At 69.9% G+C, this 57,671-nt stretch carries 50 protein-coding genes, 1 pseudogene and 1 riboswitch (2 of these 52 cut by a window edge); of the genes and pseudogenes, 37 read left to right on the forward strand and 14 right to left on the reverse strand.

What is annotated here, in order from left to right:
* Positions 1-229: the 5' portion of an alpha/beta hydrolase gene (locus INP57_RS15350; protein WP_200070905.1), read on the reverse strand. The gene continues 614 nt to the left of window position 1, outside the view; the window shows 229 of its 843 coding nt (coding positions 1-229); its start codon is at positions 227-229; its stop codon lies off the left edge, out of view.
* A 126-nt stretch (positions 230-355) separates the two neighbouring features.
* Positions 356-1,201: a formate dehydrogenase accessory sulfurtransferase FdhD gene (gene fdhD / locus INP57_RS15355; protein WP_200070906.1), complete on the reverse strand. Its 846-nt coding sequence runs from the start codon at positions 1,199-1,201 to the stop codon at positions 356-358.
* 212 nt (positions 1,202-1,413) lie between these two features.
* Here fdhD and INP57_RS15360 point away from each other — a divergent pair, with 212 nt between their 5' ends.
* Complete coding sequence (locus INP57_RS15360) at positions 1,414-2,016, forward strand: YwqG family protein (protein ID WP_200070907.1); 603 nt, start codon at positions 1,414-1,416, stop codon at positions 2,014-2,016.
* Between the two features lie 66 nt (positions 2,017-2,082).
* Here the strand turns inward: INP57_RS15360 and INP57_RS15365 are convergent, their stop codons facing one another.
* Positions 2,083-3,702 carry an ABC-F family ATP-binding cassette domain-containing protein gene (locus INP57_RS15365; RefSeq protein WP_200070908.1) on the reverse strand — a complete coding sequence of 540 codons (1,620 nt, stop codon included), beginning with the start codon at positions 3,700-3,702 and terminating at the stop codon, positions 2,083-2,085.
* A 320-nt stretch (positions 3,703-4,022) separates the two neighbouring features.
* On the opposite strand from INP57_RS15365, the gene INP57_RS15370 reads away from it, so the two are divergent.
* Both INP57_RS15370 and ligD read left to right on the forward strand, forming a co-directional pair.
* On the forward strand, positions 4,023-4,589 hold the full coding sequence (locus tag INP57_RS15370) for a DNA polymerase ligase N-terminal domain-containing protein (RefSeq protein WP_200070909.1): 567 nt from the start codon (positions 4,023-4,025) through the stop codon (positions 4,587-4,589).
* On the forward strand, positions 4,589-5,488 hold the full coding sequence (gene ligD / locus INP57_RS15375; RefSeq protein WP_200070910.1) for a non-homologous end-joining DNA ligase: 900 nt from the start codon (positions 4,589-4,591) through the stop codon (positions 5,486-5,488). The genes INP57_RS15370 and ligD overlap by 1 nt, the downstream gene beginning before the upstream one ends.
* Before the next feature lie 70 nt (positions 5,489-5,558).
* Here the strand turns inward: ligD and INP57_RS15380 are convergent, their stop codons facing one another.
* Both INP57_RS15380 and INP57_RS15385 read right to left on the reverse strand, forming a co-directional pair.
* Positions 5,559-7,880 (reverse strand): FdhF/YdeP family oxidoreductase, encoded by a 2,322-nt coding sequence (locus INP57_RS15380; RefSeq protein WP_200070911.1) that lies wholly within the window; start codon positions 7,878-7,880, stop codon positions 5,559-5,561.
* A gap of 377 nt (positions 7,881-8,257) precedes the next feature.
* Positions 8,258-8,398, reverse strand: a pseudogene (locus tag INP57_RS15385) (zinc finger protein); the annotation flags it as partial.
* 136 nt (positions 8,399-8,534) lie between these two features.
* On the opposite strand from INP57_RS15385, the gene INP57_RS15390 reads away from it, so the two are divergent.
* The 8 genes from INP57_RS15390 (at position 8,535) to INP57_RS15425 (ending at position 15,478) form a co-directional block, all read left to right on the forward strand.
* Complete coding sequence (locus tag INP57_RS15390; RefSeq protein WP_200070913.1) at positions 8,535-9,383, forward strand: helix-turn-helix domain-containing protein; 849 nt, start codon at positions 8,535-8,537, stop codon at positions 9,381-9,383.
* Positions 9,380-9,577 carry a DUF397 domain-containing protein gene (locus INP57_RS15395; RefSeq protein ID WP_200070914.1) on the forward strand — a complete coding sequence of 66 codons (198 nt, stop codon included), beginning with the start codon at positions 9,380-9,382 and terminating at the stop codon, positions 9,575-9,577. Before INP57_RS15390 ends, INP57_RS15395 begins: the two co-directional genes overlap by 4 nt.
* Positions 9,578-9,732: 155 nt before the next feature.
* Entirely contained in the window at positions 9,733-12,369 is a 2,637-nt protein-coding gene (locus tag INP57_RS15400; protein WP_200070915.1) for a valine--tRNA ligase, read from the forward strand.
* 362 nt (positions 12,370-12,731) lie between these two features.
* Entirely contained in the window at positions 12,732-14,099 is a 1,368-nt protein-coding gene (folC, locus tag INP57_RS15405) for a bifunctional tetrahydrofolate synthase/dihydrofolate synthase (protein ID WP_200070916.1), read from the forward strand.
* Entirely contained in the window at positions 14,096-14,533 is a 438-nt protein-coding gene (locus INP57_RS15410) for a DUF4233 domain-containing protein (RefSeq protein WP_307850097.1), read from the forward strand. The genes folC and INP57_RS15410 overlap by 4 nt, the downstream gene beginning before the upstream one ends.
* A 56-nt stretch (positions 14,534-14,589) precedes the next feature.
* The gene (locus tag INP57_RS15415; RefSeq protein WP_200070917.1) at positions 14,590-14,835 is read left to right on the forward strand and encodes a ribbon-helix-helix domain-containing protein; all 246 of its coding nucleotides are present in this window, start codon (positions 14,590-14,592) and stop codon (positions 14,833-14,835) included.
* Positions 14,832-15,260 (forward strand): type II toxin-antitoxin system VapC family toxin, encoded by a 429-nt coding sequence (locus INP57_RS15420; protein WP_200070918.1) that lies wholly within the window; start codon positions 14,832-14,834, stop codon positions 15,258-15,260. The genes INP57_RS15415 and INP57_RS15420 overlap by 4 nt, the downstream gene beginning before the upstream one ends.
* A 65-nt stretch (positions 15,261-15,325) precedes the next feature.
* Positions 15,326-15,478 carry a hypothetical protein gene (locus INP57_RS15425; RefSeq protein ID WP_200070919.1) on the forward strand — a complete coding sequence of 51 codons (153 nt, stop codon included), beginning with the start codon at positions 15,326-15,328 and terminating at the stop codon, positions 15,476-15,478.
* Here the strand turns inward: INP57_RS15425 and INP57_RS15430 are convergent.
* A complete protein-coding gene (locus INP57_RS15430; protein WP_200070920.1) occupies positions 15,475-16,575 on the reverse strand; it encodes a zinc-binding dehydrogenase in 1,101 nt (366 codons plus the stop codon). The two genes, INP57_RS15425 and INP57_RS15430, sit on opposite strands and share 4 nt — an antisense overlap.
* Before the next feature lie 274 nt (positions 16,576-16,849).
* On the opposite strand from INP57_RS15430, the gene ndk reads away from it, so the two are divergent.
* From ndk to INP57_RS15445, 3 genes are all read left to right on the forward strand, one after another.
* On the forward strand, positions 16,850-17,260 hold the full coding sequence (gene ndk, locus INP57_RS15435; RefSeq protein ID WP_200070921.1) for a nucleoside-diphosphate kinase: 411 nt from the start codon (positions 16,850-16,852) through the stop codon (positions 17,258-17,260).
* 1 nt (position 17,261) lies between these two features.
* Entirely contained in the window at positions 17,262-17,795 is a 534-nt protein-coding gene (locus INP57_RS15440; protein WP_200070922.1) for a GNAT family N-acetyltransferase, read from the forward strand.
* Between the two features lie 70 nt (positions 17,796-17,865).
* Positions 17,866-19,830, forward strand: a complete 1,965-nt coding sequence (locus tag INP57_RS15445) for a TIGR03960 family B12-binding radical SAM protein (protein WP_200070923.1) — start codon at positions 17,866-17,868, stop codon at positions 19,828-19,830.
* A 19-nt stretch (positions 19,831-19,849) separates the two neighbouring features.
* Here INP57_RS15445 and INP57_RS15450 read toward each other — a convergent pair whose 3' ends face one another.
* Positions 19,850-21,202: a S8 family peptidase gene (locus INP57_RS15450; protein WP_307850098.1), complete on the reverse strand. Its 1,353-nt coding sequence runs from the start codon at positions 21,200-21,202 to the stop codon at positions 19,850-19,852.
* 230 nt (positions 21,203-21,432) lie between these two features.
* On the opposite strand from INP57_RS15450, the gene INP57_RS15455 reads away from it, so the two are divergent.
* The 3 genes from INP57_RS15455 to INP57_RS15465 all read left to right on the forward strand — a co-directional run bounded on the left by INP57_RS15455 (position 21,433) and on the right by INP57_RS15465 (position 26,795).
* Positions 21,433-22,224, forward strand: a complete 792-nt coding sequence (locus INP57_RS15455; protein WP_200071145.1) for a TIGR03936 family radical SAM-associated protein — start codon at positions 21,433-21,435, stop codon at positions 22,222-22,224.
* Between the two features lie 172 nt (positions 22,225-22,396).
* Complete coding sequence (locus INP57_RS15460) at positions 22,397-25,756, forward strand: translation initiation factor IF-2 N-terminal domain-containing protein (RefSeq protein WP_200070924.1); 3,360 nt, start codon at positions 22,397-22,399, stop codon at positions 25,754-25,756.
* Between the two features lie 118 nt (positions 25,757-25,874).
* A complete protein-coding gene (locus INP57_RS15465; protein WP_200070925.1) occupies positions 25,875-26,795 on the forward strand; it encodes a hypothetical protein in 921 nt (306 codons plus the stop codon).
* On the opposite strand, the gene INP57_RS15470 is transcribed toward INP57_RS15465, so the two are convergent.
* The 3 genes from INP57_RS15470 to INP57_RS15480 are packed head-to-tail and all read right to left on the reverse strand — an operon-like array spanning position 26,701 to position 30,190.
* Positions 26,701-27,513, reverse strand: coding sequence for a DUF6597 domain-containing transcriptional factor (locus tag INP57_RS15470; protein ID WP_307850100.1), 813 nt, complete (start codon positions 27,511-27,513; stop codon positions 26,701-26,703). The genes INP57_RS15465 and INP57_RS15470 overlap by 95 nt on opposite strands.
* A complete protein-coding gene (locus tag INP57_RS15475; protein WP_200070926.1) occupies positions 27,510-28,478 on the reverse strand; it encodes a glycosyltransferase family 2 protein in 969 nt (322 codons plus the stop codon). The genes INP57_RS15470 and INP57_RS15475 overlap by 4 nt, the downstream gene beginning before the upstream one ends.
* Positions 28,475-30,190 carry a hypothetical protein gene (locus INP57_RS15480; RefSeq protein ID WP_307850101.1) on the reverse strand — a complete coding sequence of 572 codons (1,716 nt, stop codon included), beginning with the start codon at positions 30,188-30,190 and terminating at the stop codon, positions 28,475-28,477. The genes INP57_RS15475 and INP57_RS15480 overlap by 4 nt, the downstream gene beginning before the upstream one ends.
* Positions 30,191-30,521: 331 nt before the next feature.
* Between INP57_RS15480 and rplU the strand changes: the two genes are divergently transcribed.
* The 4 genes from rplU (at position 30,522) to proB (ending at position 33,822) form a co-directional block, all read left to right on the forward strand.
* Positions 30,522-30,830 (forward strand): 50S ribosomal protein L21, encoded by a 309-nt coding sequence (rplU, locus tag INP57_RS15485; RefSeq protein WP_200070927.1) that lies wholly within the window; start codon positions 30,522-30,524, stop codon positions 30,828-30,830.
* A 10-nt stretch (positions 30,831-30,840) separates the two neighbouring features.
* A complete protein-coding gene (gene rpmA, locus INP57_RS15490) occupies positions 30,841-31,098 on the forward strand; it encodes a 50S ribosomal protein L27 (protein ID WP_200070928.1) in 258 nt (85 codons plus the stop codon).
* 112 nt (positions 31,099-31,210) lie between these two features.
* Positions 31,211-32,701 (forward strand): GTPase ObgE, encoded by a 1,491-nt coding sequence (gene obgE, locus INP57_RS15495; protein WP_200071147.1) that lies wholly within the window; start codon positions 31,211-31,213, stop codon positions 32,699-32,701.
* A gap of 14 nt (positions 32,702-32,715) precedes the next feature.
* Positions 32,716-33,822, forward strand: coding sequence for a glutamate 5-kinase (proB, locus tag INP57_RS15500; protein ID WP_200071148.1), 1,107 nt, complete (start codon positions 32,716-32,718; stop codon positions 33,820-33,822).
* Positions 33,823-33,846: 24 nt separating this feature from the next.
* Here the strand turns inward: proB and INP57_RS15505 are convergent, their stop codons facing one another.
* Positions 33,847-35,967 carry a RecQ family ATP-dependent DNA helicase gene (locus INP57_RS15505; protein WP_200070929.1) on the reverse strand — a complete coding sequence of 707 codons (2,121 nt, stop codon included), beginning with the start codon at positions 35,965-35,967 and terminating at the stop codon, positions 33,847-33,849.
* Positions 35,968-36,049: 82 nt separating this feature from the next.
* On the opposite strand from INP57_RS15505, the gene INP57_RS15510 reads away from it, so the two are divergent.
* The 7 genes from INP57_RS15510 to INP57_RS15540 all read left to right on the forward strand — a co-directional run bounded on the left by INP57_RS15510 (position 36,050) and on the right by INP57_RS15540 (position 43,585).
* The gene (locus tag INP57_RS15510) at positions 36,050-37,357 is read left to right on the forward strand and encodes a glutamate-5-semialdehyde dehydrogenase (RefSeq protein ID WP_200070930.1); all 1,308 of its coding nucleotides are present in this window, start codon (positions 36,050-36,052) and stop codon (positions 37,355-37,357) included.
* Between the two features lie 81 nt (positions 37,358-37,438).
* Complete coding sequence (nadD, locus tag INP57_RS15515) at positions 37,439-38,059, forward strand: nicotinate-nucleotide adenylyltransferase (protein ID WP_200070931.1); 621 nt, start codon at positions 37,439-37,441, stop codon at positions 38,057-38,059.
* 175 nt (positions 38,060-38,234) lie between these two features.
* A complete protein-coding gene (gene rsfS, locus INP57_RS15520; protein WP_200070932.1) occupies positions 38,235-38,627 on the forward strand; it encodes a ribosome silencing factor in 393 nt (130 codons plus the stop codon).
* The gene (locus tag INP57_RS15525; protein WP_200070933.1) at positions 38,624-39,235 is read left to right on the forward strand and encodes a histidine phosphatase family protein; all 612 of its coding nucleotides are present in this window, start codon (positions 38,624-38,626) and stop codon (positions 39,233-39,235) included. Before rsfS ends, INP57_RS15525 begins: the two co-directional genes overlap by 4 nt.
* 43 nt (positions 39,236-39,278) lie before the next feature.
* The gene (locus tag INP57_RS15530; protein WP_200070934.1) at positions 39,279-40,133 is read left to right on the forward strand and encodes a DegV family protein; all 855 of its coding nucleotides are present in this window, start codon (positions 39,279-39,281) and stop codon (positions 40,131-40,133) included.
* A gap of 183 nt (positions 40,134-40,316) precedes the next feature.
* Positions 40,317-41,219 (forward strand): ComEA family DNA-binding protein, encoded by a 903-nt coding sequence (locus INP57_RS15535; RefSeq protein ID WP_233627633.1) that lies wholly within the window; start codon positions 40,317-40,319, stop codon positions 41,217-41,219.
* Positions 41,216-43,585, forward strand: coding sequence for a DNA internalization-related competence protein ComEC/Rec2 (locus tag INP57_RS15540; RefSeq protein ID WP_307850103.1), 2,370 nt, complete (start codon positions 41,216-41,218; stop codon positions 43,583-43,585). Before INP57_RS15535 ends, INP57_RS15540 begins: the two co-directional genes overlap by 4 nt.
* A gap of 68 nt (positions 43,586-43,653) precedes the next feature.
* Here the strand turns inward: INP57_RS15540 and thrC are convergent, their stop codons facing one another.
* The gene (gene thrC / locus INP57_RS15545; RefSeq protein ID WP_200070936.1) at positions 43,654-44,925 is read right to left on the reverse strand and encodes a threonine synthase; all 1,272 of its coding nucleotides are present in this window, start codon (positions 44,923-44,925) and stop codon (positions 43,654-43,656) included.
* A 12-nt stretch (positions 44,926-44,937) separates the two neighbouring features.
* Positions 44,938-45,065, reverse strand: a riboswitch (SAM riboswitch).
* Between the two features lie 106 nt (positions 45,066-45,171).
* On the opposite strand from thrC, the gene holA reads away from it, so the two are divergent.
* The gene (holA, locus tag INP57_RS15550; RefSeq protein ID WP_200070937.1) at positions 45,172-46,155 is read left to right on the forward strand and encodes a DNA polymerase III subunit delta; all 984 of its coding nucleotides are present in this window, start codon (positions 45,172-45,174) and stop codon (positions 46,153-46,155) included.
* 70 nt (positions 46,156-46,225) lie between these two features.
* Here the strand turns inward: holA and rpsT are convergent, their stop codons facing one another.
* A complete protein-coding gene (rpsT, locus tag INP57_RS15555; protein ID WP_200070938.1) occupies positions 46,226-46,486 on the reverse strand; it encodes a 30S ribosomal protein S20 in 261 nt (86 codons plus the stop codon).
* A gap of 443 nt (positions 46,487-46,929) precedes the next feature.
* Between rpsT and INP57_RS15560 the strand changes: the two genes are divergently transcribed.
* From INP57_RS15560 to INP57_RS15585, 6 genes are all read left to right on the forward strand, one after another.
* On the forward strand, positions 46,930-47,133 hold the full coding sequence (locus INP57_RS15560; RefSeq protein WP_200070939.1) for a cold-shock protein: 204 nt from the start codon (positions 46,930-46,932) through the stop codon (positions 47,131-47,133).
* Positions 47,134-47,227: 94 nt separating this feature from the next.
* Entirely contained in the window at positions 47,228-47,608 is a 381-nt protein-coding gene (locus INP57_RS15565; RefSeq protein WP_200070940.1) for a VOC family protein, read from the forward strand.
* 101 nt (positions 47,609-47,709) lie between these two features.
* Entirely contained in the window at positions 47,710-49,566 is a 1,857-nt protein-coding gene (lepA, locus tag INP57_RS15570; protein WP_307850104.1) for a translation elongation factor 4, read from the forward strand.
* A 248-nt stretch (positions 49,567-49,814) separates the two neighbouring features.
* The gene (locus INP57_RS15575) at positions 49,815-52,175 is read left to right on the forward strand and encodes an arylsulfatase (RefSeq protein WP_200070942.1); all 2,361 of its coding nucleotides are present in this window, start codon (positions 49,815-49,817) and stop codon (positions 52,173-52,175) included.
* Between the two features lie 60 nt (positions 52,176-52,235).
* Positions 52,236-53,123: a LysR family transcriptional regulator gene (locus tag INP57_RS15580; protein WP_200070943.1), complete on the forward strand. Its 888-nt coding sequence runs from the start codon at positions 52,236-52,238 to the stop codon at positions 53,121-53,123.
* 64 nt (positions 53,124-53,187) lie between these two features.
* Complete coding sequence (locus INP57_RS15585) at positions 53,188-53,778, forward strand: Uma2 family endonuclease (protein ID WP_200070944.1); 591 nt, start codon at positions 53,188-53,190, stop codon at positions 53,776-53,778.
* Positions 53,779-54,023: 245 nt separating this feature from the next.
* On the opposite strand, the gene INP57_RS15590 is transcribed toward INP57_RS15585, so the two are convergent.
* Complete coding sequence (locus INP57_RS15590) at positions 54,024-55,484, reverse strand: helix-turn-helix domain-containing protein (protein ID WP_200070945.1); 1,461 nt, start codon at positions 55,482-55,484, stop codon at positions 54,024-54,026.
* Positions 55,485-55,602: 118 nt separating this feature from the next.
* Between INP57_RS15590 and aceA the strand changes: the two genes are divergently transcribed.
* Positions 55,603-56,925 carry an isocitrate lyase gene (gene aceA, locus INP57_RS15595; protein ID WP_200070946.1) on the forward strand — a complete coding sequence of 441 codons (1,323 nt, stop codon included), beginning with the start codon at positions 55,603-55,605 and terminating at the stop codon, positions 56,923-56,925.
* A 295-nt stretch (positions 56,926-57,220) separates the two neighbouring features.
* A protein-coding gene (locus INP57_RS15600; protein ID WP_200070947.1) for a Uma2 family endonuclease crosses the window boundary here: on the forward strand, positions 57,221-57,671 show its 5' portion. Its footprint extends 113 nt past the window's final position; the window shows 451 of its 564 coding nt (coding positions 1-451); its start codon is at positions 57,221-57,223; its stop codon lies beyond the right edge, outside the window.

Here is a 57,671-nt window from a genome sequence, read left to right on the forward strand (position 1 = left end):
ACCGCCCGTGCAGCAGCAGGCACACCGGCAGCCCCTCGCGGTGCACGCCGTCCGGGAACATCGTCACCAGGTCGACCTCGCGGTTGCGCGCCTGCGAGTGCACGGTCTCGACCAGCACGTTGTCCTGCTTGGCCAGCGGGACCGCCGCCGGTTGCACCTCGGTTCCGCCGGAGTCGGCGCTGAGTCCCAGTCCGGCCGCGCCGATCCCGAGCAGGCCGGATGTGAGCATGGTGCGACGGCTCGGCATCCTGACCGACCGCGGATTCCCGCGCATGACACCTCCGGCTTCGCCTCGCTCTGAGTGTCCATCGTGCCAATGGCGCGGATCGCTACCGATGCGGCCCCGGCGGTGTCCTCAGCGGACCGCGGCCGGTTCCGGTGCGGTGACCCGCTCGGCTCCGGTGTAGACGTTCATGGAGCTGCCACGCAGGAAGCCGACCAGCGTCATGCCCTGCTCGGCGGCCAGCTCGACGGCGAGCGAGGACGGCGCGGAGACCGCGGTGAGCATCGGCACACCCGCCATCGCGGCTTTCTGGACCAGCTCGAACGACGCCCGCCCGGAAACCATGAGCACGCTGGCGCCCAACGGCACGCGCCGTTGCAGCAGCGCCCAGCCGAGCACTTTGTCGACGGCGTTGTGCCTGCCCACGTCCTCCCGGCACACCAGGAGTTCGCCGTGCGCGTCGAAAAGGGCGGCGCCGTGCAATCCGCCGGTGCTGTCGAAGACCTGCTGCGCCGCGCGCAGCCGCTCCGGCAGTTCCGCGAGGGTTTCCGGACTGATCCGCAGCGGATCCTCGGCGGGTGAGTACCGGGTGCTCAGCCGGACCGAGTCGAGCGCGGCCTTGCCGCACACGCCGCAGGACGAGGTGGTGTAGAAGTTCCGCTCCACCGAGGTGTCCGGCGGGCTCACGCCGGGCGAGAGGCGGACGTCGAGCACGTTGTAGGTGTTGCGCCCGTCCGGACCGGGACTGTCGCAGTAGCGGGCGCTGTGCACGTCGTCCATGCCGCCGATGACGCTTTCGGTGAGCAGGAAGCCGTGCGCCAGCTCGACGTCGTTGCCGGGGGTGCGCATGGTGACCGTGAGCGCTCGGCCGTCGATCCGGATCTCCAGGGGTTCTTCGGCTGCGAGGGTGTCGGGCCGGGTGCGGGCGCCCTGCTCGGTGATCCGCAGCACGGGCCGCCGTACCGTGACACGTCCCATTGACGACCTCCTGCTCGTGCGACGCCGTTCCCGGCGATTCGACCGTCTCCTATGGTCGCAGGCCCGCGGGTGTGATCGCGCTGCTCGGGTCGCGGTCTCGCGCGCTGGTCCGTTCGGGCGTGCGGGCGGAGAAATGTGGTCGAAGCCGTGCTGTTCCGTCGTGGTTGATCGCTAGTGTTCGCTCGTAAGGCCCCAGCGAGCAAGGACCCGACATGCCCGAGAGCACCGCAACCGCCCGGCAGAACCTCCGATTCGTCGAGTCGGAGGCGCCGATCCGCGAGCCCGTCACCAAGTTCGGCGGCCAGCCCGTGTGGCTGGACGCGCCTGCCTGGCCGCTTTCGGCCAGCCAGGGGCGCCCGATGCGCTTCCTCGGGCAGATCCGGTTGCCGGGCGAGCAGGTGCGGCTGGCCTACCTGTTCCTGACCGAGGACTTCAGCGACGATCCGGACGACTTCGTCGACAACACCTTCGAGCCGGAGGGCGGGGAGAACGCGTTGTTCGCCCAGCCCGGCGAACCCGCGGACTTCTACCAGGTGGCGGGCATCGCGAAGGGGCCGACGTTCGGGCCGGACCACGCGGTGGAACTGACTCCGTTCGACGGCGAGACCTCGGTGGACGACTTCGCGAGCCGGCTGTTCGGCGAGCCGCGGTGGTTGCAGGACGAGGAAGCGCCCGACGGGCCGTTCCGCTTCCTGCTGCAGCTCGACAGCGCCGACGACCTGCCGTTCGAGGTGAACTTCGGCGATGCGGGCGTGGGGTACGGGTTCCTCGACGAGGGCAGTGGGCAGGGGCGGTTCCTCTGGCAGTGCGGCTGAGGAGGGGCGGGCTGAGGAGGGGCGGCTGAGGAGGTCCGGCAGTGCTCGACGCAGGCCGCATGAAGGTCACTGCTCGAGCAGCCGCCCTTCGGCCAGCCGCAGCCACCGATCGGCGCCGATCTCGGCGAGGAACCGTTCGTCGTGGCTGACCACCACGAACGCCCCTCGGTAGGCGTTCAGCGCGCTTTCCATCCGGCGCACACCGGCCAGGTCGAGGTTGTTGGTCGGCTCGTCCAGCAAGAGCAGCTGCGGCGCCGGTTCGGCGCTGAGCACGCACGCCAATGTCGCGCGCAGCCGCTCACCACCGGACAGAGCCCGCACCGGCAGGTGAATCCGGGAGCCCTGGAACAGGAACCGGGCCAGCAGGTGGATGCGCTGCTGCTCGAGCATCGCTGGCGCGAAGGCGGCCAGGTTCTGCGCCACGGTGCGGTCGACGTCCAGCAGCTCCAGCTTCTGCGACAGGTGAGCGATGCGTCCGTCCACCCGTTTGGTGGCGCCGGCGTCCGGTTCCACCTCGCCGCTGATCACGTGCAGCAACGTGGACTTGCCCGCACCGTTCGGGCCGGTGAGGGCGATCCGTTCGGGTCCGCGGATCGCCAGGTCCAGGCCCTCGCCCGTGAACAGCTCGCGCCCGTCCCGCCGAACCCGCAGGCGTTCTCCGAGGAACACGGTGCGACCGGCGGGGACGTTTGTGTCCGGCAGGTCGACCGCGATCTGCTGCTCTTCGCGCAAGCCGCGCTCGGCCTCGTCGAGCTTGGCCCGCGCAGCGTCGAGGCGGGCGGCGTGCACGTCGTCGGCTTTGCCCGCCGACTCCTGGGCGCGCCGCTTCATGGCGCCCGCGACGATCTTGGGCAGGCCCGCGTCGGCGACGTTGCGGGCAGCGCTCCCGGCGCGTCGCGCGGCGCGTTCGCGGGCCTGCTGCATCTCCCGCTTCTCCCGTTTGACCTGCTGCTCGGCGCTGCGGACGTGCTTTTCGGCGGCCTGCTGCTCTACGTGCAGCGCCTGCTCGTAGTCGGTGAAGTTGCCGCCGTGGGTGCGCATCTCGCCGCTTTCGAGCTCGGCGGTGCGGTCCATCCGGTCCAGCAACGCCCGGTCGTGGCTGACCACCAGCAAGCAGCCGGTGAAGTCGTCGAGCACGGCGTGCAGCCGGTGCCGCGCGTCGATGTCGAGGTTGTTGGTCGGTTCGTCGAGCAGCAGCACCTCGGGTCGTCGCAGCAGCTCGGCAGCCAGTCCGAGGGAGATGATCTGACCGCCGCTGAGGGTGTGCAGGCGCCGGTCGAACGCGATGTCCCCGAGGCCGAGGCGATCGAGCTGGGCGCGAGTGCGTTCCTCGATGTCCCAGTCGGTGCCGATGGTGGCGAAGTGCTCCTCGTCGGCGTCCCCGGACTCGACGGCGGCGAGCGCGCGGAGCACCTCGGCTATACCCAGCACTTCCGCCACGGTGCGAGCCCCGGGGAACGACAGGTGTTGCGGCAGGTGGCCGAGCGCTCCGCGGACCGACACTGCGCCGCCGCTGGGGCGCAGCTCTCCCGCGATCAGCTTGAGCAGGGTGCTCTTGCCTGCTCCGTTCGCCGCGACGAGGCCGGTGCGGCCGCCGCCGATGGTGCAGGAGAGGTCTCGGAAAACGGGGGTGTCGTCCGGCCAGGAGAACGACAGGCCGGAGCAGGTGATGAACGCATCGGACATGCGGAAGCCCTCACGTGTGCAGCGGGCGCGCACCGAGGCGGCCCGGGAACGAGTTCGGAGACGGCGGCGCGACGGCGCGGAGGGCAGGCGGCGGTTCGTCCGGGCAGCGCTCATCGCGCCAATCCGGACTTCACACAGCGGCGCAGGAAGAATCAGGCCGCACACCTGCGCTGGATCGGGCTTTCGCCCTCACTCCGCGATGTCGTCGTTCCCGAGCATGTCCGCATCTCCCTTGTCCGGGGCATTCCCTTCGCACAGTAGCAACGCGCGCAACGGCATTTTTCGGTGTCGGCGGCGCGCTCGCCGGGTATCGCTGCGGCATGGCGGAGCAAGAGCTCAGCACCTACCGGCAGAAGCGGGATCTGGAACGCTCCGGTGAGCCCGCTGGTGGTCGTCCGGGCGACCAGCCGCGCTTCGTGGTGCAGCGGCACGACGCCTCCAGCCTGCACTTCGACTTCCGGCTGGAGGTCTGCGGCGTGCTGAAGTCGTGGGCGGTGCCGAAGGGGCCGTCCACCGACCCGCGGCAGAAGCGGCTGGCAACGCCGACCGAGGACCACCCGCTGGATTACGCGGATTTCGAAGGCGACATCCCGGAGGGCTACGGCGCGGGCACCGTCGTCGTCTGGGACACCGGGCCGTACCGCAACCTCACCGAGCGCAAGGGTGAGTCCGTCGGAATGCCCGAGGGGCTGGAGAACGGGCATGTGAAGGTCTGGCTGCAGGGCGCGAAGCTCAGCGGTGCGTTCGCGCTCACGCGTATGGGCGGCAGGCAGCAATGGCTACTGGTCAAAGTGGACGATGAAGGTGCCGACCGGCGCCGCAACCCGGCCAAGACGCAGCCCGAATCGGTGCTTTCCGGCCGCACGAACGAAGATCTGGAGCGCTGATGGCCCGGACCGAGGACGCCGAACGGCTCGAGGTCGATGGCCGCCGGTTCGAGCTCACCCACCCGGACAAGGTGCTGTATCCGGCGGACGGCTGCACCAAGCGGGACGTGGCCGACTACCTCTGCTCGGTCGCCGCGGCGATGGTCCCGCACATGCGCGGGAAACCGTTGACGCTGCGGCGTTTTCCGGACGGCGTGCAGGCCGGCGGCTTCTTCCAGAAGGAGGCGTCCGGGCACTTCCCGGATTGGGTGCGGGTGGCGTCGGTGCCGCAGCGCGGCGAACCCGGCTCGGTGCACCACGTGGTTTGCGATGACGCGGCGACGTTGGTCTACCTGGCGACTCAGGCCACTCTGGAATTCCACATCGGACTATCCAAAGTGGAGGATTTGGACAAGCCGGTGCTGGTGGTGCTGGATCTGGACCCGCCACCGGACTGCGAACTCGGCGAACTGCGCAAGGCGGTGCGCGAGATCTGCCGCCGGTTCGACGCAACGGGGCTGAGCCCGTACGTGCAAGCCACCGGCGGCAAAGGCTTCCACGTCGTGGCCCCGCTGACCGGCGAGCAGGGTTTCGACGAGGTCCGCGCCGCCTCCCGCGAACTCGCCGACAACGCGGTGCGCGACCATCCCGACAGGTTCACCACCGAACACCGCAAGGACCGCCGCGGCGACCGGATTTTCTTGGACACCAACCGAAACGCCTACGGCCAGACGATGATCTGCCCGTACTCGCCGCGCGCCCGCGACGGAGCCCCGGCCGCTACACCGCTGGACTCGGGCGAACTTTCCAAAGCCACGCCGCAAGGCCACGGGCTGGCGAACATGACCCGCCGCTTGGCCCGCAAAACCGACCCGTGGGCCACCATGCACCGCTCCGCCGCCCACCGCGTCACCGAGTGAACGGCCTGTTCGTCCAATCTATTCGGACGAACGGTCCGTTCACTCCTGGTGAAACGGGGCATGCGGGACGTCACTGCTCGGAAAGCCGCTCCAGGCGGACCACGATGGCCTTGGAAACCGGGGTGTTCGACTTCTCCGCGACCGAACCGAGCGGCACCAGCGGATTCGCCTCCGGGTAGTAGGCGGCCGCGCAGCCCTGCGCGGTCGGGTAAGCGACGATGCGGAACCGCTCCGCGCGGCGCTCCTCCACGTTGCCATCGGCGTCCGGCCATTCGGAGACCAGATCCACCGCCTCGCCGTCGGAGAACCCGAGCGCGGCGATGTCCTTCTCGTTGAGCATCACCACGCGCCGGGCGTCCTCGATCCCGCGGTAGCGGTCGGAAAGGCCGTAGATCGTGGTGTTGTACTGGTCGTGGCTGCGCAGGGTCTGCAGCAGCAGCCGACCCTCCGGCACCCGCAGCGGTTCCGGCGTGTTGATGGTGAAGTTCGCCTTCCCCGTCGCGGTGGGGAACGAACGGCTGTCCCGCGGCGGGTGCGGCAGCACGAACCCGTCGGGCTCACGAACACGCGCGTTGTAGTCGTCGCATCCCGGTACCACGTTCGCGATGTGCCTGCGGATGCTGTCGTAGTCGCGCTCGAACTCCTCCCACTGCGCCGGGTGCTCGTCCCCGAGCAGCTTCCGCGCCAGCCGGCACAGGATCGCGACTTCGGACAGCAGGTTCTGCGAAGTCGGCGCGAGCCGCCCGCGCGAGGCGTGCACGACCGACATCGAGTCCTCGACGGTCACGAACTGCGCGCCGGATTCCTGCTCGTCGCGTTCGGTGCGGCCGAGCGTCGGCAGGATCAGCGCGGTGCGGCCGGGAACCACGTGCGAGCGGTTCAGCTTCGTCGAGACCTGCACCGTCAGGTCGCACCCGCGCAACGCCCGTTCGGTGCCCGCGGTGTCCGGCGTGGCCGCGACGAAGTTGCCGCCCACCGCGAGGAAAGCCTGCACCTTCCCACTCTTCATGGCCTGCAAGGTGTCCACGGTGTCGTAGCCGTGGCGGCGCGGCATCGGGATGCCGAACTCGGATTCCATGGCGGCGAGGAACTTCTCCGGCATCTTCTCCCAGATGCCCATCGTCCGGTCGCCTTGCACGTTGGAGTGCCCGCGCACCGGGCACACGCCCGCGCCCGGCTTGCCGATCATGCCGCGCATCAGCAGCAGGTTGGTGACCTCGCGGATCGTGGGCACGGCCTGCTTGTGCTGGGTCAGGCCCATCGCCCAGCAAGCGATGGTGCGCTCCGAGGAGATCAGCAGCTGCGCGATCTTCTCGATTTGCTCGCGGGACATCGCGGTCGCCTCGAGCGTGGCGTCCCAGTCGATTTCCCTTGCCTGCGCGGCGAATTCCTCGAAACCGTGCCCGTGCTGCTCGATGAACTCGCGATCCAGCACGGTTCCGGGCGCGGCCTCTTCGGCCTGCAGCAGCAGACCGGTGAGCGCCTTGAACAGCGCCAGGTCGCCGCCGAGGCGGATCTGGGCGAACTCGTCGGTCAGCGCGGTGCCACCACCGGCGACGCCGCGGGCGTTCTGCGGGTTCTTGAACCGCATCAGCCCGGCCTCGGGCAGCGGGTTGACCGCGACGATCTTGCCGCCGTTGCGCTTGACCTTCTCCAGCGAGGACAGCATCCGCGGGTGGTTGGTGCCCGGGTTCTGGCCCACCACCAGGATCAGGTCGGCGTTTTCCACGTCTTCCAGCGAAACCGAGCCCTTGCCGATGCCGATGGTCTCGCTCAGCGCCGACCCGGAGGACTCGTGGCACATGTTCGAGCAGTCCGGCAGGTTGTTCGTGCCGAAGCTGCGCACCATCAGCTGGTAGAGGAACGCGGCCTCGTTGCTGGTGCGGCCCGAGGTGTAGAACGCGGCCTGGTCCGCGCTGGGCAGCTCGCGCAGGCCGTCGGCGACCACGTCCAGCGCCGCGTCCCAGTCGATCGGCCGGTAGTGCGTGTCGCCGTCGCGCAGGATCATCGGCTGCGTCAGCCGCCCCTGCTGGCCGAGCCAGTAGTCGGTCTTGTCCGCGAGCTCGGCCACCGAGTGCGCGGCGAAGAACTCGGCGTCGACCTTGCGCGTCGTGGCCTCCTCGGCGACCGCCTTCGCGCCGTTCTCGCAGAACTCGGCGGGGCTGCGGTGCTTGTCCTCACCACGCGGGTCCGGCCACGCGCAGCCGGGGCAGTCGAAGCCGGAACGCTGGTTGAGCAGCGGCAACGTCTTGATGGTGCGCCCTGCGCCCATCTGCTCCCAGCTGCGCCGCAGCGACACCATGACCGCCTTGACACCGGCGGCGGCGTCCTTCGGCTCGTGGGTCGACAGCGCCGACTCGTCGATGTCCTGTTCAGGTGCTCTGCGCGACATACCGCCCAGAGTGCTCTCCCACGCGCGCGAGAGCACGGGTGGGGTGTCTTGGTTCACACGAGTGGCCCAGTTCTGCCTGTTGGTGGAAGCGCGTTGCAGCGGGAGGCCGGCCGGTGCGCTCGGGGGGACGCAACGGCCGGCCGGCACCCCGGCCCGGAACCGGGGGAGGCGGAAGTGTCCGGGCCGGGGCCGATACGCCACTCGCCGCGTCGGGAGAAACGAGCGGTGACGTAACCTCGAGAACGGTCCCTGCCAGGTAACGGCTGGCAGGGGCCTTCAGCAGTGGCCGATCGCGAACTTCGCGCTCATCGGGCCGAGTTCGTTTTCTCCCGCGCGGCCGTACAGCAATTCGCGCACGTCGGCCAGAGCCACGCCACATCGCTGTTGACGGCTATGACGTTCAAGCCGCACAGCGTCTTGACTTCGGTGCCGGTGGGGTAATCGCTGCCTTTCGACTTCGCGGCAGTGCTGGCGTGGCGCACCTGCTCAGCAGGCACCCACGCGACGGGATGGGGCATCCACGACCTCCTGCGTCAGACCGTGTTGACGATCGTTGTCAACGATGTGTCTACAGTGTCATCAGTTGGCTACGTTGAGCAATTACCCGACCGAGTGATCACCGAAAAACCCTTGTGTAGCAATAGGATCTGTTGCATGACTGTCAACACACGGACCCCGAAAGCTCGTGCTGTCGGAAGCGCACTGCGCAAGGCGCGACTAGACAACGGGATCAGCCTGCGCGGGTTGGCGACACAACTGGGCAAAGACCCGAGTCAGCTTTCCCGTTGGGAAACCGGGGAACGTGCGCCCAAGCCCACCGATGTCGCGCAGATCCTGGCTCATCTCGGGGTGACCGGCTCCGAGTACGACGAGATAGTCGAGGTTTCCGGCGGCACTCACGAACCGCGCTGGCTCGCGGTGACCCTGCCCGAGCAACGGCAGCAGCTCGCCGCGACTCTCGAAGTCGAGCGAGGGGCGACGGGAATCACCGAGGTGTCCCCGCTGCTGGTCCCCGGACTCCTGCAAACGCGCGAGTACGTGCACGCGATCATGTCGGCTGGTGGCGTGGACGCTGACGAAGTCGCGACACGTTCGGCGATCCGGCTCGGTCGCCGCGAGACGATCTTCGGCCAGGAGCCCGCGACGTTCACCGGTGTCATCGGTGAAGCAGCTTTGCGTCAGGTCATCGGCGGGCCGAAAGTGATGCTCGACCAGTTGAAGCACCTGCTGGAGAGCGGCGAACGCAGCAATGTGGAGATTCAGGTGGTCCCGTTCTCGACCGGCTGGCATCCGGCGCTGGAAGGCCTGTTCGCGCTTTATGAGACGGAGCAAGGGCCGGTCGTGCATCTGGAGAATCGGCGCTCCGGCTTGTTCCTGCATGAGCCCGCAGACGTGCAAACTTACCAGCAGGCGGTCGCTCGAGTCCGGGCAGTCGCCTTGAGTCCCGATGACTCTTCAGCGTTCGTGCACAGGCTCATCAACGAAATGGAGGGCGCGCGATGACAGCGGTCGAGCACCCGGTCAACTGGCGGAAGTCGAGCCGGAGTCAAAACACGATCACTTGTGTCGAGGTGGGCCGGTCGGCTCGCGGTGCGGCGGTGCGGGATACGAAGGATCGGGCTGCGGGTTACCTGACGGTGGATCGGCGGCAGTGGCGGTCGTTCCTGTCCGCGATCAAGACCGACCGCTTCTCCTGACGGCTGCGATGACCTGCGGCGTTGCCAGCGGAACCGGGGAGCGTCGCAGGCCGCGGGCAGATCGGCCCGGTGTGCGGCCGTCCTTCCGGTAACTGCCGCGAACGGTGGAGGTGAGGGCCGGGAAAGCCGTCGCGGGCGGTTCGTAGAATCGGTGTGTGACACAGACCAGCGCACCCGCACAGCCCCGTGAACTTCCGTCGAGCTGGAACCCGGCCGACGTAGAGGCCGAGCTGTACCAGCGCTGGGTAGCCGCCGAGTACTTCACCGCGGACCCGCACAGCGACAAGCCGCCGTTCTCGATCGTCATCCCGCCGCCGAACGTCACCGGCAGCCTGCACATCGGCCACGCCTTCGAGCACACCCTGATGGATCTGCTCACCCGCCGCCGCAGGATGCAGGGCTACGAGGCGCTGTGGTTGCCGGGCATGGACCACGCCAGCATCGCGGTGCAGGCACTGGTCGAGAACCAGCTGCGGGAAGAGGGCATCGACCACCGCGAACTCGGCCGGGAGCGCTTCCTGGAGCGGGTGTGGCAGTGGAAGGAGCAGCACGGCGGGGCGATCCTGTCGCAGATGTCGCGGCTCGGCGACAGCGTGGACTGGAGCCGGGAGCGGTTCACCATGGACGCCGGTCTCTCCCGCGCGGTGCAGACGATCTTCAAGCGGCTCTACGACGACGGCCTGATCTACCGGGCGGAGCGGCTGGTGAACTGGTCGCCCGCGATGCGCTCGGCGATCTCGGACATCGAGGTGGAGCACCGCGAGGTCGACGGCGAGCTGGTGTCGATGCGCTACGGCTCCGGCGACTCCGAAATCGTCGTGGCCACCACCCGCGTGGAGACGATGCTCGGCGACACCGCCGTCGCGGTGCACCCGGACGACGAGCGCTACCGGCACCTGGTCGGTACCGAGATCGAGCTGCCGCTGACCGGCCGCAAGATCGCGATTGTCGCCGACGAGCACGTGGACCCCGAGTTCGGCAGCGGCGCGGTGAAGGTCACCCCGGCGCACGACCCGAACGACTTCGAGATCGGGCAGCGCCACGACCTGCCGATGCCGACGATCATGGACGAGCAGGGCCGGATCGCGAACACCGGCACCGAATTCGACGGCATGGACCGGTTCGAGGCCCGCGTCGCGGTGCGCGAGGCGCTGCGCGCGCAGGACCGCATCGTCGCGGAGAAGCGGCCGTACGTGCACAGCGTCGGGCACAGCTCCCGCTCCAAGGAGCCGATCGAGCCGCGGCTGTCGCTGCAGTGGTTCGTCAAGGTCGGCCCGCTGGCCAAGGAAGCGGGCGACGCGGTGCGCGACGGCCGGGTCGCGGTGCATCCGCCGGAGATGGCGAAGCGCTATTTCGACTGGGTCGACAACCTGCACGACTGGGCCATCTCGCGGCAGATGTGGTGGGGCCACCGCATCCCGATCTGGTACGGCCCGAACGGCGAGGTCGTCTGCGTCGGACCGGACGAAGAACCGCCCACCGGCGAGGGCTGGCGCCAGGACGAGGACGTGCTCGACACCTGGTTCTCCTCGGGCCTGTGGCCGTTCTCCACGATGGGCTGGCCGGACGACACCGCGGATCTGCGGAAGTTCTACCCGACCAGCGTGCTCGTCACCGGCTACGACATCCTGTTCTTCTGGGTGGCCCGGATGATGATGCTCGGGCTCTACGCGATGGACGGCGTCGAGCCGTTCAAGGTGATCGCGCTGCACGGCATGGTCCGCGATCCGCACGGCAAGAAGATGTCCAAGTCGGCGGGCAACACCGTCGATCCGCTGGAGTGGATGAACAACTACGGCGCCGACGCGCTGCGGTTCACCTTGGCGCGCGGGGCGAACCCCGGTACGGACGCGCCGATCAGCGAGGAATGGGTCGCCGGGGCGCGCAGCTTCTGCACGAAGCTGTTCAACGCCACCAAGTTCGCGCTGATGAACGGCGCGCGGGTGCCCGCGGCGCTGCCCGCGCGGGCTGAGCTCACCGATGCGGACCGCTGGATCCTGGACCGCACCGACCAGCTCGTGTCCGAAGTGGACGAATTGCTGGAGGACTTCCAGTTCGCCAAGTCCACCGAGGCGCTCTACCACTTCACCTGGGACGAGTTCTGCGACTGGTACGTGGAGCTGTCCAAGGTGCAGATCGACGCGGGCGGCGACCGCGCGGAACGGACCCGCGACGTGCTCGGGCACGTGCTGGACGTGCTGCTGCGGCTGCTGCACCCGACGATCCCGTTCGTCACCGAGCTGCTGTGGACCACGCTGACCGGCCGGGAATCCGCGGTCGTCGCGGACTGGCCCGCAGCGACCGGCGAGCACGCCGACGAGGGCGCGGCGCAGCGGGTGCTCGCGGTGCAGAAGCTGATCACCGAGATCCGGCGGTTCCGCTCCGACCAGGGGCTCAAGCCGGGCCAGCGGGTGGCGGCGCGGCTCGGTGGACTCGACGCGCTCGGATTGGCCGAGCATTCGGCGGCGGTGCGTTCGCTGGCGAAGCTGAACGAGCCGGGGGAGGAGTTCACCTCCTCGGCCTCGCTGGAGGTCGGTCTCACCGGCGGGACCGTGCCGGTGGAGCTGGACCTGTCCGGCGCGGTCGACGTCGCCGCCGAGCGCAAGCGCTTGGAGAAGGACCTCGCCGCGGCGCGCAAGGAACTCGACGGCACGGAGAAGAAGCTCGCCAACCCGTCGTTCACGGACAAGGCGCCGGCAGAGGTCGTGGACAAGATCAAGGTTCGCCGGGACACCGCGCAGAGCGACATCGAGCGCATCGAATCCCGCTTGGCGGCGCTGCCTTCGGCCTAACGCTGCGGGCGACGGGCCGTTCGCGTGCTTCGGCAAGGCGGACGGCCCGTGAACCGCCCCGTCCGCCGCCGTGGCGCTGCTGTTCGCGCGATTGCTCGCCGAATTCCTCATGCATCCACCGTGGCCGGTACGCGGCCCGCCGGGCAGTCCCGATCCACGAATCTGTGGATGGATGCGGCGCCTGTGGACAACCTCGCCTGCTGCGCGGGATCAGCGCCGCGCCCGACCGATGATGACGAGGCGAATCGGTGGTCCCAGGGCCGTCGCGGAGGTACCCGCCTCCACCGAAGTAGACTTGAGCTGGACGTTTGCGTCGGGACTGTTGTAGTCGCGGATAGGCCATCGAGGTTAGGGGAGTGCCAGTGTCCGGCACCGAATCCGGTGCGCTGCACGAGCTGCGCGTGGTGGAGGCCGAGCTCAACGAGCGCTGGCCGGAGACGAAGATCGAGCCGTCCCTGGACCGCATCAGGAAGCTCACCGACCTGCTCGCCGAACCGCAGCGCAGCTACCAGGTGGTGCACATCGCGGGGACGAACGGCAAGTCGTCCACCTCGCGGATGGTCGATGCGCTGCTGTCCCGCATCGGGCTGCGCATCGGCCGCTACACCAGCCCGCACCTGCAGCTGGCCACCGAGCGGATCAGCATCGACGGGCACCCGATCAGCCCGGAAGGCTACGTCGAGGCGTACCGCGACGTAGCTCCCTATGTGTCCATCGTGGACGCGAACAGCGACGTGAAGATGTCCAAGTTCGAGGTGCTGACCGGCATGGCGTTCGCCGCGTTCGCGGACGCCCCGGTGGAGGCCGCGGTGCTGGAGGTCGGGCTCGGCGGTGGCTGGGACGCCACCAACGTCGCCGACGCGCACGTGGCGGTGATCTGCCCGGTGGCGCTCGATCACGCCGAATACCTCGGCACCGACATCGCGGGCATCGCCAGGGAGAAGGCCGGGATCATCAAACCCGGCTCGGTCGTGGTGCTGGCCGCGCAGACCGCCGAAGCGCAGACCGCGATCATGGAGCGGGTCGCCGAGGTCGACGCCACGGTCGCCCGCGAGGGCAACGAGTTCGGCGTGCTGTCCCGCACCGTCGCCGTCGGCGGTCAGATGCTGCGCCTGCAAGGGCTCGGCGGCGTCTACGACGAGGTCTTCCTGCCGCTGCACGGCGAACACCAGGCTCGCAACGCAGCTATCGCGCTGGCCACCGTCGAGGCGTTCTTCGGTGCGGGCGCGCAGCAGCAGCTCGACCTCGAAGCGGTCCGCGACGCGTTCGCCAGCGTCATCACCCCCGGCAGGCTGGAGCGGGTGCGGGCGGCCCCGGCGGTGCTCGTCGACGCGGCGCACAACCCGCACGGCGCTCGCGCGCTCGCCGACGCGCTGAGCTCCGAATTCTCCTTCCGCCGCCTGGTCGCGGTGATCAGCGTGCTCGGCGACAAGGACGTGCGCGGCGTGCTGCGCGAGATCGAACCCGTCGTGGAGGAGGTCGTGCTGACCAAGAACGCCTCACCGCGCGCGTTGGACCCGGACGAGCTGGCCGCCACCGCCAAGGACATCTTCGGACCGGACCGGATCGTCGTCGAACCCCGCCTGGACGACGCCGTGGAGACCGCGATCCGGATGGCCGAGGAGACCACCGACGACTCCGACACCGTCTCCGGCGGCGGCGTCGTGATCACCGGCTCGGTGGTCACGGCCGGCGAGGGGCGGGCACTGTTCGGCAAGGAGCCCGCGTGACCGACAGCAGTGGTTTCTGGTCGCTGCCCACCGCGCCGGAAGGCGTGCGCGACCCGTGGAAGGGCCTGCGCGGCGTCATGGCGGGCACGCTGGTGATGGAGTTCATCACCTTCGGCCTGGCGTTGCCGATCGTGTGGCGGTTCGGCGGCGGGGTCTCCGGCGCCGGGTTCGCCATCGTGGGCCTGCTGACGGTGTTGATGCTGGTCGGCGGGTTCGTGCAGCGGCGCGCGTGGGGGCTGCCGTTCGCGCTGGCGCTGCAAGTGGCGATGTCGGTGTGCTACCTGGTGCACCCCTCGGTCGGGATCATGGGGCTGCTGTTCGTGGCGGTCTGGGCCTACATCCTCTACCTGCGCCGGGACGTGGCGAAGCGGATGCGCGAAGGCCGCCTCTACGACCAGCTCGGCCACCCCGAGGGATATCCGCCGGAGCAGTGAACCTGGCCTGATCGTGTAGTGGTGCATCAAGATGCTTTGGCGGCATTCTTAGATGCATGAGAACAACGATTGCCATCGACGATGCGTTGCTCGATCAACTCAAGGTGCGTGCTGCCCGGGAGAACACGACCGTCAGCGCGCTGATCGAAGAAGATGTGCGACTCGGTGAGCTGCGACGGGCCCAGCAGAGCGACCCGGGTCGCGGACGTTTCCGGCTCCGCGCATTCGATCTTGGTCGCCCCAAACCGGGCGTGGACCTCAACAACAACGCGGCGCTGCTCGATCTCATGGACAACGAATGATCGCCTGCGACGTGAATGTCCTGGTGAATGCGCACAATGTTGCCATGCCGGAGTACGACGCCTATTCGGCATGGCTCGAGGAAGCGCTGAACGGGACGGTTCCGGTGGGTATCCCGTCGCTGGTTTTCAGTGGATACTTGCGTGTCATCACCCACCCGCGGATCTTTCCCCGGCCGTTTCGTCCGGAGCAGGCGCTGGAGGAGATCGCTGCGATTCGGGCAGCCCCGGCGTTCGTCGCTGTCGAGCCGGGTCCACGGCACTGGGAAATATTCACGGAACTGTGCCGGAAGGCCGACGCGATCGGCAACCACGTTCCCAATGCATATTTGGCCGCTATCGCCATCGAGCACGGTTGTGAGTGGATCACGGCCGACCGCGGGTTCGCGCGCTACCCCGGACTGCGCTGGCGGCACCCGCTCGACTGACCGTTGATCGAGGAGCACCTGATCGTGTTCTTGGCGACGGTGTTGATCATCGGTATTCCTGGCATGTGGAGATCAACAACGACATCGCGCCCGACCTGCCGCAGCTGGTGACCCGCACGTTCTCGCTGCCCGCGGTCGAAGCCGACGCCCGCCCGGGCGTCGACGTCTACGACGACAGCGCACTGCTGGAATGCCTGGACGGCGAAAGCTGGAACTAGCCGATGTTGATGACCGCGCGCCCCTGGATCTCGCGGCGGTTCAGCGCGTCGTAGGCGCCTTGCACGTCGTCGAACGAGTAGCGGCGGCTCACCGTGTCCTGCGGCCGCAACTGCCCGCGCGCGACCAGGTCCAGCAGCACCGGCATGTCCCGCTGCGGTTTCGCCCCGTAGGAACCCTTGATCTGCAATTTCCGCCGGGCGATGGTGGCCAGGTCGAACTCGCCGACGCTGCCCTTCGGGGCGATGCCGACGACCACGACCTGCCCGCCTTCGACGACCGAGTCCCGCGCCACGCCGAACGTGGCGACGTTGCCCAGCGCTTCGAAGGCCACGTCCACACCGCTGCCGCCGGTCAGGTCCCGGATCGCGGCGGGCGCATCGACCTCGGCGGAGTTCACGGTGTGCGTGGCGCCCAGCTTGCGCGCGGCGGCGAGCTTGTCGTCGCTGATGTCCACCGCGACGATCGTCGAGGCCCCGAACAGCGCGGCCAGCTGGATCAGCGAGCTACCCACGCCGCCGGAGGCGACCACGGCGACGGAGTCCCCGACCCGAACGTCCGCGGCGTGCCGCAGCGCGCCGTAGGCGGTCATCGTCGAGCAGCCGACCGAAGCCACATCGCTCAGTTCCACCTCGTCGGGAACCTTGTACACCGAGGTCGCAGGGGTCACCGAGCGTTCGGCCAGCCCGCCCATCGAATACATCCACACCGGCTCACCGCCGGGCCGGAACAGCCGGGTGTTGCCGTCGTAGAGCTGGCCCTTCGCCCGGTTGTAGCCGAAGAAGTCCAGGCAGATCTCCGAATTCCCGCGTGCGCACTGCGCGCATCGCCCGCACGGCATGATGAAGCTGGTGACCACCCGGTCGCCGACGCGCACACCTGTCACGTCCGGGCCCACTTCGGAGATCACGCCGGCGACCTCGTGCCCGAGCACGGACGGGGTCGGGAACGGCAGCTCGCCCTTCAGCACGTGCAGGTCCGAATGGCACGCGCCGCAGGACAGCACGTCGATCGCGACTTCACCGGCGTTGGGGTGCGGGTCGGCGATCTCCTCGATGCTCATCGGCTCGTTCACGGCGGTGTGCACGGCTGCGCGCATCCGGACCTCCTCGTTCGGACCGGCCGGTCGGTATGGCCGTCCCGAACCTAGCCCGCGGGATGCCTGGGTACCAAGGGGTCGCCGGGTGATCACTGGACGTGCCTGCTGCGTTCGGTTCCGCGGTCACCGCGCAGACTGCAGGAGCGTTCCCGGGCCCGGCAGCGCAACGGATTCGCGGAGCAACGCCCCGGACCCGATCGGTTCACCTGCGCCGATACGCTGAGCGCAACGAAGCGCAGCCGGGCCGCGCGCCCTGATGTGAAGGAGAAGCAACGTGAGCGAGCGCACCCTGGTCCTGGTCAAGCCCGACGGGGTCGAGCGCGGCCTGGTCGGCGAGGTCATCGGCCGGATCGAACGCAAGGGGCTCAAGCTGGTCGCGCTGGAGCTGCGCCAGGTCGGCGACGAGCTCGCCCAGCAGCACTACGCCGAGCACGACGGCAAGCCGTTCTTCGGCTCGCTGCTGGAGTTCATCAAGTCCGGTCCGGTGCTGGCCGCGGTCGTGGAAGGCCCGCGGGCGATCTCGGCGTTCCGCCAGCTCGCCGGGGGCACCGACCCGGTCGACAAGGCCGCGCCGGGCAGCATCCGCGGCGACTACGGCCTCGAAGTCCAGTACAACCTGGTGCACGGGTCCGACTCGCCGGAGTCGGCCGAGCGCGAGATCAAGCTGTGGTTCCCGGAGCTGTGAAGTGACTGAGGAGTTCATCAGCGGACCGCTGCGCGTCGACCAACCGCACCCGGAACTGCCGCAGGCCCTGACCGACCTGTTCGGGCGGGTCACCGTCGCAGGCGGCGCCACCGGTTTCACCGCGACCACCGAGCTGGACACGATCAGCGCGCTAGCCGGGCGGATCGTCGAAGACGTGGCGGCGCGGCCCAAGCGCAGGCACCTGTTGATCATGGGTCAGGAACGCGCGTTGGCAGGCGTCGCGGTGCTGCGACCCGCGACGTTGCCGATCCACGCGCACCGCGGCGAGATCGAGTGGTTGCTGGTCGACCCCGAGCTGCAGTCGCAGGGCCTCGGCTCCCGACTGCTGGACGCCGCGGTTTCGCACGCGCAAGCCCTCGGCATCGCGAAGCTGCAGCTGACGACCAGGTCCGGCCAGGGGCTGGAGGACTTCTACCGGCGGCGCGGCTGGACCGAATCCGGCCGCTGGCCTGCCTCGCTGCGCGTCGCCGAGGACGACCTCCGCGACCAGCTCTGGTTCACCCGCGACGTGTGAGCCGGCGGCCCCGGTCCACCGCGGACCGGGGCCGTCCCGCCCCGGGCGGACGCCCACTATCCTTGGCCGGGTGAGTGCGGAGTCCGTGTTCGACCGCTTGGAACCATTGCTGACGCAGGTCTCCAAGCCCGTGCAGTACGTCGGCGGCGAGCTCAACGCCACCGTCAAGGAGTGGGACGCAACCTCGGTGCGCTGGGCGTTGATGTACCCGGACGCCTACGAGGTCGGGCTGCCCAACCAGGGCGTGATGATCCTCTACGAGATCCTCAACGAGCAGCCCGACGTGCTCGCCGAACGCACCTATTCGGTGTGGCCGGATCTCGAAGAGCTGATGCGCGAGCACGGCATCCCGCAGTTCACCGTGGACGCGCATCGGCCGGTCGGCGCGTTCGACGTGCTCGGGGTCAGCTTCGCCACCGAACTCGGCTACACGAACCTGCTCGGCGCGCTGGACCTCGCGGGCATCCCGCTGCATGCCGCCGACCGCACCGACGAGCATCCGATCGTGCTGGCCGGTGGGCACGCGGCGTTCAACCCGGAACCGATCGCGGACTTCTTGGACGCGGTGGTGCTGGGCGACGGCGAGGAATCGGTGCTGGAGATCACCGAGGCGATCCGGCGCTGGAAGGCCGAGGGCGAGCCGGGCGGCCGCGAAGAGATCCTGCTGCGGCTGGCCGAAAGCGGCGGTGTCTACATCCCCCGCTTCTACGACGTCGGCTACGGCGCGGACGGCGCGATCACCGAGGTGGTGCCGAACCGCGAGCGGGCTCCGTATCGCGTCTTCAAGCGCACCACCATGGAACTCGACGAGTGGCCGTACCCGAAGCAGCCGCTGGTGCCGCTGGCCGAGAGCGTGCACGAGCGGATGAGCGTGGAGATCTTCCGCGGCTGCACCCGCGGCTGCCGGTTCTGCCAGGCGGGCATGATCACCCGGCCGGTGCGGGAGCGCTCGCCCGAAGGCATCGGCGACATGGTGCAGCAGGGCCTGGAGAACACCGGTTTCGAGGAGGTCGGGCTGCTGTCGCTGAGCTCGGCCGACCACTCCGAGATCGGCGAGGTCACCAAGAGCCTCGCGGACCGCTACGAAGGTTCCAACACGAGCCTGTCGCTGCCGTCCACGCGGGTCGACGCGTTCAACGTGGACCTGGCCAACGAGCTGTCCCGCAACGGCCGCCGCTCCGGGCTCACCTTCGCCCCGGAAGGCGGCAGCGAACGGATTCGCCGGGTCATCAACAAGATGGTCTCCGAGCAGGACCTCATCCGGACGGTGTCGACCGCTTACGCCAACGGCTGGCGGCAGGTGAAGCTGTACTTCATGTGCGGCCTGCCGACCGAGACCGACGAGGACGTGCTGCAGATCGCCGAGATGGCCAAGGAGGTCATCCGGCAGGGCCGCAAGGCCGCCGGGCGCAAGGACATCCGCTGCACGATCTCGATCGGCGGGTTCGTGCCGAAGCCGCACACCCCGTTCCAATGGGCGGCCCAGTGCGATCCGGACACCGTGGACGAACGGTTGCGGAAACTGCGGAAGGTGATCAACTCCGACCGCAGTGTCGGCCGCAACATCGGAATGCGCTACCACGACGGGAAGCCGTCGCTGATCGAAGGACTGCTCTCCCGCGGCGACCGCAGGCTGGGCCGGGTCGTCGAGCGCGTCTGGCGCGAGGGCGGCCGGTTCGACGGGTGGAACGAGCACTTCTCGTACCAGCGGTGGGTGGACTGCGCGGCCGAGGAACTCGCCGCTTTCGGTATCGACCTGGATTGGTACACCACCCGGGAGCGCGCCGAGGACGAAGTGCTGCCCTGGGACCACCTGGATTCCGGGCTGGACAAGGAATGGCTGTGGGCGGACTGGCAGGACTCGCTGGACGCCCGCGAACAGGACGACTGCCGCTGGACGCCGTGCTTCGACTGCGGGGTGTGCCCAACGATGGGCACCGACATCGAGGTCGGGCCGTCCGGTCGGCCGTTGCTGCCGATCAGCCCGGTCGGACAGGGTTCGCCGGTGCGGAACCCGGCGTTTAGCGAGTCCTAGCGCGCCTCCTGAACAGCTCTCAGTCGGCACCGGGCGGGTCGGCGACTGCCTTGCGGGCATCGACGAGGCCGTGCCCGTAGAAGCCGTTGTCGGCGGGGTCGCCGCGACACCGCGCATCCTGCGCGCCGTCGCGGTTGAGGTCGTAGGTACCGGGGCAGCCGATCGGATCCGCTCCCCCTAACAGCCTGCGGCGCAGCTCGGCGGGCCCCGCCTCCGGGTGCTGGGTCTTGATCAGCGCCGCCACCCCGGAGACGTGCGGCGCGGCCATGGAAGTGCCGCACGACGAGCCGTAACCGCCGGGCACGGTCGAGCGCACGCATTCGTCGGCGCCGGGCTCACCACCGGGCGCGGCGATGTCCACCGCGCCCAAGCCGTAGGAGCTGTAACCGGACTTCACCGAGTTCCGCCCGATCGCGGAGACGGAAACGACTCCGTCCAAGCCGGCAGGCACCGCCTCGCACACCGGTTTCTCGCGCCGCGGAACGGCCGTGAGGTCGATCCGCTCGTTGCCCGCGGCCGCCACGGTGAGCACGTCGTGCGCGGTCGCGTACCGGACCGCGCGCCGAACCGCCTCCCGCGGAACCGGCGAACCAGTGGAGCCGCAGCCGAGCTGAGCGGATTCGACCAGGAAGCTGGTGTTGGCGACGTCGATGTCGTGCTCGGCGGCCCACATGAATCCGCACACCGCGTACTCCGGATGCGCGTAGCCCTCCGGGTCGACCACGCGGATCGAGGCGAGGCCGGTTTCCGGGGCGACTCCGGTGACTCCTCGGCCGTCGTCGGCGGCGCCGACGATGCCTGCGACGTGGGTGCCGTGCCCTTCACCAACCGGCCGTTCGGCCAGCTGCGGGTGTTCGGGGGTGAGGCAGTTCGCCGATCGCTGGGTGTCCACGGCAGCGGCCAGTTCCGGGTGCGCGGCGTCGACACCGGAGTCGAGGACGCCGACGTGCACGTCCCGGCTGCCCCTGGTGATCGCGTGCGCCTGGTCGGCGCGGACTCGCTGCAGGTTCCACGGGTTCGAGCCGCGGACTTCGGCGGGAGCCCGCTGCGGCCCGAGCCGGTCGGCCCGGGCTCGGCGTTCGGCGCTGTAGGCGCGGTCCGGTCCGAGTCGTTCGGCGAAAGCCGGGTCCGGTGAGTCGACGATGCCCACCCCGATCTGGCGGTAGTAGGCGGCGATGTCGCCGCAGTGCGACTCGGATTCCGCGGCCGCCTCGGAATGCGGCGTTCCCGGGTTGAACAGCACGACGAAGCGCTGGTTCGGGCCCGCATCGCGGCAGTCCGGTTCCGCGTTGGCCATCGGCGCCACACCGGTCAGCAGGGTCATGGCCAGCAGGCTCGTGACTGTGGCGCGCAACAGCCGGACCAGGGGCACGGCGAACCTCCAGGACGGCCGGGCGCCGACACGAGCGACCGTAGCCACCCCGCGCGGCGCGGGACAAGCCGTCGGCCGCCGCGCACCCGGGGTGCGGAGGCGGCGCGGTACCGTCGGGGTGGGCGGCCGGTGCCGTCGCCCGATGCAAGTGCAGGACCGGCCGGTACGCGGCCACGCTCGGGAGGAGCACGGTGCGTCGCCGAGACCACCCCAATCCGTCGGCCCCGCCGGTGCAGAAGCTGCGGCTGCGCTACACCAAGCGCGGCCGCCTGCGATTCACCTCGCACCGCGACTTGGCCCGCGCGTTCGAGCGGGCGCTGCGCCGGGCCGGGGTGCCGATGGCGCAGTCCCAGGGCTTCAACCCGCGGCCGAAGATCTCGTGGGCCAACGCGGTACCGACCGGGGTGGCCAGCGAAGCCGAGTACGTGGAGCTGCAACTCGCGGAGCAGGTCGATCCAGCGGTGCTGTGCACCGAGCTGAACCGGGCGCTGCCAGCGGGAATGGACCTGGTCGAAGCCGTGGAAGCGGGGCCGGGCTCGTTGCCGGAACGGCTGGAGGCCGGTCGGTGGCTGACCGAGCTGCCGGGCGTGTCGCCCGCGGCGCTGCGCTCGGCGGTGGCGGAACTGCTGGTCGCCGAGCGGGTCGAGGTGCAGCGCACGACCAAGGACGGCACGCGGACCATGGATGCGCGGGCCGCGGTGCTCAGCGCGGAAGTGCTGGACAGTACCGATTTGGCTGCGCTGAGTGACCGTTTTCCCGCTTTCATCGCCCAAGTGGACGATTGGCCGAAGGGCCGGGAACCATATGGGATACTCGTAACGGTCGTGCGGCAGACAACACCCGCCGTGCGGCCCGACGACGTGCTGAACGCCCTGCGCGTCGTCGCCGACCTGGCCCCGGCGGCCGCGCGAGCGACTCGCTGGGAGCAAGGGCGGCTCGACGACGAGGGAGGGATCGCCGACCCGTTTGCCCTGGACAGGGCGGCGGCAGCCACCCAGCGGGGGGAACTCCCGACCGGGTGACGCTCGGCGGGGTGGACGTCGTCGCACCCGCCGTGGGACTTCCCCGCTCACCGAGAGCGGGGACGGAGGGGACCAACAGAATTGCCGTCGCTCGCGGGCGGCGGAAGACCGCAGAACGCACATGCTCCTGTGCGGCCGCGTCCACGGACGCGCCCGGGGGCGGAGGAGTTGAATGTCGAACAGTGCAGCACCCGCTGGGAACACCAGCGGGTCATCGACCACATCCAATCGGACCAGCGCATCGTCGGGGACTTTCGAACTTCCCGCCAAGCTGCGGGTACACGCGCTGGCGAAGCTGCTCGGCGGCAGCAGCAGGGAGATCATCACCACCCTGGAGTCGCTGGGTGAGCCGGTGCGCAGCGCGCAGTCCAACATCACGCGCGAAGTCGCCCTGCGGGTAGTGCGCCAGTTGCGGCCGGAGAGCATCGAACCGGAGGCTCAGGAGTCCGCCGCGGAGGGTCCGGCGGACGCGGGGTCGGCCCGAGCGTCCGCTGCCCAATCCGGGGCGACCAAGTCTGCGGCTCAGCCTTCAGCGGCCGAGTCCGCGGGGACGGGATCGGCTCCGGCGCAGCCTGCTCGAAGCGAAACGGCCCGGTCGTCGGCGGAGCAGGAGACGCACCAGGAGGAGTCCGCGTCGGAGGGCTCCGGGCAGGCCCGCCCCGAGTCCGCGCAGGCGGAATCCGCGCAGTCCGAGTCGGCCCAGTCCGGTTCGGCGCAGTCCGGGTCCGCCGGCCTGAACCCGGTGTTCGCGGCGCCGCAGGCCATGTTCCTGGCGCCGGAGGCAGCCCCGGCCCGCCAGGCGCCGAAGTCCGCCGAGCCCGCCGAGCCCGCCGAGCCCGCGGAGTCGGCCAAGCCCGCCAAGACCGCCAAGCCCGCCAAGACCGCAGAGCCTGCCAAGACCGCCGAGCAGCCTCCGGCCGAAGAACCGTCCGAGGAATACGGCGACGACTCCGCCGACACCGAGGACGGCACGGACGGCGACGACGAGCAGGGCGGCAGGCGCCGTCGCCGCCGCGGTCGCCGTGGCCGCGGCCGCGGCAAGGGCGGTGACGGCGAGCAGGCCGACTCCGGTGATGAGCAGGGCTCGAGCGCGGAGCGCGGCAACGGGGACAAGCAGTCCCGCAAGGACTCCGGCGGCAAGGACTCCGGGAGCAAGGACGCCGGGAGCAAGGACGCCGGGAGCAAGGACGCCCGCAAGGAAGAGGCCGCGCAGGACGGGGCCAAGGGCAAGTCCGCCGAGACCGATTCCGCCGACGGCGACTCCGACGGTGAGGGGAGCCGTCGTCGCAGGCGGCGGCGCCGTCGCAAGGGCTCCGGCGACGACGACGGCCCGAACAGGGACGACGATCCGCCGAACACCGTCGTGCACGTCCGCGAGGAACGCCAGGACGGCGGCAAGGACGGCGGCAAGGACAGCAGCAGCGACGACGAGGTCCGCGCGATCAAGGGCTCGACCCGGCTGGAGGCCAAGCGGCAGCGCCGCAGGGACGGCCGCGAGGCGGGCAAGCGCCGCGCACCGGTGCTGTCCGAGTCGGAGTTCCTGGCCCGGCGCGAGTCGGTGGACCGCCGGATGGTGGTGCGCGAGCACAACGAGCAGACCCAGATCGCGGTCCTCGAGGACAACGTGCTGGTGGAGAACTTCGTCACCTCCGCGGGCTCGGGATCGCTGGTCGGCAACGTCTACCTGGGCCGCGTGCAGAACGTGCTGCCCAGCATGGAGGCCGCGTTCGTCGACATCGGCCGGGGCCGCAACGCGGTGCTCTACGCCGGGGAGGTCGACTGGGACGCCGCCGGGCTGGCCGGCAAGGCGCGCCGCATCGAGCAGGCCCTGTCCACCGGCGACAGCGTTCTCGTGCAGGTCACCAAGGACCCCGTCGGGCACAAGGGCGCGCGGCTGACCACCCAGATCAGCCTGCCCGGCCGGTTCCTGGTCTACGTGCCGGGCGGCGGGGCGACCGGGATCAGCCGGAAGCTGCCGGACAACGAGCGCAAGCGGCTCAAGGAGATCCTCAAGCGGATCGTGCCGGACAACTCCGGGGTGATCATCCGCACCGCCTCCGAGGGCACCAGCGAGGAAGCCCTGGACCGGGACGTGCGCAGGCTGCAGGCGCAGTGGGAGGTCATCAAGGAGAAGTCGGAGACGCCGAAGGCGCAGGCCCCGCAGCTGCTCTACGAGGAGCCGGATCTGCTGATCAAGGTCGTGCGGGACCTGTTCACCGAGGACTTCTCGTCGCTGACCGTCCAGGGCTCCGGGGCCTGGGACACCATCGAGGCGTACGTGCAGCACGTGGCGCCGGACCTGATGGGCAGGCTCAGCAAGCACGTCGGCAAGAACGACGTGTTCACCGAGCAGCGGATCAGCGAGCAGATCGCGAAGGCGCTGGACCGCAAGGTGTGGCTGCCCTCCGGCGGCTACCTGGTGATCGACCGCACCGAGGCGATGACCGTCATCGACGTCAACACCGGCAAGTTCACCGGTTCCGGCGGGAACCTGGAGGAGACGGTCACCCGGAACAACCTGGAGGCGGCCGAGGAGATCGTGCGCCAGCTGCGGCTGCGCGACATCGGCGGCATCATCGTGATCGACTTCATCGACATGGTGCTGGAGTCGAACCGGGACCTGGTGCTGCGCCGGTTGACCGAGTGCCTGGGCCGGGACCGCACCAGGCACCAGGTTGCCGAGGTGACTTCGCTCGGGCTGGTGCAGATGACCCGCAAGCGGGTCGGTACCGGCTTGCTGGAGGCGTACAGCAGCACCTGCGAGCACTGCCGCGGGCGCGGGCTGCTGGTCTCGGCGGATCCGGTGGCGCACCAGCACGGCAAGGACCACGGGAACTCCGGTGGCAACGGCGGCAACGGCGGCGGGTCGCGGCGCAACCGCAACCGCGGCAAGCAGGACTCGAACGACTCGGAGCAGCAGGGCGAACGCAACGGCGTCGCCCAGGCGGCGAAGCAGGAGCAGGCGGCGAAGCAGGAGCAGTCCGCGGAGGCCAAGCAGGAGAAGGCGAAACCGGACTCGCCGGAACCGAAGAAGGCCAAGTCGGGCGGGCCGAAACAGGACGGCGGGAAGCCGGACGCCGAGCGGCGCGAGAGCGGCAAGCCGGAGGCCGCCAAGCCGGAACCCGCGAAATCGGATTCGGCGGAGCCTGCCAAGCAGGACGGCGCCAAGTCCGAAGGCGCGCAGCAGGCGGCGAAGCCTGCCGAGCCCGCCACCGCGGACAAGCCCGCGGAGCCGAAGCCGGCCGAACCGGCCAAGACCGGCGACTCCGGGTCGAACGGCCGCTCGCGCAGGCGGAAGGTCAGCCGCCCGGCCGGTAGCGCCGGAGAACCGGCCGAGCCGGTGGTGATGGCGGTGCCGGAGAAGTCCGCGCAGCCGGAGACCGATGGGGCGCCGGAGGTGCCCGCGCCGGCGACGGAGACGGTCACCCGGCGGCCCCGCCGCCGCACCGCTTCTCGCGCGGCCGGTCCGCCGCCGGACTCCCCGGAGGCGGCCGAGGCGGACGTCTCCGCAGGTGCGACCTCCGAGAACTGACCGTAGTGCTGAAAAAGGTGGGGCCGGGATTCTCGGCCCCACCTTTTTCTTCGACCGCGCCGAGCGCAGGTCCGATTCGTTCAAGAAGCCGCGCGCCGCGCGGGCTTAACGTCCGGGCATGACTGCAGATGCCAAGGAGCGCACCGCGCCGGATCGGCTCGCTGCGGCGGAAGGGTTCATCTGGCTGACGGCCCGCGTGCTGGAGCAACGCCGGTTCGAGCACCTGTTCCGCGCGGGTTCGCCGGACGCGGTGGCCACTGCTCTGGACGCCTACCGCAGCGCCGACGGTGGCTACGCCTACGCGCTGGACCCGGACGTGCGCGGCCCGGTGAGCCAGCCGCTCTGCGCGCACGCGGCGTTGACCACGTTGGACGAGATCGGACGCTGTTCCGGCGCGGCCGCGGACGGCATCGTCGATCAGCTCGCCACGATCACCCTCCCGGACGGCGGGATCCCGGCGGTGGATCCGGCCGGGCGGGACTATCCGCACCCGCCGTTCATGCCGATCGACGAGGACCCGCCCGGCGCGCTGTTGACGACGGCGCTGGTGGCAGGCGTGCTGCACAAGAACTCATCGACGCACCCGTGGCTGGCCCCAGCGACCGAGTTCTGCTGGCAGCGGATCGACGCGTTGACCGAGTCCCATCCGTACGAGGTGCACGCGGCCGTGGCATTCCTCGATCACGTGCCGGACCGGGAACGCGCCGCCGCGGCGGCGGCACGACTCGGCCGCATGGTGCGTGCGCAGGGCATCGTGGTGCTCGATCCGCAGCGCCCGGAGGATTCGCACCTCGTGCCGGGCTACGCGCCGGGGGAGTGGCACTTCGTTCCGGACTACGCCCGCGACCCGGGCAGCTTGGCCCGCGAATGGTTCTCCGAAGCGGAGATCACCGCCGGATTGGACGCCCTCGCCCAAGACCAGTGCGAAGACGGCGGCTGGCCGATCAGGTGGCGGCAGTGGGCACCGGGGACGGCGCTGGAGTCCCGTCCGCGGGTGACGATCGATGCCTTGCGCAAGCTTCAGGCGTACGGCCGGTGAGCAGTTCGGCGGCGGTGAGTCCGGACAGCCGCCGCACTTCCCGGCTCAAGTGGGCCTGGTCGGCGTACCCGGCTGCGAGCGCGCGGTCGGCGAGCGGGCCTTCCAGCTCGATCGAACGCCGGAACCGCAGGATGCTGTGCAGGGTTTTCGGGCTGTAGCCGACGGCCGCGGTGAACCGCCTCCGGAAGTGCCTTGCGGACCATCCGAGGTGCTGGGCGATTTCCGGTACGCCCGGCGCTCGGGGGCCGCTGAGCAGGCGGATCGCTTCCGCGACAGCAGGGTCCTGGTGATGCTCGGGCAGCCGTGCCACGGCGAGTTCTTCCAGCAGCCGCGCGGCTTCGTCCGCGTCGTCGGCCGCGGCGAGCCGGTCCGCCACCTGCTGCGCTCGCGACCCCCACAGCTCGCTGAGCGGCACCTGGAGGTCCCGCAACGCAGCAGCGGGCACGTCGCCGAGCAGCAATCCCGCCGCTCCGGGCCGAAGCCGCACGCCCGCCACGCTGCCCGCGGCGAGCGGGAGCACGCGCGGTCCGGTGTCCGGGCCGACCATCTCCAGCACGCCGTCCCGCCAGATCAGATCCAGGCAGCCGTCCGGCATGATGCGTTGCAAGTACCCGTCTTCCGGCACTTGCTGCGTCCATGCGCACGCCACCCGGCTTGCGAGCGCGGGCGGTGCAGGACGTTCGCGGTATCGGCGCACCACCCCATGCTGCTCCTTCACTCCACGTGCGAGCTCGCGGTGTCGTCGGCGACGAGCACGCTCACGTCCGCGTCCCGCCCGGTCCGGTGCAGCACCAGCTCGGCCAGCAGTCCCGTGGAGATCATCTGCACCGAGAAGATCTCCAGCAGGATTCCCAGGGTCAGCAGTGGCCGAGTCCCGATCGACTGCTCGGTGAACATCCAAATCCCGGTGAGGTACAGCAGGATCAGCGTCCCCAGCGCGCCCGCGACCACGCCGAGACCGCCGAACAAGTGCGCCGGTCGGCGCCCGTAGCGGGTCAGCGCCACGACGGTTAGCAGGTCCAGCGCACCGCGCACGTACCGCTCCAGCCCGTAGTTCGACTTGCCGTGCGCACGCGGCCGGTGGTGCACCGGAAGCTCGCAGACCCGGTATCCGAGCTGGTGCGCGAGCGCCGGGATGTAGCGGTGCAGTTCCCCGTAGAGCGGGACTCGCCGGTAGACCTCGGTGCGCGCGGCCTTGAGCCCGCAGTTGTGGTCGGACAGCCGCAGCCCGGTGATCACTCCGGTCATCCAGTTGAACAACCTTGACGGCAGGCGCTTGCCCAGCGGGTCCTTGCGCTGCGCCTTGTGCCCGCTGACCAGGTCCGCGTTCGCGTCCAGCGCGGCCAGCAGCCGCGGCACCTCCGCCGGGTCGTCCTGCAAATCGGCGTCCAGGGTGACCAGCAGCCGCCCGCGCACCTCGGCCACACCGGCGGCCAGCGCGGCGGCCTTGCCGAAGTTCCGGCGCAGCCGCAAGCCGCGCAAGTGCGGGTCGGCCGCGGCGTGCTCGCCGATGATCCGCCAGCTCTCGTCGGTGCTGCCGTCGTCGACCACGAGCAGCTCCCAGCTCAGCGGCTGGGCGTTCATCGCAGCGCTGACCTGGGCGAACAACTCGGGGAGGTTGGCGGCTTCGTTCTTGGCCGGGGTCAGCAGGGACACCTCGGGCAGCACGCCTGCGGAGGTCATGACACCGCCTGCGGGTGTTCGGTCAGCGGGCGTACCCACCAGCCGTCCGGGAAGGCGAACGCGATGCGCAGCGGCCCGGTGCCCGCGGGAGCGACCGCGCGGTAGCCGAGGCCGATCTCGGTGCCGACCGTCTGACCCTCGGCATCGGCGCGCGGGATGTCGACCACGCCGCCGCCGACGACCTCGCCGGTCCGGTCCAGCACGGCGACGCAGCGCGCACGTTCGATGCCGGAGATCGCCCAGCCCTTCAGCATCCGCGCGCCGCCCCGGATCTGGTCGGTCTCGACGTTGAGCAGCACGTCCCAGCCTGCGGGTCGGGGTTCGCGATAGCTGCCGACGCTGGGCGTGCGCCATCGCGAGGTGTTCTGCCGCGAACCGATTTCCGTGCCGTCCCCGCAACCCAGCGTGAATTCCGCGGAGAAGGGGTAGTGCCCGAGCGCGCGCATCCGGGGCAGCAGCTGCTCGGGTGCGGGGAATCGGTCGGCGAACGCATCGGTCGCGCCGACGCGCGCGGCCACCGCCAGCATTCGCTGGTTCGGCGCGTCGTCCCGCACGGCCTGCGCCATCGGAGCGCCGAGCGCGACCGTCGCCAGCGCGGTGGTGAACACCGCGACCGCCCGCGCACCCGGCCACCGCGGCCAGGTGACGGCGATGACGAGCACGGCGATCCACAGCGCGGCGGACATGCTGTTGTAGCGGCTCTGCAAACCTGCGGACTCGCCGAATGCCGCCCGCGAACCCGAGATCATCACCGCGCAGCCGATCGCGTACACCGCCAGGCCCCACCAGGCGGCACTGGCCGCGCGGGCCTGCGGGCGCAGGCACCCCGGCAGGTGCAGCGCCAGCACCGCCAGCCCGGCAACGCCCGCGACCAGGGCCAACGCCGGTTCCGTGCCGGTCCACACCATGCCGATCATGCTCAGCCCCGCCAGCATGGCCTGCGCCGGATCATCGGTGGGCGAGGCGCCGCCCCCGCCTTGGGGACCGCGCAACACCAGCCAGGCGGCCACGACGACCACTCCGATGACCATCGGGGCGGCGACTCGCCGCCTGCGCTCCCCGCGCATCCAGGCCAGCACCGACAGCGCCGGCCACACCGCGAACGACGTGCCGTAGCTGATCGAAGCCAACAAGCCGAGCAGCACCGCCGGGACGGGACGTCCGCGCTGCATCGCCAGCAGCGCGCTCAGCACCAGCAGCATCGCCAGCACCCACGAAGCACCGCTCATGGAACGCACGAAGTTGTGGATGCCGTGCGGGTTGAACACCAGCGCCGAGGTCGCCACCACGAGCCCCGCGCGCTGCCAGCGCCCCAGGTCCGCGGGCAGCATCGCCCACACCAGCAGCACGCATCCGACGCCGAACGCCAGCACCAGCAGGCCCAACGGGTGGTTCGAGCCGCCGCCGAACCGGGCGCTCAACCAGAACAACAGGCTCGGCAGGACGAACGGGTGCTCGTTGCGAAAACCGAGCAGCGCCTCCGGACGCAGCGAACCGTCCGGGTTCGTGATGTCCAGCAGCACCCACCAGTAGTCGTAGAAGTGCATCTGCGGGTACCGCAGCACCTCGCGCAGCATCATCAGCGGTGGCAGCGCGGCCATCAGCAGCAGTGACCGAGGCCCTGCCGCGCTTTCGCGCAACCGCTGCAGGTGGTCGGCGGGCGCAGGCTCTTCGTGCTCGGTCCGCCGTGGTCCGGATGCGGTCTCGGTCACGCTGAATCCCCATGTGAAGGTCGAACGGCGACTCACAGTAGCAAGGTAAGATCGAACCGCAGGGAGATCGCGCGGAAAACCCGGTTCCTTCCCCGGGAGTCAAGCCCGGAGTAAGGCCGCCGCGAGCGGTCTGTATGCTGTGAGGGCACTTCTCGCCGCCGGACGGGCGGAGAGCTTAAACGCCTGTGGAACCCGGTGCGCCCCTCGCGGGTCGAGGGTCGTGACACAGGAACCCACCGAAACCCGGCACTGCCGGGTGGATCTCCGGCCCCGCCGGAGTGGGCGTCAACGGGTGAACCAAGCGAACCGAGCAGCAGGAGACTTCCGACTCATGTACGCGATCGTCAAGACCGGCGGCAAGCAGTACAAGGTGGCGGTCGGGGACGTCGTCGAGGTCGAGAAGCTCGAAGGCGAATCCGGTACCGAGGTCACCTTCCCGGCTGTACTGGTCGTCGACGGCTCCGACGTCACCGCCGACGCCGACGCGCTGGCGAAGGTCTCGGTGACCGGCAAGCTGGTCGAGCAGACCAAGGGTCCCAAGATCCGCATCCACAAGTTCAAGAACAAGACCGGCTACCAGAAGCGCCAGGGTCACCGGCAGAAGCTGACCCGCGTCGAGGTCACTGGCATCTCCAAGTGAGGACCTGATCATGTCCACCAAGAAGGGCGCATCCAACTCCCGCAACGGCCGCGATTCGAACCCGAAGTACCTCGGGGTGAAGCGGTTCGGCGGCCAGCTCGTCAGCGCCGGTGAGATCCTGATCCGGCAGCGCGGCACCAAGTTCCACCCCGGCTTCAACGTGGGCCGCGGCAAGGACGACACGCTGTTCGCGCTCTCCACCGGCGAGGTCGAGTTCGGCAGCAAGCGCGGTCGCAAGACCGTCAACATCGTGCCGGCCGAGGACTGACCCGGCTCTCGGCACAAACTCCCGAACGAGGGGCGGGTCCGGTTCGCACACCGGCCCCGCCCCTCGTTCGCGTTCGCCGCCCGCTCCGCGCGGTTGGCGGCATTCTTCGCACCTGGAGGGACTCGTGTCGCGGTTCGTTGACCGCGTGACCATCCACGTCGCCGCCGGCGACGGTGGGAATGGCTGCGCCTCGGTGCACCGGGAGAAGTTCAAGCCGCTCGGCGGCCCGGACGGGGGCAACGGCGGGCGCGGCGGAGACGTCCGGCTCGTCGTCGACCCCGGGGTGCACACGCTGCTGGACTTCCACCACCGCCCGCACGCCCGCGGCTCCAACGGCAAGCAGGGCCGCGGCAGCCTGCGCAACGGTGCGATCGGCGAGGACGTCGTGCTGCCGGTGCCGGACGGCACGGTGGTGCTGGATTCGGACGGCGAGGTGATCGCCGACCTGGTCGGACCGGGAACCACGTTCGTCGCCGGGCAGGGCGGCCGCGGCGGGCTGGGCAACGCGGCGCTGGCGACGAAGGCCCGCAAGGCGCCGGGTTTCGCGCTGCTCGGCGAGCCCGGTGAGCAGCTGGACCTGGTGCTCGAGCTGAAATCGGTCGCCGACGTGGGGCTGGTCGGGTACCCGTCGGCGGGCAAGTCCTCGCTGATCTCGGTGCTCTCGGCGGCGAAACCGAAGATCGCGGACTACCCGTTCACCACGCTGGCGCCGAACCTGGGCGTGATCACCGCAGGGGACACCGTGTTCACCATGGCCGACGTGCCCGGGCTCATCCCGGGTGCCAGCGAAGGCCGCGGCCTCGGGCTGGAGTTCCTGCGCCACATCGAGCGCTGCGCGGTGCTGGTGCACGTCGTGGACTGCGCCACCTTGGAACCGGGCCGCGACCCGATGTCCGATGTGGACGCCTTGGAGGCGGAGCTGGCGCGCTACGCACCGGCGTTGGCCGCCGAGCACGGCGATCTCGCCGACCGGCCGCGGCTGCTGGTGCTGAACAAGCTGGACGTGCCGGAGGCGCGGGAGCTCGCCGAACTGGTCCGGCCGGATCTCGAAGAGCGCGGCTGGCGGGTGTTCGAGGTGTCCACGGCCAGCCACGAGGGGCTGCGGGAGCTGTCGTTCGCGCTGGCCGGTGAAGTCGAGAACTACCGCGCCGCGCAGCCCGAGCCGGAGCCCGCGCGGGTCGTGGTGCGCCCGGCCGGGGTCGGCGAAGGCGAATTCACCGTCGAACGGGATCCCGAGGAGCCGGACGCCTTCATCGTCCGCGGCGAGAAGCCGCAGCGGTGGGTGCGCCAGACGCAGTTCGACAACGACGAGGCGGTGGGCTTCCTCGGCGACCGGCTCGCCAAGCTCGGCGTGGAGGAAGCGCTGGCCAAGCAGGGCGCGGAGCCGGGCAGCCAGGTCACCATCGGCTCGGTCACCTTCGACTGGGAACCGTCCACGCCCGCGGGCGTGGCGACCATGCTCAGCGGTCGCGGCACGGACATGCGCCTGGAAGACCAAGATCGCATCTCGGCCGCCGACCGGAAGGCTGCGAAGAACGCCCGCCGGTCCAACCTGGACGCGCAGGGAAGTTACGTCGGCGAGGACGACGAGGAGGATCGGTGACCGACCAGGTGCAGCTGTCGCCGACCCGCAAGGCGATCGGGGCAGCGCACCGGTTGGTGGTGAAGGTCGGCTCGTCCTCGCTCACCACGTCCAAGGGCGCGCTGGACCACGCGCGGCTGGCGGCTCTGGTGGACGCCGTGGCGAACCGGGTGGACAACGGGGGACAGGTGGTTCTGGTGTCGTCCGGCGCCATCGCCGCCGGGATGGCTCCGCTGGGGTTGCGCCGCCGTCCGCGCGACCTGGCGACCAAGCAGGCGTCGGCCAGCGTCGGGCAGCAAGCCCTCGCGCACGCCTACGCGGAATCGTTCGCCCGGTATCAGCGCACGGTGGGGCAGGTGCTGCTGACCGCCGACGACGTCGTCCGGCGCGCGCAGTACCGCAACGCGCAGCGCACGCTCAAGCGGTTGCTCACCCTGGGCGCGGTGCCGGTGGTCAACGAGAACGACACGGTCGCCACCACCGAGATCCGCTTCGGCGACAACGACCGGCTGGCGGCGCTGGTGGCGCACCTGGTCGGCGCGGACGCGCTGCTGCTGCTGTCCGATGTGGACGCGTTGTACGACGGTGATCCGCGCAGCGGCCGGGCGTCGGTGATCCGGGACGTGCACGGGCCCGCCGACCTGGAAGGTGTGGAAGCCGGCGATACCGGGTCCGGTGTGGGAACCGGCGGCATGGCCTCGAAAGTGCAGGCCGCGCGGGTGGCGGCGCGCGCGGGGATTCCGGTGCTGCTGGCTTCGGCATCCGAGGCCCAGGGGGCCCTGGCCACCGCCGACGTGGGAACGGCGTTCGCCACCACGGGTTCGCGGCTGACGGCGCGGCGCTTCTGGCTCGCGCACGCCGCCGGGTCGAGCGGCCGGTTGTGGATCGACGACGGAGCCGTCGCCGCCGTCGCGCGGCGACGCCGGTCCTTGCTGGCGGCCGGGATCACCGGCGTGGAAGGCGATTTCCACGGTGGGGACGTGGTGGACCTGGCCGATCCGGCAGGTGCCGTGGTCGCTCGCGGAGTGGTCGCTTACGACGCCGGTGAGCTGCCGGACCTCATCGGCCGCTCCACGCACGAACTACCGCCGGAGCAACGCCGGGAAGTCATCCACGCCGACGACCTGGTCCCGCTGCGCTGACGACATCCACTGCTCCCGAACGGCTCAGGCCGTGGTGGCCAGGGTGAACGGCAGCACCGCCGGAGCGCCCGCGAGCCGCAGGGTGCGCGCCACGATCGTGATCGTCCAGCCCGTGTCGGCGTAGTCGTCCACCAGCAGCACCGGCCCGTCGAGCCCGGCCAGCTTCGCCGAGACGTCCTCCGGAACCTTGAACTGCCCCCGCAGCGCCGCGACCCGCTGCGCGCTGTTGGTGCCGTGCACCGGCGTCGTCTCCGGGTTCGTGGCTACCTCGCCGAGCAGCGGCAACCGCCCCACGGTGGAGAGCCGCTCGGCCAGGCTGCGCACCAGTCGCGGCCGGGTCCGCGAGCCCAGCGCGAGCACCCCCGCCGGTCGCCGCTCCCACTCCCAGGCGGCCAGCACCTGCACGCACGCCTGGAACAGGTCGTCCGGCAAGTCCTGGTCCGGGCTGTTCGCGCCGAGCAGCTCGCGGAGCCGGTTGCCCCAGCCGATGTCGGTCAGCCGCCCCACCGCGCGGCCCTGCTCGGCGCGTTCGCCCGCCGGGAACCTGCCGGAGACGGGGATGCCGAGCACGTCCATCCCGGTCGGCCACATCTTGCGCGGGTTCAGCTCCACGCCCGGCCGGTTCAGGCGTTCCTGCGCGCGCTGCACCGACGACTCGTCGACCTCGGCGGAACGGCCCGAGCCGGTGCAGTTGTCGCAGCGCCCGCACGGTTCGGCGTGCGGGTCGTCGAGCTGCTTGCGCAGGAACTCCATCCGGCAGCCGGTGGTGTCCAGGTAATCCAGCATCGCCTGCTGCTCGGTGGCGCGTTCCGCGGCGATGCGCTCGTAGCGTTCCGCGTCGTAGTCCCACGGCTCGCCGGTGGCTTCCCAGCCGCTCTTCACCCGGCGCACCGCGCCGTCCACGTCCAGGACCTTGAGCACCATTTCCAGCCGCGAGCGGCCGAGCTCCACGCGCGGCTCCAGCGCGGCAGTGGACAAGGTGCCCGCTTCCGAGAGCGCGTCGAGGATCCTGCGCACCGTCGACTCCGGCGGGAAGGCCAGCGAAGCGAAGTACTTCCAGATGTCCTGGTCTTCCGGGCCGGGCAGCAGCAGCGCCTCGGCCCGCCGCACGCCGCGACCGGCGCGGCCGATCTGCTGGTAGTAGGCGATCGGCGAGGACGGTGCCCCCATGTGCACGACGAACCCGAGATCGGGCTTGTCGAAGCCCATGCCCAGCGCGGACGTCGCCACCAGCGCCTTGACCCGGTTCGCCAGCAGATCGTCCTCGGCGCGTTGCCGCTCCTCCGGATCGGTGCGCCCGGAATAGGACGTCACCTCGAAGCCCTGGTCGCGCAGGAACGCCGACACCTCGTCGGTCGCGGCGACGGTGAGCGTGTAGATGATCCCGGACCCCGGCAGCTCACCGAGGTTGCCCGCCAGCCAGCCCAGCCGCGCCTGCGCGGTCGGCAACCGGACCACGCCCAGCCGCAGGCTTTCCCGGTCGAGCGTGCCGCGCAGCACCAGCGTCTGCTGCGGGTCGCTGAATTCGCCGCCCACGCCGAGCTGGTCGGCGACGTCCTGCACGACGCGGTCGTTGGCGGTGGCCGTGGTCGCCAGCACCGGGACGCCTTCGGGCAGTTCGCGCAACAGCGTGCGCAGCCTGCGGTAGTCCGGGCGGAAGTCGTGGCCCCAGTCGGAGATGCAGTGCGCTTCGTCCACCACCAGCAGGCCCGCGCTGTGGGTGAGCTCGGGCAGCACGTTGTCCCGGAAGTCCGGGTTGTTCAACCGCTCCGGGCTCACCAGCAGCACGTCGACGTCGCCCACGGCGACCTGCTCCTCGATGTCGGCCCACTGCTGCTGATTCGCGGAGTTGATCGAGGCCGCGCGGACTCCGGCGGCTTCGGCGGCCGCCACCTGGTTGCGCATCAGCGCCAGCAGCGGCGAGACGATCACGGTCGGACCTTCGCCGAGCTCCCGCAGCAGCGCGGTCGCCAGGAAGTAGACCGCCGACTTGCCCCAGCCGGTGCGCTGCACGACGAGCGCGCGGCGCCGTTCCAGCACCAGCGCGTGGATCGCGTGCCATTGGTCGTCGCGCAGTTCGGCGTCCGGACCGGCCAGTGCGCGCAGCCGCTCGTCGGCGAGTTCCCGCAGGGCGTGTTCGTCCACGACCCGATTCCTACCGGATCGCCAGGACACGGCGTCGCCGCACCCCGCAAACCCGGTTGCAGGAGCCGATTAGGCTGGTGTCGTGACGACGAGCATCGAACCTTCCCATTCCGCGGAAACCGGCGAGGACCTGCGCGAACAGGTGCGCGCGGCGGCGCGGCGGGCGCAGGCCGCGGCGGGCGAGCTGGCGCTGGCTTCGCGGGCGGTCAAGGACGAACTCCTGCACGCGATGGCCGCGGCGCTGGTCGAACGCGCGCCGGAGGTGCTGGAGGCCAACCTGCGAGACGTCGCTCGCGCGCGGGAGAACGGCACCCCCGACGGACTGGTCGACCGGCTGAAGCTGAGCCGGGAGCGCATCGACGGCATCGCCGACGGGCTGCGCACCGTGGCCGGTCTGCCGGACCCGGTCGGTGAAGTGGTGCGCGGCAACGTGCTGCCGAACGGCTTGCAGCTGCAGCAGGTCCGGGTTCCGCTCGGCGTGGTCGGCATCGTCTACGAGGGCAGGCCCAACGTCACCGTCGATGCCGCCGGGCTCACCTTGAAGTCGGGCAACGCGGTGCTGCTGCGCGGCTCGTCGTCGGCCGCCGAATCCAACGCCGCGCTCGTCGCGATCCTGTCCGAGGTGCTGGTCAAGCACGATCTTCCTGCCGCGGCGGTGCAGCTGCTGCCCAGCAGCGATCGTGCTTCGGTGCAGCACTTGATCACCGCACGCGGGCTGGTCGACATCGTCATCCCCCGCGGTGGCGCGGGCCTGATCTCCGCGGTCGTCGAGAACGCCACCGTGCCCACCATCGAAACCGGGGTCGGCAACTGCCACGTCTACGTCGACGAGCACGCCGACGCCGACACCGCGCTGCGCATCCTGCTGAACTCCAAGGCCCGCCGCCCGAGCGTGTGCAACGCGGCGGAAACCCTGCTGGTCCACCAGGACATCGCCGAGGACTTCGTGCCGCGCGCGGTCGCCGAGCTGCGCGCGGGCGGGATCGCCGTGCACGGCGACGAACAGGTCGTGCGGCTCGGCGGGACCGGCGTGCTGGAAGCCACCGAGCAGGACTGGGACACCGAGTACGGCTCGCTGGACATCGCAGCGGCCGTCGTCGAGTCGCTGCCCGCGGCCGTCGAGCACATCCGCGAGCACGGCTCCGGGCACACCGAGGCCATCGTGACCGACAACGTCCGGTCCGCCCGCCAGTTCACCGCCCGGGTGGACGCTGCGGCCGTGATGGTCAACGCTTCGACCGCGTTCACCGACGGCGGCGAATTCGGCATGGGTGCCGAAATCGGCATCTCCACCCAGAAGCTGCACGCCCGCGGCCCGATGGCACTGCCCGAGCTGACCTCGACGAAGTGGCTCGTGTTCGGCGACGGGCAGGTCCGCCCGGCGAACTGATCGCGGCCGCACCGTGTGATCGCTCACCACGCGGGCGCGGGCGGAACCGCGCCCGCGGGTACTCGTTTAGGCTCTGCATTCATGTCTCGTCGGCGCATCGGGGTCATGGGGGGCACCTTCGACCCCATCCACCACGGCCACCTCGTCGCGGCCAGTGAGGTCCAGGCCCAGTTCGGTCTGGAGCAGGTGATCTTCGTGCCGACCGGCCAGCCGTGGCAGAAGGGCCACGAGGTGGTCAGCCCGGCCGAAGACCGCTACCTGATGACGGTGGTCGCCACCGCGTCCAACCCGCGGTTCCTGGTCAGCCGGGTGGACGTGGACCGCAGCGGCCCGACCTACACCGCCGACACGCTCAACGACCTGCGCGCCCACTACCCGGACGCGGAGCTGTACTTCATCACCGGCGCGGACGCGCTGGAGCAGATCCTTTCCTGGCACCGGGTCAACGAGCTGTTCGACCTCGCGCACTTCATCGGCGTCACGCGCCCCGGCTATTCGCTCAACGGCGCGCACCTGCCGAAGGGATCGGTCTCGCTGGTGGAGATCCCGGCGATGGCGATCTCGTCGACCGGTTGCCGGGAACGCGTCCGCGCCGGGTTGCCCGTCTGGTACCTGGTCCCGGACGGCATCGTGCAGTACATCACCAAGCGCGGGCTGTACCGGTCGGACGGCGTCTCACCTGCACCGGAGTGGGGTCCATGAGCATCCGGTACGAACTCGGCAGTTGATCGCGGGCCGGCCATTGGTTCGGCTCGGCGCCCGGACCGGGCGCGGACTACCGGTGCCGAATCGGGCAACCCGGCGTTCTCGCCGGTGCAACCGGCCTGGCTATCCTTGTGCGGGGTGGGCGGCACCGTGCCCGCCCGGGAGGAGTGACGTGGCAGCCACCGAGGAGGCCCGCAAGCTGGCGCTGGTCGCGGCGCAGGCAGCGGCGGACAAGAAGGCGAACGACCTCGTGCTGCTCGACGTCTCCGAGCAGCTCGTGATCACCGACTGCTTCGTGATCGCCTCCGCGCCGAACGAGCGGCAGGTCGAAGCGATCGTGGAAGCCGTCGAAGAGAAGATGCGCAAGATCGGCACGAAACCGGTGCGGCGCGAAGGCACCCGCGAAGGCCGCTGGGTCCTGCTGGACTACGTCGACGTCGTGGTGCACGTGCAGCACACCGAGGAGCGTGCGGTCTACGAGCTCGAGCGGCTGTGGAAGGACTGCCCGCGGATCGAGTTCGAGGACCGCGCGGTTCCCGCCGAGCAGCAGGGCGGCGCCGAGTGACACTCGATCGCCTGGTGCTGTGGCGGCACGGTGAGACCGACTTCAACGCCGCGGGCCGCATCCAGGGACATCTCGACACCGCGCTCACCGAAACCGGTCGCGAACAGGCGGAGCGTGCCGCACCGGTGATCGCTTCGTTCGAGCCGCAGGTAGCGGTCGGATCGGATCTGCGCCGGGCCGCTGCGACCGCAATGGCGTTCACCGAGCTGTCCGGCATGGCCGTGCCGCAGGACAAGCGCTTGCGCGAGACGCATCTCGGCGAGTGGCAGGGCCTCAGCGGCGCCGAGGTGGAGCACGGCTGGCCGGGTGCGATGGGTACGTGGCGAGCGGATCCGACGTGGGCTCCGCCGGGTGGCGAGTCGCGCGTCGAGGTCGCCGAGCGCGGGTTCGAGGTCGTGTCCGAACTCGACGCCACTTACTCGGCCACCGCGTTGGTGTGCGCGCACGGCGGCCTGATCACCGGGCTGACCGCGCGGCTGCTGGGGTGGCCGCACGAGCTCTGGCCCGGTCTCGGCGGTGTCGCCAACTGCCACTGGGTGGTGCTGAGCCGCCGCGGCGGTTCCCGGCAGTGGCGTTTGATCACCTACAACGGCGGAGTTCCGGGCTGATCGGCCGTCCGCGGCGCCCGGCGGTGGTTTTGGGGTTTCTCGCGTGTCCGTAGCCGTCGTCACCGATTCCACCGCGTACCTGCCGGACGGATTCGCGGATCGATTCTCGGTGCGCGTGGTGCCGCTGCACGTCAGCGTGCAAGGGGGGACGCCCGTACCGGAGTTCGAGTTCGGCTCGGATCGATTGGTTTCCGCGTTCGAGCACAAGCAGCGGGTGACGACGTCGGGCGCGACCGCGGCGGAACTCGCACGGGTGTACCGGGACGCCCTGGCGGACGGGGCCGACGGCGTCGTCTCGGTGCATTTGTCCCGGCGCTTGTCGGCGACTTGGGACGCCGCCCGGCTGGCCGCGCAAGAAGTGGGCCCGGAGCTGGTGCGGGTGGTCGATTCCCGTTCGGCCGCGATGGGCTTGGGATTCGCCGCATTAGGCGCCGCGGATCTGGCCTGCGCGGGGGCGGGACTGTCCGCTGTGGAGAGCCGTGCTGCGCTGATCGCGCAGCGGACCACGACCTTGTTCTCGGTGCAGACGTTGGAGCATCTGCGCCGGGGCGGCCGGATCGGAACCGCTGCCGCGGTGCTCGGTACCGCGCTGGCGATCAAGCCGTTGCTGCATGTCCACGAGGGACGCGTCGAAGCGTTGGAGAAGGTGCGCACGACCGCCCGCGCCCACACCAGGTTGCTGGAGATCGTGGGGCGCGCGGTGGCCTCGGAGCCGGCGGCGGTGGCGATCCACCACCTCGCTGCTCCCGAATGGGCGGATCGGCTCGCGCAGCGGCTGGAGGAGATGACTTCCGGGCAGATCGAGTGCTTGGTCGCTGAGGTCGGGCCGGTGGTGGGTGCGCACATAGGCCCCGGAGCTCTCGGTGCGGTCATGCTGCCCGGGGGTTGGCGGAGATGATCCGCGCTCCCTGCGGCGGCGAACCTCGGTGAGCCGGAGCGGGTGCTCAGCGCCCGAATACATCTGCTTTCGAGTGAATTCCTACGGATTGTTCGTGCTGGTTCATCCACAGCCCGACAAGTTGTCCACAGATTGCAGAATTGAGTCTGGGCGGCGGTTCGCGGATTCCTTAACGTCGATGGCATGGCTGCTGTAACCCGATTCCACGGTTCGCTCGACGATTCTCCGGACACCGCGTCGAGTCCGCGTACCCGCCTGCGCGCACTGATGCGCCAGGCCGAGCGCGAGCGCACGCAGCAGGAACGCGAGGACGGGCCGACGCCGACCGGCCGGGATCCCGGAACGGAAGAATTGCCACCGGAACCCGAGGGTGGGTCCCGCGCCGGTCCCTCGAATGCGGACCCGCCCACGACGTCGACGCCAGTGCGGCGAGCTTTGCGCAGATGGCTGCCCGAATCGTGGTCGCGTGCCCGGGTCGATCCTGGCAGGTACGGGCGGCTCGGGATCGTGCTCGCCGCGGTCGTCGCGCTGGCCGTGGTCGGAGTCGTCACGTGGCTGGACCGGCCGGTTCCCGAACCGGCGCCGGCCGCTCCCGTCCCGGAACAGGTCGCCGCACCACCGGTTCAGCAGGCCGCCGCGCCGCCGCCCGCGGACTTGGTGGTGAGCGTGGTCGGTGAGGTGTCGCGTCCCGGCCTGGTCACGCTGCGCCCCGGCGGGCGGGTAGCCGATGCGCTCGATGCGGCGGGCGGCGCGTTGCCCGGAACCGACATCACCACGTTGAACCTGGCCCGCAGGCTCGTCGACGGGGAACAGCTCTACGTCGCAGTGCCGGTACCTCCCGGCGCCCAACCGGGAGGCCGGCAGGCCTCGACGCCCGAGCCGGGTGGAGCGGGCAGCAAAGTCGATCTCAACACCGCCACGGAGGAACAGCTCGATGCGCTACCAGGAATCGGTCAAGTCACGGCCGAACGGATCGTGCAATGGCGGGAGCAGCACGGCCGGTTCGGCTCGGTCGACCAGCTCGGAGACGTCGAAGGGATCGGGGACACCCGGATGGAGCGGCTGCGGGAGCTGGTCCGGGCGTGAGGGCCAAGTCCTTCGCGCTAGGGTCCACATTGGACTTGCGGTTGCTGCCCGCTGCGCTGGTCACGTGGTCGATCACCTTGGCCGGTTTGCACGGCGGGTGGCCGACCGCGGCGGCGCTCTCGTGCGCGACGCTGCTCCTGCTGCCGATGGCTTGGAGGTTCGGGCGCGGGCGCGCTTGGCGCAACGGCGTGCTGGCCGTGCTGATCATCTCCAGCGCCGCGGCCACCGGGATCGCCGTTCGGACCCACGCGGTGGCCGCGCATCCGTTGCGCTCGGCCGCACGGCAGGCCGAGCAGGCGGAACTGCGTGGCACATTGGTGGAATCGCCGCGGCCGTTGCAGGGTGCCTCCTACGGTGCTCGCCGGGCGCAAGATCGCTCGGTGGCCAGGCTGCGATTGGACTCCGTCGAGGTCGACGACCGCCGGACGCTGGTGGGCGGGCAAGTTCTGCTGCTGGCCCCTACCGAGCAGTGGGGCGCGCTGACGGCCGGCCAGCAGGTCACCGTGCACGGCAAGGTCCTGCCGCCGCGGAATGGGGAATTGCTCGTCGCGGCCGTTGCGACCTACGAAGCGCCCGAAGGCGTATCGCCCGCGCCGAGCTGGCAGCGTGCAGCGGAGGATCTGCGCGAGGGACTGCGCGAGACTTCACGCGCGATGCTCGGCCCAGCCGCAGCCGGACTGCTGCCGGGCCTCGTGGTCGGGGACACCGGCAAGCTCCCGCCGGAAGTCGTCGAGCAGTTCAACACGGCCGGACTCACCCACCTAACCGCGGTTTCCGGCTCGAACCTCGCGATCGTCTGCGGGGCGGTGTTGCTCGTGCTGCGCCTGATCGGCGCAGGCCCTGCCGTGTCGGCCGTGGGGGCGGCGCTGGCGATGATCGGCTTCGTGGTGCTCGCCGGACCGGAACCGAGCGTGCTCCGGGCAGCGGTGATGGGCTCGATCGGGCTGCTCGCCCTCGTCCTCGGCCGCGAACGGTCGGCGCTGCCGATCCTCTCGGCGAGCGTCGTCGGCCTGTTGCTGCTGGCGCCGGGCTTGGCCACGGCCGCGGGGTTCGCGCTATCGGTGGCCGCGACGGCCGGGCTGATCGTGCTCGCGCCGGTGTGGGCGGACGCGCTGCACTCGCGCGGGGTGCCGGTGGGTGTCGCCGAGGCCCTGGCGGTTCCGGCGGCGGCGCATCTGCTCACGGCGCCACTGGTGGCAGCCGTTTCCGGCGAGGTCAGCGTGGTCGCAGTGCTGGCGAACCTGCTGGCCGGGCCGGTGGTGGGGCCGGCCACCGTGCTGGGAGTGTGCGCGACGCTGCTCGCGCCCGTTTCCGGAACGCTGGCGAGCGCTCTGGTGTGGCTGGCGGGGCCGGAGCTGGAGTGGGTGCTGGCCGTCGCCCGCCATTCGGCCGCGGTTCCGGGCGCGTCGTTCGACTGGCCTTCCGGCGCTGGAGGCGGCCTGCTGCTGGCCGTGCTGGCGTTGATGTTGCTGGTGGTTCTGCGCGGCCGGATTTCGCGGATGGTGCTCGCAGCCGTGGTCCTGCTGTTCGTCGTCGTGGTGATCCCGGTACGGCATCGGGTAGCTCCGTGGCCGGTTCCCGGCTGGACCGTGGTCGCCTGCGATGTCGGGCAAGGCGACGGCCTGGTGCTGGCCACCGGGCGTCCGCACGAGGCCGTGGTGATCGACACCGGGCCGGACCCCGTGCTGATGAGCGATTGCCTGCAACGCCTGGAGATCCGCCGCATACCACTGTTGTTGCTGACGCATCTGCACGCGGACCACGTCAGCGGAGCGCCCGCGGTGCTGTCCGGCCGAGCGGTCGGCGCACTCGCCGTCGGATCGCTGCGAGAACCCGCTTGGGCTTTCCGGGAGGTGACCGCGGCGGCCCGCGCCAACCGCGTACCGGTGATGCGGCTGAGCGCCGGTCAACGAGTGCGGTGGCCGGGCCTGGTGCTCGACGTGCTCGGACCTCGCGGCGAGCTGGCGCGAACCCGCTCGAGCGAGGACGCCAACGACGCTTCGCTCGTGGTGAAGGCGACCACGCCGCACGGGCGGATCCTGCTCACCGGCGACGTGGAACTACCCGGCCAGGGGGAACTGCTGGATTCGAGGGCGAACCTGCGTGCCGAAGTGCTCAAGGTCCCGCACCACGGCTCGCGCTACACCACGCCTCGTTTCCTCGCGGCCGTAAGACCGCGGCTGGCTGTGGTCAGCGTCGGCGCGGGCAACAGCTACGGACATCCGAGCCCGCTGGTGCTCGGCGAACTGACCCGAATGGGCACCCGAGTGTTGCGCACCGACCAGTCCGGCGACGTCGCGATCGTGCAGGACGAGCAGGGCAGGCGAGCGGTCGAGTGCGGCGATCCGGTCCGCCCGGAGAACTGAGCCGAGCACCTGGACCACCGCGGCTTGCGCTCCGCGAGCCGCGCACGCGCGCGGCCCGCGGCGGACGGTCACAGACCCAGCGCCTGGTTCACCGAGTCGGTGTTCGGGGCGACGGTCGCCTTCGGGCCGACCTGGTCCTGCACGGCGTCGAGCGTCTTGAGGCCGTCGCCGGTGATCAGCAGCACCGTCTCCTCGTCCGGATCGATCTTGCCCGCCTCGATGAGCTTCTTCGCGGTCGCGACGGTGACCCCGCCCGCGGTCTCGGCGAAGATGCCCTCGGTCCGGGCCAGCAGCCGGATGCCGTCGACGACCTCCTGGTCGGTGACGTCCTCGATGGCTCCGCCGGTGCGGCGCACCGTGTCGAGCACGTACGGCCCGTCGGCCGGGGCGCCGATCGCCAGCGAGCGGGCGATGGTGTCCGGGCGCACCGGCTGCACCACGTCCTGCTGGCTCTTGAACGCGGTGGAAACCGGGGAGCACCCGGCGGCCTGCGCGCCGAAGATCTTGTACGGGCTCTCCTCGACAAGGCCGGTGTGCTGCAGCTCGCGGAAGCCCTTGTCCACCTTGGTCAGCTGCGAGCCGGAGGCGATGGGCACCACGATCTGCTCCGGCAGCCGCCAGCCGAGCTGCTCGGCGACCTCGAAGCCCAGCGTCTTGGAACCCTCGGAGTAGTACGGGCGGACGTTGACGTTGACGAACGCCCAGTCCTCGTGCTCCCCGGCCAGCTCGGTGGCCAGCCGGTTCACGTCGTCGTAGTTCCCGTCGACCGCGAGCAGCGAGCCGTCGTAGACCGCGCTCATCAGGATCTTCGCGCGCTCCAGCGTGGACGGGACCAGCACCACCGAGTCCCAGCCCGCGCGGGCCGCCGCGGAGGCGACCGCGTTCGCGAGGTTGCCGGTGGAGGGGCAGGCCAGCACCCGGAAGCCGAATTCGCGGGCGGCGGCCAACGCGACCGCGACCACGCGGTCCTTGAAAGAATGGGTGGGGTTGCCGGTGTCGTCCTTGACCCAGATCCGCTTGACGCCGAGCGCCTTGGCGAGGTTGTCGGCACGCACCAGCCTGGTACAGCCGGGTTCGGTGTTCGGGTGCTCCTCGACGTTGCTCGGCACCGGCAGCAGGTGCTTGTAGCGCCAGATCGAGCGGGGGCCTGCCTCGATGTCCTCGCGGCGCACGCGGCCGAAGTCGTAGGCGACCTCCAGCGGCGAGAAGTCCTCCAGCGACACGAATTCCGGGGCCAGCGGCTGGCGATGTCCCTCTTCCTTGGACACCAATTCGACGGCCGGACCGAGGTCGTAGGCCGTCTTGGCGGTGGAGTTCGTGTGTTGGGCGGCAGCGGTCATCGCGAGGTCCTTTCCTCATCTATCCCGCGGGCGGGTCGGAATTGGCACCGAATTCTTCGACTGCCTCGCGCGAGCCGCGAATGGTCGAGATGGTTGCCGGGGCTTCTACGGGCCGTTCCCTCTGCCCCTCTGGATGAGCTATTCGGTTGTACCGGCAACGTTACGGGACGGCGCCGCACCATGGCCAGGGGCGCCCGCGCAGCGGGAACGCCCGGCAGTGCCGGACGGTCATGCGACGATGCCCCTATGAGTTCTCCGTCGGTGGTCCGCGACCCGCTGCACTTGATCCTCGGTGACGAAGAACTGCTGGTGGAGCGGGCTTTGCACGAGACGGTGGGCGCGGCGCGGGCGGCCGACCCGGAAACCGAGCTGCGCCGGATCAAGGTGAGTGAACTCACCCCCCCAGAACTGGATGAACTGCTCAGCCCATCGCTTTTCGCGGAGAGCCGGGTAGTGGCCTTGGAGGCGGCGCAGGACGCGGGCAAGGAGATCGCCGAAGCGGTTCTTTCGCACGCTCGGCAACCCGCCGAAGGGGTCGTGCTCGTCGTCGTGCACAACGGGGGTGGGCGCGGCAAGAACGCCAAGGAACTGCCCGGCGCGCTGCGCAAGCTCGACGCCCGGGTGACCGAATGCCAGAAGATCACCAAACCCGCGCAGCGGGAAGCGTTCGTGAAGGACGAGGTGCGCCGCGCCGGCGGCCGCATCGACGCCGCCGGAGTCAGCGCGCTGATCGAGACCGTCGGCTTCGACCTCCGCGAGCTGTCGTCCTCGGCTTCCCAGTTGGTGGCCGACACCGGCGGCAAGGTCGACGAGAACGCCGTGCGCCGCTACCACCGCGGCCGCGCCGAGGTCACCGGGTTCGTCGTGGCGGAGAAGGCGGTCACCGGCGACCGCGCGGGCGCGTTGGAGGCGCTGCGCTGGGCGCTGCAACTCGGTGTGGCGCACGTGCTGATCGCGGACGCGCTGGCGGATTCGGTGCGCACCATCGGACGCGTCGCCGCTTACGGCCGCGGGGATCCGTTCCGGCTGGCCGGTGAACTCGGTATGCCCGCATGGAAGGTGAAGAAGGCGCAGGCGCAGTCGCGGGGCTGGAGCAGCACGACGGTGGCCGATGCGTTGCAAGTCGTCGCCGCGCTCAACGGCGAGGTCAAGGGGATGGCCGCGGACGCCGACTACGCGTTGGAGCGCGCAGTGCGCAGGCTCGTCGACCTGCATTCCACCCGGACCTGAGACACGAAAACGGGGCCCGCTCCCGTTGGGAACGGACCCCGTTCTCGGATCGGCCTGCGAGCTGGGCCGCTCAGAGCACGTTGGCGCGCTTGGCCATCGCGGACTTCTTGTTGGCCGCCTGGTTGGCGTGGATGACGCCCTTGCTGGCGGCCTTGTCCAGGGTGCGCGCGGCGACGCGCTGCAGCTCGACGGCCTTGTCCTTGTCGCCGGCGGCAGCGGCCTCGCGGAACTTGCGGATGGCGGTCTTGACCTCGGACTTGACCGACTTGTTCCGCAGCCGGTTCTGCTCGTTGGTCCTGATGCGCTTCATCGCGGACTTGATGTTGGCCACTGCTGGCGCCTCTTTCCTCGCTCGGACTTGTCGTGCCGCACTTGTACGGCGCTGCTTCCTCCGGTGCTCGAGCACCCGGCGAACGCAGCCTTCCTCCCTGGCGGAACGCCGCACGGCACGGCTGTCCATGCTAGCAACGCCGTGTCGCAGACCCGGCTGCGGCTCGGTCTTCGGCGCCTCGAGCCCGCCCGTGGCTCCCCGGGGCGGTCGGCCCTGCTGGAGGCCGGTGAAATGAGACCCACACCACCGGCGGGTCGCGGGAATGATCGGGGCGGCGGTGTGGTTGTATGAGTCGGCCGATTTTTGTGTTCGTGTTCGACACGCTCGCGAAAGTTGCGGGCGCGACTCTAGTCCCTGCGCAAGCTGGAGAGTTCGCCGTCTGGACTAGGCCCCGGTGGTCGCAGAGTGCGGCGCCGGTACTCATCCGCTGTGAGGAGACAGAGATGGCACAGGGCACCGTGAAGTGGTTCAACTCGGAGAAGGGCTACGGCTTCATCTCCCCCGACGGTGGCGGCCCGGACGTGTTCGTGCACTACTCCGCGATCGACGGCACCGGTTTCCGGACCCTCGAGGAGAACCAGACCGTGACCTTCGAGATCACCCAGGGTCAGAAGGGTCCGCAGGCCAGCGGCGTGCGCGCCGTCTGAGACCGCTGATCAACGCATCGAGCCCCGCACCGTCCGGTGCGGGGCTCGATGTCGTTCAGGGCCCGGACCGCCGCTACGGGGTACAACGGTGCGCATGGAGATCCTGAACAGCCGCATGATCCTGCGCCCGCTGGACCCGGAGCGTTCGCTGCGCTTCTACCGGGACGTGCTCGGGTTGGCGATCTCCCGGGAGTTCCCCGGTGGCACCGTCTTCTTCCTCGGCCAAGGTTTCCTGGAACTGTCCGGCCAGGGCGAGCGCGGTCCGAGCCCGGACCAAGTCCTGTGGTTGCAGGTGCGGGACGTGCGCGCCGAGTACGAGCGGCTCACGCGCTTCGAGGTGCCGGTGGTGTCCGAACCCGCCCGGCAGCCCTGGGGCTTGGTGGAAGCGTGGATCACCGACCCCGACGGGATGCGGATCGCGCTGATCGAAGTTCCCGAGGACCACCCGATCCGCGCCGACCAGCGGGACACCTGAACCCCCGGGCATCCTCCGCGGAGTTGGGCATCGGCCACCGGTCGTGGCGTGGGACGATGTGCGGTGAAACCGCGCGCCCCCGAGATCCCGAGGAACACCGAGTGAGCAGCTTCGCCGATACCACCTTCACGGACCCGGAGCGCATCCGGAACTTCTGCATCATCGCGCACATCGACCACGGCAAGTCGACGCTGGCGGACCGGATGCTGCAGCTGACCGGGGTGCTCGGCGAGCGCGCGTACCGGGCGCAGTACCTCGACCGGATGGAGATCGAGCGCGAGCGGGGCATCACGATCAAGGCGCAGAACGTGCGGATGCCGTGGAACGTCGACGGCCTCGACCACGTGCTGCACATGATCGACACACCTGGGCACGTCGACTTCACCTACGAGGTGAGCCGTTCGCTGGCGGCTTGCGAGGGCGCGATCCTGCTGGTCGACGCCGCGCAGGGCATCGAGGCGCAGACGCTGGCGAACCTCTACCTGGCGATGGAGCACGACCTGCAGATCATCCCGGTGCTGAACAAGATCGACCTGCCCGCGGCCGAACCGGACAAGTACGCCGCCGAGCTCGCGCACATCATCGGCTGCGAAGCCGACGACGTACTGCGGGTTTCGGCCAAGACCGGGGACGGCGTCGGCGCGGTGCTCGACGAGGTGGTGCGCCAGGTCCCCGGCCCGGTGGGCGTGCACGATTCGCCGCCGCGCGCGATGATCTTCGACTCGATCTACGACACCTACCGCGGCGTGGTCACCTACATCCGGGTGGTCGACGGCAAGATCACCCCGCGGCAGCGGATCCGGATGATGTCCACCGGCGCCACGCACGAGCTGCTGGAGGTCGGCGTCATCTCGCCCGAGCCGAAGCCGTCCGAAGGGCTGGGCGTCGGCGAGGTCGGCTACCTGATCACCGGGGTGAAGGACGTCCGGCAGTCCAAGGTCGGCGACACGATCACCACCGAGCGCAAGGGCGCGCCGGAGCCGCTCAGCGGCTACCGGGAGCCGCTGCCGATGGTGTACTCCGGCCTGTACCCGATCGACGGTTCGGACTACCCGCTGCTGCGGGACGCGCTGGACAAGCTCCAGCTCAACGACGCAGCGCTCACCTACGAGCCGGAAACCTCCGGTGCGCTCGGATTCGGTTTCCGCTGCGGTTTCCTCGGGCTGCTGCACCTGGAGATCACCCGGCTGCGGCTGGAGCGCGAGTTCGGCCTGAACCTGATCTCGACCGCGCCGAACGTCGTCTACGAGGTAGAGCTGGAGGACGGCACCCAGCAGGAGGTCACGAATCCCTCCGACTGGCCCGAGGCCAAGATCGGGCAGGTGCAGGAGCCGATCGCCAAGTGCACCGTGATCACACCGTCCGAGTTCGTGGGCACGGTGATGGACCTGTGCCAGAGCAGGCGCGGCCGGATGGACGGCATGGACTACCTGTCCGAGAGCCGGGTCGAGCTGCGCTACACGCTGCCGTTGGCCGAGATCGTCTTCGATTTCTTCGACCACCTCAAGTCCCGCACCCGCGGCTACGCCTCGATGGACTACGAGGAGGCGGGGATGCAGAGCTCGGACTTGGTCAAGGTGGACATCCTGCTGCAGGGCGAGGCCGTGGACGCGTTCAGCGCGATCGTGCACAAGGACTTCGCCTACTCCTACGGCACGAAGATGGCGACGAAGCTGCGCGAGCTCATCCCGCGCCAGCAGTTCGAGGTGCCGATCCAGGCTGCGGTCGGCTCGCGGATCATCGCCCGCGAGACGATCCGCGCGATCCGCAAGGACGTGCTGGCCAAGTGCTACGGCGGCGACATCAGCCGCAAGCGCAAGCTGCTGGAGAAGCAGAAGGAAGGCAAGAAGCGGATGAAGACCATCGGCCGGGTCGAGGTCCCGCAGGAGGCGTTCGTCGCCGCGCTGTCCACTGACGAGTCCGCGGGCAAGGACGACAAGACCAAGTCGAAGAAGTGACTCCATAGCCGTCGCCTATGGCGCGCATGGCGAAGTGGTCTGGCCGTCCGGGTGCCGCCGCCTCGCCAGCGCGGACGCCGCCGGGTTGTGCGCCGGACCTCCCGTCCGGCCGCGCCCGGAGCGTGGAAGCGCTTGCCCGGCGCGCTGCGGCGACTAGCATTCGCCGCGGCGTCGAGCGCGAAAATCCTTGCCTCGCTTGGGTTTTCGTCTTCGTCGGGGCATGTCGAGAAACAGACCGGAGGTAGAGCATGAGCGCATCCGAACCGTCGCGGGAACACCTGCCGATAGCGGATGCGCCGAGACCTTCCGCCACTTCGCTCGATGCCCGCGACCAGGAGCCGGCGTTCAACCCGGTGCAGCCGCTGAACGCTCCGGCGGGGGCACCGAATGTGGTGCTGGTGCTGCTCGACGACATGGGCTTCGGCGCGTCCAGTTCGTTCGGCGGTCCTTGCCGGATGCCCGCCGCGGAACGGTTGGCCGATGGCGGGCTGCGGTATTCGCAGTTCCACGTCACCGCGATCTGCTCGCCGACCCGGCAGGCCCTGCTCACCGGGCGCAACCACCACTCCGTGGGGATGGGTGTGACCACGGAGATGGCCAGTGCGGCGCCGGGCTACACCGGCATCCGGCCGCGCAGCGCGGCCACGATCGGCCAAGTCCTCAACGGAAACGGCTACAACACCGCCGCGTTCGGCAAGTGGCACCAGACGCCCGCACGCGACGTCAGCGCCGCCGGGCCGTTCGACCGGTGGCCCACCGGTGAGGGATTCGAGAAGTTCTACGGCTTCCTGTGCGCTGAGATGAACCACTGGTACCCGGTGCTGTTCGACGGGACGAACCCCGTGGAACCGAAGCAGCGGCCGGAGGACGGCTACCACCTGTCCGAGGACCTGGTGGACCAGGCGATCGACTGGGTGCGCACGCAGAACACGCTCAAGCCGGACAGTCCGTTCTTCGCGTACCTGCCGTTCGGCGCGACGCACGCGCCTTACCACGTGCCCCAGGAGTACCGGGACAAGTACCGGGGCGCGTTCGACCACGGCTGGGACCGGCAGCGGGAAATCACGTTGCAGCGCCAGAAAGAACTCGGCGTCGTCCCACCGGACACGGAACTCGCGCCGTGGGCCGAAGGTGTGCCGCACTGGGACGAACTGTCCGAAGAGGAACGCGCTGCCGCGGCTTCGCTGATGGAGCTGTACGCGGGCTTCGCCGAGCACACCGACGATCAGGTCGGCCGCCTCGTCGACGCGCTGGACGAGATCGGCGAGCTGGACAACACGATGTTCGTCTACATCCTCGGCGACAACGGCGCTTCCGCGGAAGGCGGGCTCGGCGGCACGTTGAACGAGCACCGGTTCGCCACCGGCATCCCGGACAGCGCCGAGTTCATCAACGCGAACCGCGACGCGCTGGGTGACGCGACGACGCACGCGCACTACCCGGTGGGCTGGGCGCTGGCGATGAACACGCCCTACCAGTGGACCAAGCAGGTCGCCTCGCACCTCGGTGGCACCCGGGACGGCATGATCGTGCACTGGCCGCGCGGCATCCAGGAGCGCGGCGGAATCCGCAACCAGTGGCACCACGTCATCGACATCATGCCGACGGTGCTGGAAGCGGCGGGCATCCCGCATCCGGCTTCAGTGCAGGGCGTGCCGCAGCAGCCGATCGAAGGCACCAGCATGTGCTACAGCTTCAACGATGCCGAGGCGCCGGATCAGCACCGCGTGCAGTACTTCGAGATGGTCGGCAACCGCGGCATCTACCGCGACGGCTGGATGGCGGTGACCAGGCACGGAACCCCGTGGGAGATGGTGCAGGACGGCACTCGCCGGTCCTTCGACGACGACCGCTGGGAGCTCTACGACACCAATGTGGACTGGAGCCAGGCGCACGACATCTCCGCCGAACATCCCGAGAAGCTGCGCGAGCTGCAGCAGCTGTTCCTCGTGGAAGCGGCCAAGCACAACGTCTTCCCGCTCGACGACCGGATGACCGAACGGGAGAACCCGAAGGAGGCCGGTCGGCTCGACCTTCTCGGCGACCGGCGCACGATCACCTTCCACGCCGGGGCGAAGCGGCTCACCGAGGAGACCGCGCCGAACGTCAAGAACCGCTCGCACGTCATCACCGCCGACCTGGAGATTCCCGAAGCGGGAGCGGACGGCGTCGTGGTGGCGCAGGGCGGCCGGTTCGGCGGCTGGTCCCTGTACCTGCACGGAGGGCGGCCGCACTACGCCTACAACTACTTCGGCACCGATCTCTACAAGCTCGCCGGCGAGCCGCTGGCGCCGGGCGAGCACGTCGTGCGGCTCGAGTTCACCTACGACGGCGGCGGAGTCGGCAACGGCGGCAAGGCGGTGCTCAGCGTCGACGACGTGAACGTCGCCGAAGGACGGGTGGGAGCGACGATCCCGTACTACTTCGCCTTCGACGAGACCTTCGACGTCGGGGTGGACCGGGCTTCCCCGGTGGTCGACGACTACCCGCCGGTGGACAACGCCTTCACCGGTCGGCTGCGGTCGGTCCGCTTCGACCTGGCCGACGACCAGATCAGCGATGTCGCCGACGAGCAAGCCCGGGAACGGTTCCGGGCGGCGCACGACTGACCCGGGGCGAGCACCGGTCGTCGTTACGGTGACTCGTGTCGCCGGTGCTGGGAGGTCGGTGTGGAACGCCGCGAGGTGGAGTACTTCCTGGCCGTGGCCGAGAACGGCAGCTTCACGGCCGCGGCCAGAGCGTTGCGGATCGCCCAGCCGTCGCTGTCGGCCGCGATCGGGCAGTTGGAGAACCGGTTGGGCGGCAAGCTGTTCCACCGCCTCCCGCACGGCGTTCGGCTGACCCAAGCCGGTGAGGCGCTGCTGGAACCGGCACGTCAGGTGGTGCGCGATCTGAGCACCGCGCGCGATTCGGTGCGCCAGGTGCTCGGCCTCACCGCCGGGCGCCTGGACATCGTCGCGCAGACGACGCTGGCGGTGGATCCGCTGGCCGGTTTGCTCGGCGAGTTCCTGCACCACCACCCGAAGGTCGATGTCCGGGTGCTCGACCCTGAGTTGGGTGCGGCCGTGACCAGCAGCGTCCGCGCGGGCGAGTGCGAACTGGGGATGGTCGACACGACTTCGGACCCGGATGATCTGGAAGGCTTGCGGCTGCCGGGCCGGGAGGTCTACGCGGTGCTGCCGCCCGGTGGGCACGATCGCAAGCGGATCGGGCTTTCGGAGCTTGCGGCGTTGGATTTCGTCGCGACTCCGCCGGGCACTGCGACCCGCGCGGTCATCGAAGACGTCGTCGCCGCTCGTGATGCGCGTCCGCGGGTGGCGGTGGAGACCGCGCACCAGGCGATGATCGTGCCGCTGGTACTGGCCGGAGCGGGCGCCACGCTGTTGCCCGAATCGATGGCCGCGGGGGCGGCCCGCGAGGGCGCGACCGTGCTGCCGCTGCGCCCGAAGGTCGTCCGCGGCGGCCGGTTGTTCTGGCGGCCCGGCCCGCTGGCGCCGGCTGCTGCCCGCTTCGTCGAACTCGCCTCCGGACTCGCTCGAAGAAGTCGCACTGAGTAGTCGAGTGATTACGAACTGTCGATGCCGTGTGCTTCACTGTCGTCGATCAAGAAAGGAGGGCAAGATGGCTCTTATGGCTGACATGACCGGTCCGCACGTGTTCGAGCAGGTCGAAGAGCGCCCCCTCACCGTGGACGACTTGGAGACGATGCCCGATGACGGTCGCCGGTACGAATTGCTCGACGGGAGCTTGCTCGTGACCCCGGCGCCGGGGTACCGGCACCAAAGGGTCGTTCTGCTGCTCGGGATGCTGCTCGAAGAAAAGTGCCCGGAGGGATTCTCAGTTCTCCCGGCACCGTTCGCGCTGCGGACGTCCAGTACCAGTGAGCTGCAACCGGACGTGCTGGTCGCCCCTGACGAGGACTTCACCGAGACGCACCTGCCGGTGCCGCCGACGCTGGTGGTCGAGGTCCTTTCCCGCAGCACCGCGCTGCACGACCGGAACTCGAAGAAGGCGCTGTACGAGGAACTGGGCGTCGAGTGCTACTGGGTCATCGACCCGGCCATCCCCAGCGTGGAAGTGCACGAGCTGGACGATGAAGGCCACTATCAGCAGATCGCCGAGGTCAAGGGCTCGGACGCATTCGAAGCGGAGCGGCCGTTCCCCGTCCGCGTGGTGCCCGCCGAGCTGAGCAAGCGGCGGGGCGATGAATGACCACCGGCCCCGGCTCGTCACCGCCGGCGAGCCGGGACCGGCTGATCTGTCCGACCGCTGTTCTGCATGGTGCTTCTGATCGCCTGCCCATCGGCTCGGCGAACTCAGCGTCCAACCGTTCTCGCGCTCCAACCCGGTAAGGCAGCGCTACCCGTGCCATGCAGTAGCGCCAACCGGTCTCGATCCGCAACTCGTGGTCGTGATCCCGCCGCGGCTACTGCTGACCGCTGACCGCCGTAGCAGTGCTAGTGCGATTCCAGGAACGCGTACACGTCGGCTTCGTCCACGCCGGGGAAGGTGTCCGACGGCAGCGCGGAGAGCACGTGCGAGTGCGCCCGCGCGGACGGCCACACCATGCCCTGCCACCGGTTGGCGAGTTCGGTCGGTGGCCGCTGGCAGCATTCGCCGTTCGGGCAGCCGGACTTCGAGTGGTTCGTCGTCTCCCGCCCCCGGAACCAGCGCGACTCGGTGTACGGCACGCCCAGCGTGATCGCGAAATCCCGCCCGCGGTTCGGGTCGACGTGCGCGACGCACCAGTGCGTGGCACCTGGTTTGTCCGTGTACTGGTAGTAGGTCGAATAGCGGTCCGGCGAGGCGAAAACCATCCGGCCAGCCCAGTGCCGGCACATCCGCTGCCCTTCGATGGCGCCCGCCGGGTCGGTGGGGAAAACCAGCCCGTCGTTCTCGTACGCCTTGTAGATGATGCCCGTCTCGTCGTTGCGCACGAAGTGGCACACCAGGTCCAGGTACTGCGTGGCGAGGTTGGTGAACCGGTGCGCGGCCATCTCGTAGGACACCGAGAACACGTCCCGCAGGTCCTCCACCGCCAGGTCGCGGTCCGCCTTGGCCTGCTGGAGGAAGCTGACCGCGGCCCGTTCCGGCACCAGCACCGCGGCCGCGAAGTAGTTCGCTTCCACCCGCTGGCGCAGGAAGTCGGCGAAGTCCCGCGGCTGCTCGTGCCCGAGGGTGAGGTGGCCGAGCGTCTGCAGCAGGATCGTGCGCGGACTGTGCATCCCCAGTGATTCCCGCCGCAGGAAGATCCGGTTGTGCCGCAGGTCCGTGATGGAGCGGACCGAGCGAGGCAGGTCGGCGACGAACCGCAGGCCGTAGCCCATATGCGTGGCGATGGACTGGATGACCCCTTCGGACAGCGCGCCGCCGTGGTAGCCGACCCGGTCCAGGACTCCGGACGCGGCCTTCTCGATCTCCGGGAAGTAGTTGCCGTGCTCGCGCATCATCTGCCGCAGCGAGGCGTTCGCCTTGCGGGCCTCCTCGGGAGTGGCGACCTGCTTGGTCTCCCGCCGCTTCAGCTCGTCGTAGAGCGCCAGCACGTGTTCGAGGGCCTCGGTGGGCACCCGCTTGCCCACCTTCAGCGGCGGCACGTCCAGCCGCTGGTAGGTCGGGTCGAGCTGCGCCTGCTCGACGGCGATCTCCAGCTCCGCCCGCCGGTTCGGCGCTTTTTTCGACAGCAGCTCGTCCACCGAGCTGCCCAGCGCGTCGGCCAGCGAGCGCAGCAGCGACAGCTTCGGCTCGCGGTGTCCGTTCTCCAGCAGGGAGAGCTGCGAGGGCGCGCGCCCCACGCGTTCGCCCAGCTCAACGAGGGTGAGACCGGCAGCGCGGCGCAGGTGCCGCAGCCGCTGACCGAAGACCAGGAGGTCTTGGTCGGTAGAAAAATTACGGTCTTCTTCGGCGGCGAAGTCGGGCATGGCTTGATGCTAGCAGAAAAACCGCCGAAATTTCTACGATTTTCTTCTCGATCGGACCGGGGTCGTCGGCCAACACTAGGGGCAGCAACGGCACGAACCGTCCCGGAAGGGGAAGACCATGAGCCTCCAGCCTGGAACCCGCCAGCAGGCGATCAAGGCCGCCGAGGAACTCCAGCGGGAGTGGGACAACGACCCCCGCTGGAAGGGCATCGAGCGCACTCACACCGCCGCGGACGTCGTCCGCCTGCGCGGTTCCGTGCAGGAGGAGCACACCCTGGCCCGGCTCGGCTCCGAGCGGCTGTGGAACCTGCTCAACGACAACGACTACATCAACTCGCTGGGCGCGCTGACCGGCAACCAGGCGGTCCAGCAGGTCCGCGCCGGGCTCAAGGCCATCTACCTGTCCGGCTGGCAGGTCGCCGCGGACGCCAACCTGGCCGGTGAGACCTACCCGGACCAGAGCCTCTACCCGGCGAACTCGGTCCCGCAGGTGGTCCGCCGGATCAACAACGCCCTCAAGCGCGCCGACCAGATCAGCTGGTCCGAGGCGCTGGACCCGGAGGCCGAGGAGACCGAGTCGGAGCCGACGAACTGGCTGGCGCCGATCGTCGCCGACGCCGAGGCCGGTTTCGGCGGCGTGCTCAACGCCTACGAGCTGATGAAGGGCATGATCTCCGCGGGTGCCGCGGGTGTGCACTGGGAGGACCAGCTGGCCTCCGAGAAGAAGTGCGGCCACCTGGGCGGCAAGGTGCTCATCCCCACCAGCCAGCACGTCAAGACGCTGAACGCGGCGCGCCTGGCCGCGGACGTGGCCGGCACCCCCTCGCTGGTCATCGCCCGCACCGACGCGCAGGCCGCGACGCTGCTGACCAGCGACGTGGACGAGCGCGACGAGCCGTTCCTGACCGGTGAGCGCACCTCGGAGGGCTTCTTCAAGGTCCGCAACGGCATCGAGCCCTGCATCAGCCGCGGCCTGGCCTACGCGCCGCACGCGGACCTGATCTGGATGGAGACCTCGAAGCCGGACCTGGAGGTCGCCAAGCAGTTCGCCGAGGCGATCAAGGCCAAGTACCCGGACCAGATGCTGGCCTACAACTGCTCGCCGTCGTTCAACTGGCGCAAGAACCTGGACGACAGCACCATCGCCAAGTTCCAGCGCGAACTCGGCCACATGGGCTACAAGTTCCAGTTCATCACGCTGGCCGGGTTCCACGCGCTGAACCACAGCATGTTCGACCTGGCCAAGGGCTACGCCGCCGACGGCATGACCTCGTACGTGGACCTGCAGGAGCGGGAGTTCGCCGCGGAGGCGCAGGGCTACACCGCCACTCGCCACCAGCGCGAGGCGGGCACCGGCTACTTCGACCTGATCAGCACCGCGGTGAACCCGGACTCGTCCACCACCGCGCTGGCCGGCTCGACCGAGACCGCCCAGTTCTGATCGAAAGCTCGCCCGGTGTCGGACCCGGGTGGCCGGGCCGAGGCGTCTGATCCGGACTCCTCGGCTCGGCACCAGAGTTGAGCGCTCGTCGCGGGAGCGCTCATCCGGAACGCACCAGAGGCCCTGTGGCGGGGTGTGCGAGATCGCAATGGTGCGAGTGGGCGGGGACCCTCCGGGGTTCCCGCCCACTTTTTCATGCTCACACGTTCCGGTGACGGCTGTATCAGATCGAACGCTTCGCGCCTCTTCATCGCAGAACCATCTTTGCGGCACCGAGAGCGAAGGGAATTCGACGATGCGGATCGAGGCAGGAGTGGGACGTCCGTTCAGCGTGCACGACCTGGAGGGACTGCCCGAGGACGGCAGGCGCTACGAGCTGATCGACGGTGAGCTGCTGGCGAGCGCGGTGCCGGGATGGCCGCACCAGGGCGCGGTGGTCGAACTGGCCTCGCAGCTGCACATCGCGTGCACGTCGCCGTACCGGGTGCTCGCCGCGCCGTTCGCGGTGCGGCCGGACCCGTTCACCGAGCTGCGACCGGACATCCTGGTGGCGCGGCACGACGACCTGACGTTGCGGAACCTGCCGTCCGCGCCGGTGGTCGCGGTGGAGGTGGTGTCGCCGAGCAGCCGGATCAAGGACGAGAGCTTGAAGAAGGCCGTCTACGCGCGGCTGGGCACGCGGTTCTTCTGGCTCGTCGACCCCGATCTGGAGCAGCCGACGATCACCGCGTGGGAGTTGGTGGGTG

Origin of the sequence: Saccharopolyspora galaxeae, from assembly GCF_016526145.1 — a bacterium.
In the GTDB taxonomy this organism is placed as follows: Bacteria; Actinomycetota; Actinomycetes; order Mycobacteriales; family Pseudonocardiaceae; genus Saccharopolyspora_C; species Saccharopolyspora_C galaxeae.

Excerpts from the sequence above, each read along its gene's own strand:
- INP57_RS15565 (WP_200070940.1), top strand. The coding sequence starts at position 47,228 with ATGGAGATCCTGAACAGCCGCATGATCCTGCGCCCGCTGGACCCGGAG.
- rpmA (WP_200070928.1), top strand. The coding sequence starts at position 30,841 with ATGTCCACCAAGAAGGGCGCATCCAACTCCCGCAACGGCCGCGATTCG.
- INP57_RS15360 (WP_200070907.1), top strand. The coding sequence starts at position 1,414 with ATGCCCGAGAGCACCGCAACCGCCCGGCAGAACCTCCGATTCGTCGAG.
- INP57_RS15380 (WP_200070911.1), bottom strand. The coding sequence starts at position 7,880 with ATGTCGCGCAGAGCACCTGAACAGGACATCGACGAGTCGGCGCTGTCG.
- INP57_RS15365 (WP_200070908.1), bottom strand. The coding sequence starts at position 3,702 with ATGTCCGATGCGTTCATCACCTGCTCCGGCCTGTCGTTCTCCTGGCCG.
- rplU (WP_200070927.1), top strand. The coding sequence starts at position 30,522 with ATGTACGCGATCGTCAAGACCGGCGGCAAGCAGTACAAGGTGGCGGTC.
- aceA (WP_200070946.1), top strand. The coding sequence starts at position 55,603 with ATGAGCCTCCAGCCTGGAACCCGCCAGCAGGCGATCAAGGCCGCCGAG.
- INP57_RS15560 (WP_200070939.1), top strand. The coding sequence starts at position 46,930 with ATGGCACAGGGCACCGTGAAGTGGTTCAACTCGGAGAAGGGCTACGGC.
- INP57_RS15475 (WP_200070926.1), bottom strand. The coding sequence starts at position 28,478 with ATGACCTCCGCAGGCGTGCTGCCCGAGGTGTCCCTGCTGACCCCGGCC.
- fdhD (WP_200070906.1), bottom strand. The coding sequence starts at position 1,201 with ATGGGACGTGTCACGGTACGGCGGCCCGTGCTGCGGATCACCGAGCAG.
- INP57_RS15535 (WP_233627633.1), top strand. The coding sequence starts at position 40,317 with ATGGCTGCTGTAACCCGATTCCACGGTTCGCTCGACGATTCTCCGGAC.
- INP57_RS15370 (WP_200070909.1), top strand. The coding sequence starts at position 4,023 with ATGGCGGAGCAAGAGCTCAGCACCTACCGGCAGAAGCGGGATCTGGAA.
- nadD (WP_200070931.1), top strand. The coding sequence starts at position 37,439 with ATGTCTCGTCGGCGCATCGGGGTCATGGGGGGCACCTTCGACCCCATC.
- INP57_RS15415 (WP_200070917.1), top strand. The coding sequence starts at position 14,590 with ATGAGAACAACGATTGCCATCGACGATGCGTTGCTCGATCAACTCAAG.
- ligD (WP_200070910.1), top strand. The coding sequence starts at position 4,589 with ATGGCCCGGACCGAGGACGCCGAACGGCTCGAGGTCGATGGCCGCCGG.
- holA (WP_200070937.1), top strand. The coding sequence starts at position 45,172 with ATGAGTTCTCCGTCGGTGGTCCGCGACCCGCTGCACTTGATCCTCGGT.
- INP57_RS15585 (WP_200070944.1), top strand. The coding sequence starts at position 53,188 with ATGGCTCTTATGGCTGACATGACCGGTCCGCACGTGTTCGAGCAGGTC.
- INP57_RS15575 (WP_200070942.1), top strand. The coding sequence starts at position 49,815 with ATGAGCGCATCCGAACCGTCGCGGGAACACCTGCCGATAGCGGATGCG.
- INP57_RS15430 (WP_200070920.1), bottom strand. The coding sequence starts at position 16,575 with ATGCGCGCAGCCGTGCACACCGCCGTGAACGAGCCGATGAGCATCGAG.
- INP57_RS15465 (WP_200070925.1), top strand. The coding sequence starts at position 25,875 with ATGACTGCAGATGCCAAGGAGCGCACCGCGCCGGATCGGCTCGCTGCG.
- thrC (WP_200070936.1), bottom strand. The coding sequence starts at position 44,925 with ATGACCGCTGCCGCCCAACACACGAACTCCACCGCCAAGACGGCCTAC.
- INP57_RS15590 (WP_200070945.1), bottom strand. The coding sequence starts at position 55,484 with ATGCCCGACTTCGCCGCCGAAGAAGACCGTAATTTTTCTACCGACCAA.
- INP57_RS15460 (WP_200070924.1), top strand. The coding sequence starts at position 22,397 with ATGTCGAACAGTGCAGCACCCGCTGGGAACACCAGCGGGTCATCGACC.
- INP57_RS15390 (WP_200070913.1), top strand. The coding sequence starts at position 8,535 with ATGACTGTCAACACACGGACCCCGAAAGCTCGTGCTGTCGGAAGCGCA.
- INP57_RS15420 (WP_200070918.1), top strand. The coding sequence starts at position 14,832 with ATGATCGCCTGCGACGTGAATGTCCTGGTGAATGCGCACAATGTTGCC.
- INP57_RS15395 (WP_200070914.1), top strand. The coding sequence starts at position 9,380 with ATGACAGCGGTCGAGCACCCGGTCAACTGGCGGAAGTCGAGCCGGAGT.